Annotated in this window: 33 protein-coding genes and 1 pseudogene (1 of these 34 running past the window's edge); 18 read left to right on the top strand and 16 right to left on the bottom strand. The window is 38.6% G+C overall.

What is annotated here, in order from left to right:
* Together E6H07_11165 and E6H07_11160 are read left to right on the top strand one after the other, a co-directional pair.
* A partial coding sequence (locus tag E6H07_11165) for a gliding motility-associated C-terminal domain-containing protein (protein ID TMI66423.1) occupies window positions 1-4,492 on the top strand: 4,492 nt, incomplete at its 5' end.
* Window positions 4,493-4,502: 10 nt separating this feature from the next.
* Window positions 4,503-5,522, top strand: a complete 1,020-nt coding sequence (locus E6H07_11160) for a type IX secretion system membrane protein PorP/SprF (GenBank protein TMI66422.1) — start codon at window positions 4,503-4,505, stop codon at window positions 5,520-5,522.
* Between the two features lie 99 nt (window positions 5,523-5,621).
* On the opposite strand, the gene E6H07_11155 is transcribed toward E6H07_11160, so the two are convergent.
* From E6H07_11155 to E6H07_11140, 4 genes are all read right to left on the bottom strand, one after another.
* Window positions 5,622-6,932 carry a vanadium-dependent haloperoxidase gene (locus E6H07_11155; GenBank protein TMI66421.1) on the bottom strand — a complete coding sequence of 437 codons (1,311 nt, stop codon included), beginning with the start codon at window positions 6,930-6,932 and terminating at the stop codon, window positions 5,622-5,624.
* 58 nt (window positions 6,933-6,990) lie between these two features.
* The gene (locus E6H07_11150; GenBank protein ID TMI66420.1) at window positions 6,991-7,773 is read right to left on the bottom strand and encodes a class I SAM-dependent methyltransferase; all 783 of its coding nucleotides are present in this window, start codon (window positions 7,771-7,773) and stop codon (window positions 6,991-6,993) included.
* 99 nt (window positions 7,774-7,872) lie between these two features.
* Entirely contained in the window at window positions 7,873-8,736 is an 864-nt protein-coding gene (locus E6H07_11145) for a helix-turn-helix transcriptional regulator (GenBank protein ID TMI66419.1), read from the bottom strand.
* A 149-nt stretch (window positions 8,737-8,885) separates the two neighbouring features.
* Window positions 8,886-9,575 carry an SDR family NAD(P)-dependent oxidoreductase gene (locus E6H07_11140; GenBank protein ID TMI66418.1) on the bottom strand — a complete coding sequence of 230 codons (690 nt, stop codon included), beginning with the start codon at window positions 9,573-9,575 and terminating at the stop codon, window positions 8,886-8,888.
* A 227-nt stretch (window positions 9,576-9,802) separates the two neighbouring features.
* On the opposite strand from E6H07_11140, the gene E6H07_11135 reads away from it, so the two are divergent.
* Window positions 9,803-10,321: a hypothetical protein gene (locus tag E6H07_11135; protein ID TMI66417.1), complete on the top strand. Its 519-nt coding sequence runs from the start codon at window positions 9,803-9,805 to the stop codon at window positions 10,319-10,321.
* Between the two features lie 25 nt (window positions 10,322-10,346).
* Here E6H07_11135 and E6H07_11130 read toward each other — a convergent pair whose 3' ends face one another.
* The 7 genes from E6H07_11130 to E6H07_11100 all read right to left on the bottom strand — a co-directional run bounded on the left by E6H07_11130 (window position 10,347) and on the right by E6H07_11100 (window position 15,263).
* A complete protein-coding gene (locus E6H07_11130) occupies window positions 10,347-11,975 on the bottom strand; it encodes a PAS domain S-box protein (GenBank protein ID TMI66416.1) in 1,629 nt (542 codons plus the stop codon).
* Window positions 11,972-12,295, bottom strand: a complete 324-nt coding sequence (locus E6H07_11125) for a circadian clock protein KaiB (GenBank protein TMI66415.1) — start codon at window positions 12,293-12,295, stop codon at window positions 11,972-11,974. Before E6H07_11125 ends, E6H07_11130 begins: the two co-directional genes overlap by 4 nt.
* Window positions 12,295-12,591 carry a circadian clock protein KaiB gene (locus E6H07_11120; GenBank protein TMI66526.1) on the bottom strand — a complete coding sequence of 99 codons (297 nt, stop codon included), beginning with the start codon at window positions 12,589-12,591 and terminating at the stop codon, window positions 12,295-12,297. The genes E6H07_11125 and E6H07_11120 overlap by 1 nt, the downstream gene beginning before the upstream one ends.
* Before the next feature lie 7 nt (window positions 12,592-12,598).
* Window positions 12,599-14,023 carry a circadian clock protein KaiC gene (gene kaiC, locus E6H07_11115; protein TMI66414.1) on the bottom strand — a complete coding sequence of 475 codons (1,425 nt, stop codon included), beginning with the start codon at window positions 14,021-14,023 and terminating at the stop codon, window positions 12,599-12,601.
* A 64-nt stretch (window positions 14,024-14,087) separates the two neighbouring features.
* Complete coding sequence (locus tag E6H07_11110) at window positions 14,088-14,537, bottom strand: response regulator (GenBank protein ID TMI66413.1); 450 nt, start codon at window positions 14,535-14,537, stop codon at window positions 14,088-14,090.
* 252 nt (window positions 14,538-14,789) lie between these two features.
* Window positions 14,790-15,029 carry a hypothetical protein gene (locus E6H07_11105; GenBank protein TMI66412.1) on the bottom strand — a complete coding sequence of 80 codons (240 nt, stop codon included), beginning with the start codon at window positions 15,027-15,029 and terminating at the stop codon, window positions 14,790-14,792.
* Between the two features lie 36 nt (window positions 15,030-15,065).
* Window positions 15,066-15,263 carry a hypothetical protein gene (locus tag E6H07_11100; GenBank protein ID TMI66411.1) on the bottom strand — a complete coding sequence of 66 codons (198 nt, stop codon included), beginning with the start codon at window positions 15,261-15,263 and terminating at the stop codon, window positions 15,066-15,068.
* 339 nt (window positions 15,264-15,602) lie between these two features.
* Here E6H07_11100 and E6H07_11095 point away from each other — a divergent pair, with 339 nt between their 5' ends.
* The 15 genes and pseudogenes from E6H07_11095 to E6H07_11025 all read left to right on the top strand — a co-directional run bounded on the left by E6H07_11095 (window position 15,603) and on the right by E6H07_11025 (window position 37,307).
* Complete coding sequence (locus E6H07_11095) at window positions 15,603-16,070, top strand: Hsp20/alpha crystallin family protein (GenBank protein TMI66410.1); 468 nt, start codon at window positions 15,603-15,605, stop codon at window positions 16,068-16,070.
* A 373-nt stretch (window positions 16,071-16,443) separates the two neighbouring features.
* Window positions 16,444-16,761 (top strand): hypothetical protein, encoded by a 318-nt coding sequence (locus E6H07_11090; protein ID TMI66409.1) that lies wholly within the window; start codon window positions 16,444-16,446, stop codon window positions 16,759-16,761.
* A 470-nt stretch (window positions 16,762-17,231) separates the two neighbouring features.
* A complete protein-coding gene (locus tag E6H07_11085) occupies window positions 17,232-18,392 on the top strand; it encodes an esterase (GenBank protein ID TMI66408.1) in 1,161 nt (386 codons plus the stop codon).
* A gap of 13 nt (window positions 18,393-18,405) precedes the next feature.
* A complete protein-coding gene (locus E6H07_11080; protein ID TMI66407.1) occupies window positions 18,406-19,485 on the top strand; it encodes an esterase in 1,080 nt (359 codons plus the stop codon).
* 25 nt (window positions 19,486-19,510) lie between these two features.
* A pseudogene (locus E6H07_11075) lies at window positions 19,511-20,194 on the top strand (esterase).
* A gap of 614 nt (window positions 20,195-20,808) precedes the next feature.
* Window positions 20,809-22,734: an esterase gene (locus E6H07_11070; GenBank protein ID TMI66406.1), complete on the top strand. Its 1,926-nt coding sequence runs from the start codon at window positions 20,809-20,811 to the stop codon at window positions 22,732-22,734.
* Between the two features lie 109 nt (window positions 22,735-22,843).
* Entirely contained in the window at window positions 22,844-23,614 is a 771-nt protein-coding gene (locus E6H07_11065; protein ID TMI66405.1) for a ThuA domain-containing protein, read from the top strand.
* Window positions 23,615-23,634: 20 nt separating this feature from the next.
* Window positions 23,635-26,301 (top strand): cytochrome C, encoded by a 2,667-nt coding sequence (locus E6H07_11060; GenBank protein ID TMI66404.1) that lies wholly within the window; start codon window positions 23,635-23,637, stop codon window positions 26,299-26,301.
* A 151-nt stretch (window positions 26,302-26,452) separates the two neighbouring features.
* Window positions 26,453-28,699: a quinoprotein glucose dehydrogenase gene (locus E6H07_11055; GenBank protein ID TMI66403.1), complete on the top strand. Its 2,247-nt coding sequence runs from the start codon at window positions 26,453-26,455 to the stop codon at window positions 28,697-28,699.
* A gap of 75 nt (window positions 28,700-28,774) precedes the next feature.
* Window positions 28,775-29,989, top strand: a complete 1,215-nt coding sequence (locus E6H07_11050; GenBank protein TMI66402.1) for a cupin domain-containing protein — start codon at window positions 28,775-28,777, stop codon at window positions 29,987-29,989.
* Window positions 29,990-30,225: 236 nt separating this feature from the next.
* A complete protein-coding gene (locus tag E6H07_11045; GenBank protein ID TMI66401.1) occupies window positions 30,226-30,732 on the top strand; it encodes a hypothetical protein in 507 nt (168 codons plus the stop codon).
* A gap of 72 nt (window positions 30,733-30,804) precedes the next feature.
* Window positions 30,805-32,454 (top strand): hypothetical protein, encoded by a 1,650-nt coding sequence (locus E6H07_11040; protein ID TMI66400.1) that lies wholly within the window; start codon window positions 30,805-30,807, stop codon window positions 32,452-32,454.
* 112 nt (window positions 32,455-32,566) lie between these two features.
* Window positions 32,567-34,711 carry an alpha-N-arabinofuranosidase gene (locus E6H07_11035; GenBank protein TMI66399.1) on the top strand — a complete coding sequence of 715 codons (2,145 nt, stop codon included), beginning with the start codon at window positions 32,567-32,569 and terminating at the stop codon, window positions 34,709-34,711.
* Between the two features lie 73 nt (window positions 34,712-34,784).
* A complete protein-coding gene (locus tag E6H07_11030; GenBank protein TMI66398.1) occupies window positions 34,785-35,750 on the top strand; it encodes a peptidase in 966 nt (321 codons plus the stop codon).
* Window positions 35,751-35,888: 138 nt separating this feature from the next.
* Window positions 35,889-37,307: a sialate O-acetylesterase gene (locus tag E6H07_11025; GenBank protein TMI66397.1), complete on the top strand. Its 1,419-nt coding sequence runs from the start codon at window positions 35,889-35,891 to the stop codon at window positions 37,305-37,307.
* Between the two features lie 30 nt (window positions 37,308-37,337).
* On the opposite strand, the gene E6H07_11020 is transcribed toward E6H07_11025, so the two are convergent.
* The 5 genes from E6H07_11020 to E6H07_11000 all read right to left on the bottom strand — a co-directional run.
* The gene (locus tag E6H07_11020) at window positions 37,338-38,333 is read right to left on the bottom strand and encodes an SMP-30/gluconolactonase/LRE family protein (GenBank protein ID TMI66396.1); all 996 of its coding nucleotides are present in this window, start codon (window positions 38,331-38,333) and stop codon (window positions 37,338-37,340) included.
* A 68-nt stretch (window positions 38,334-38,401) separates the two neighbouring features.
* Window positions 38,402-40,339, bottom strand: coding sequence for a cupin domain-containing protein (locus E6H07_11015; GenBank protein ID TMI66395.1), 1,938 nt, complete (start codon window positions 40,337-40,339; stop codon window positions 38,402-38,404).
* A 62-nt stretch (window positions 40,340-40,401) separates the two neighbouring features.
* Window positions 40,402-41,328: an RraA family protein gene (locus E6H07_11010; protein TMI66394.1), complete on the bottom strand. Its 927-nt coding sequence runs from the start codon at window positions 41,326-41,328 to the stop codon at window positions 40,402-40,404.
* 58 nt (window positions 41,329-41,386) lie between these two features.
* A complete protein-coding gene (locus E6H07_11005) occupies window positions 41,387-41,998 on the bottom strand; it encodes a DUF386 domain-containing protein (GenBank protein TMI66393.1) in 612 nt (203 codons plus the stop codon).
* A 27-nt stretch (window positions 41,999-42,025) separates the two neighbouring features.
* Window positions 42,026-43,701 carry the 3' portion of a hypothetical protein gene (locus E6H07_11000; GenBank protein TMI66392.1) on the bottom strand. It continues 721 nt past the right edge of the window, so only the last 1,676 of its 2,397 coding nucleotides appear in the window; its start codon lies off the right edge, out of view; it ends in the stop codon at window positions 42,026-42,028.

The following is a 43,701-nucleotide window of genomic DNA, read 5'->3' as shown; positions in this document are numbered from 1 at the left end:
AGTTAGTGCAACAGTATGTGCCAGCGCATATCCGGCAACTATATTCGGTCATGTGTTTAATGCTCCGGGCACACTTATAGATACCGTAGCAAGTACAACCGGTGGTTGCGATACAGCAAGAACCATTACGATAACAACAGCGCCGCTGTTAACTACAACAGTTAGTGCAACAGTATGTGCTAACGACTTCCCGGCAACAATATATGGACATGAGTTTAATGGACCAGGTACATTAATAGATACAGTAGCAAGTACAACGGGTGGTTGTGATACAGCAAGAACGATCACAATAACAACAGCTCCACTGTTAACTACAACAGTTAGTGCAACAGTATGTGCTAACGACTTCCCGGCAACAATATTCGGTCATGTGTTTAATGGACCAGCTATATTAATAGATACCGTAGCAAGTACAACCGGAGGTTGCGATACAGCAAGAACGATCACAATAACAACAGCACCGCTGTTAACTACAGCAGTTAGTGCAACAGTATGCAGGTATCCGGCAACAATATTCGGTCATGTATTTAATGGCCCAGGTATATTAATAGATACCGTAGCAAGTACAACCGGAGGTTGCGATACAGCAAGAACGATCACAATAACAACAGCGCCGCTGTTAACTACAGCAGTTAGTGCAACAGTATGTGCTAACGACTTCCCGGCAACAATATTTGGTCATGTATTTAATGGACCAGGTATATTAATAGATACCGTAGCAAGTACAACGGGTGGTTGTGATACAGCAAGAACGATCAACGTAACAGCGGTTCCATTATTAACTTCAACACTCGACACAACAGTATGTAATAACCAGTTGCCATTTATATGGAATGGCAACCCGATTAATACCGCGGGTACTTATATAGATACATTAATTAATACATCCGGTGGTTGTGATACCGTGGCAACACTTAATCTTTCCATCACCAATGGTAACCGTACTGATACAACAGTTACCGCATGTAACAGTTATACATGGCCACGTACCGGTCAAACCTATACTACCAGCGGTACACATGATTATACTTTTGTAAATGGTATCTGTACCGATACGATAAGGTTATTCTTAACCATTACTAATGGTAACCGTACTGATACAACAGTTACTGCATGTAACAGCTATACCTGGCCACGTACCGGTCAAACCTATACTACCAGCGGTACTTATATCTATACATTCCCGAATGGTATCTGTACCGATACGGTAAGATTGCTACTCACCATTACTAATGGTAACCGTACTGATACAACAGTTACCGCATGTAACAGTTATACATGGCCACGTACCGGTCAAACCTATACTGCCAGCGGTACACATGATTATACTTTTGTAAATGGTATCTGTACCGATACGATCAGGTTATTCTTAACTATCACCAATGGCAACCGTACTGATACAACAGTTACCGCATGTAACAGTTATACATGGCCACGTACCGGTCAAACCTATACTGCCAGCGGTACGCATGATTATACTTTTGCTAATGGTATCTGTACTGATACGATAAGGTTATTCTTAACTATCACCAATGGCAACCGTACTGATACAACAGTTACCGCATGTAACAGTTATACCTGGCCTCGTACCGGTCAAACCTATACTGCCAGCGGTACGCATGATTATACTTTTGTAAATGGTATCTGTACCGATACAATCAGGTTGCTGCTGACTATCACCAATGGCAACCGTACTGATACAACAGTTACCGCATGTAACAGTTATACATGGCCACGTACCGGTCAAACCTATACTGCCAGCGGTACACATGATTATACTTTTGTAAATGGTATCTGTACCGATACGATCAGGTTATTCTTAACCATTACTAATGGTAACCGTACTGATACAACAGTTACTGCATGTAACAGCTATACCTGGCCACGTACCGGTCAAACCTATACTGCCAGCGGTACGCATGATTATACTTTTGCTAATGGTATCTGTACCGATACGATAAGGTTATTCTTAACCATTACTAATGGTAACCGTACTGATACAACAGTTACCGCATGTAACAGTTATACATGGCCACGTACCGGTCAAACCTATACTGCCAGCGGTACGCATGATTATACTTTTGCTAATGGTATCTGTACTGATACGATAAGGTTATTCTTAACTATCACCAATGGTAACCGCACCGATACAACAGTTACCGCATGTAACAGTTATACATGGCCACGTACCGGTCAAACCTATACTGCCAGTGGTACACATGATTATACTTTTGTAAATGGTATCTGTACCGATACTATCAGGTTGAACCTAATTGTCATGCCATTACTGACATCGATAACAAACACTGCGATTTGTGCAAATCAATTACCTTATATCTGGTATGGTAATCCAATTAGTTTACCAGGAACTTATATTGATACATTATCAAGCACAACCGGCGGTTGTGACACAGTAGCAACTCTAAATCTTGTAATTACCCCGTTAATTACATCAACAACAAACGCTACGGTCTGCGCTAATCAGCTACCATATATATGGAACGGTAATCCATATAATACAGCGGGAACTTATATTGATACATTATCAAGCACAACAGGTGGTTGCGATACCGTAGCTACACTGAACCTTGTAATTACACCGCTTATTACCACAATCACCAATGCGAATATCTGTGCCAACCAATTGCCATATATCTGGAACGGTAACCCATATAACACAGCAGGAACTTATATTGATACTTTACCAAGTACAACCGGAGGATGTGATACAGTAACAACGTTGAACTTAACAATTACACCATTGTTAACCACAATAACCAATGCTGCTGTTTGTGCTAATCAATTACCATACATGTGGAACGGCAACCCATATAATATAGCGGGAACTTATATTGATACATTATCAAGCACAACCGGCGGTTGCGATACAGTAGCAACACTGAACCTTGTAATTACACCACTTATTACCACAATCACCAATGCGAATATCTGTGCCAATCAGTTACCATATATATGGAACGGCAATCCGTATAATACAGCAGGCACTTATATAGATACTTTACTTGTCACAACCGGCGGTTGTGACACAATAGCAACTTTAAATCTTGTAATTACCCCGTTAATTACATCAACAACTAACGCAGCAGTCTGTGCTAACCAGTTACCATATATATGGAACGGCAATCTATATAGCACTGCAGGAACTTATATTGACACATTACCAAGTACAACGGGTGGTTGTGACACGATAGCAACACTCAATTTTGTAATTAATCCATTACTTACATCAACAACCAATGCTGCTGTATGCTCTAACCAGCTACCATTTATCTGGAACGGCAATCCGTATAATACGGCGGGAACATTTATTGATACGCTGCCAGGTACAACAGGTGGATGTGATACAGTAGCCACATTGAATCTTATCATAAATCCTGTTACCACATCGCTTACAAGAGATACGGTTTGTTCTAACCAGTTGCCGTATCTATGGAACAATAATGCTTATAATAGTGCCGGTACCTATTCCGTTACACTTACAAATTCAAGAGGATGCGACTCCATTGCAACACTTAACCTTGTTGTCAAACTGGTAACCACATCTCTTACCCGTGATACGATCTGTGCAAACTTCCTTCCGTATCTATGGAATGGTAACTCATATCCGGCAGCCGGAACTTATACGGTTACACTGCAGAACTCTGTTGGCTGCGATTCCCTGGCAACATTAGGACTCTTTGTAAAACCTACTCCGGTTCTACTTATCAACCAACCGCAGGCAGTTTGTGCACCTGCAACGATCGATCTGACAAGGCCATCAATAATCGCCGGCAGTGAACCGGGATTGATCCTTACTTTCTGGCTGGATTCATTGGCAACAATTCCGCTGCCGAATCCGCAGGCTATTGCTCAATCCGGTACATACTATATCAGGGCATTAGGAGTAAATTCTTGCTTCTCTACCAGACCTGTAGCAGTGAATGTGCTGGTACATTCGCTTATTCCCGGTATCCGTTATCCTACGTTAGAAGCGCCAATAGGCACCAATTTAGATATTGACGCAAGGGACTTTGGAGTAAGTTATCTGTGGTCACCGCCGGTAGGATTAAGTTCTATAACGACGCGACATACGATCTTTAATAGTGACCGCGAAACAGAATATACTGTGGCTATTACAGGCAGTAATGGTTGTACGACTGTTGATACAGTGCTTGTTAAAAGAACTCTGATCATACCACCACCGGCAAATATTCGTTCCGACATTTTTGTACCTAAAGCATGGACACCAAACAAAGACGGGCATAATGATTACCTGAAGCCTTTAACAGTAAACATTAAAGAACTTAAATTCTTCAGGGTATTTAACCGTTGGGGACAATTGGTATTTGAAACAAATATTATCGGTAACGGATGGGATGGAATTTTCAAAGGACAACCACAAGTGATGGATGTATATACATGGACACTGGAAGCTCTTGGTGAGGATGGAAAAAAATATCAAAAAGCAGGTAGTGCTGTTTTAATCAGGTAAAACATTTTTTATGAAAGCACTGAACAAAATTTTAATGATTGCAGGCATGTTGATGACGACGACTCAATTAACAGCTCAGGACCCGAGTTTCTCGCAGTTCTTTTCGTCGCCATTAAATGTAAACCCCGCGTTAACTGCACATATCAATGCAGACTGGAGAGCTATTGCCAATTTCCGTGATCAGTGGCTCGGACCTGCAAGTCCTTATGCAACCGGCACTGCTTCTTTTGATACCAAAATATTTAATAAAAGATATACCGGTGTGGAAGAAGGAAATGTAGCTGGCGCAGGGATCATGATGATGTATGATAAAGCTATGGGTGGTGTTGTAAAAAGCTCCTATGCATCTACGAATTTCTCTTATCGTATTAAACTTAGTAATGGTGATGTAAAACACAAACTGGGTGCAGGTTTCGGAGCTATATTCGGTCAGCGTAAAATTGATTTCAGCGGTGTTGATTTCGAAGAACAGTTTACCGGTTATGGATTTAATACAAACCTGCCACATGGAGAAACGAGTTTATCCAATATGAAAGCTTATGTCTCAGTCAGCACCGGTTTGCTCTACAGTATCGTTTCTGAAAAAACAAATATTGATATTGGTGGCGCTGCTTTTCATGTAAACCGTCCTAAACAAACTTTTTTGCAAGACGACCAGCAAATTCTACCGATCAGGTATGTGGCACATGCAAATTTTGAAACCTATATTACTGAGAATACAGTACTAAGTTTCAATACTATTTTTCAAAAACAATCAACTGCGCAGTACTATTCTGTCGGGGGAGCCCTGGGTTATTTTCTACCGAGCAACCCGGATATAATGCTCAATGGCGGTTTATGGTATTGGTCAAAAAATGCGGTGATACCTTATTTCGGTTTAACGTATAAAGATTTCCAGTTTGGAATAAGCTATGATGCTACCATCTCTAAATTGAATGATGCTGCTAACAAGCCGAATACTTACGAAGTATCATTTATACTCAGAGGAAGGAACAAACCATCTTATGTTATTCCATGCCCATGGAAATAAATTCAACAGGTTTTTGATTATAAAAATTTTCAAATAATAAAAAGAAACCGGCCATGAAATAGTTCATAGCCGTTTCTGAAACCAAACCTTATTACCTGCTTATTTATCCGTCCTTAAAATCGTTTTTACATTCTCCCCTACTTTATTTCCACATATTTTACCAGCATCGATCGATTGACGATAGTGAATGCCCCCATACAATCTTGACATGCCTGCTTCTAAACCTGCGGCTTCAATACTGTTATAGTTTCTTACAGGCATTCCAATGCTTTCATAAGTATGATCTGCAAATAAATAATTTTTCCCAAATACTGATTCCAATGCATATGCAGCAGATGAAGAAATAGTTGCATGCGCAGCGAGGTATTCAGGATGGGCCGGAGTCCCGATAAAAGAATTCCATCCTGCATTGCCCATATACTTTCTTATATACGTAATCGGTCGCAACTGGTGGAATGTATATTTCGATTTCCAGCAACTGATCGTTGATTCATTCATAGTAATGCCGAGGCGTAGATATGCATCAGCCCCTTTCATGAGTGATGTATTTTCATTCTGCAAGATCTGCTTCAGAATATTAAACCAATGTCCGAAAGCGGATATGTATTTCCCGTTTGGCAGATCATCCCAAAAGTTTGCAATTATTTTTTGTTCATCAGTAAGCGATTGCGAAACATCATATACTTCCTTAACCATATTATAAAAGGGTGTACCAGCATCTTTTGAAAATGCAAGCGGTGCAGCAGGTGTCGTATTGCTGATACTGCCAGGCAAAATAGTTCTGTTATTTCCCCAACCCGGTACTGCTGGAACTCCAAATGCCGGAGGTGTGGCTTCCCAATATCCTACGCCTAATGGTGTATAAGGAATAGATGCATTAGATGCGCCGTCCTGTTTACTCAATTCAATCACTGCAGCAGCTATATCTTTTCCATACTGAATTGATCTGTCAACATCAAAATTGCTACCTATTTCATTTGTGTACCTGGTTTTGTATGCCTGTTCAATTGAATCAATGATCTGCAGGTTAGCTTCCTTCGCCGAATAAAAAAACCGGAACATACTTGCAAATGCGGCATTGGCTGAAATAGGAAAGTAGACATGATTGGCAGATGGTGGTGCCGGTAAATGCACAGATCCATTTAGCAACGGGGCAATACTTATCTTTTTATTATCTCCATGTACCAATGATTCATAGATAGCAATACCTGTATAAGAAAAATGTCTTGAATAAGCAGGATGAGTAACCCCTGTTGTATTTCTTATAAGACGAAGTTGAACATTTGTCCAGTCAATAATTAACTCAGATGATTGTTCCTGAAATTGTGATTTAACTACAGGTACAACGGATTTGTTACAGGCAGCAAAAATTGATGCCAGGATAGTAAGAATAAAGAAAATCTTTTTCATGATCGTTTAAAATTTAAAGTTTAATGCCTGCCTTTAGCAGACGGTTTTTGTTAATGGTTTATTTTTCAACAATAAATAATAAGAAACTGTTTTGAAGATGATACAATTCCTCCGTGAGATGATAGGGCTGTAATGCGTTTGCAATTACTTGCTGTACCTGCTTTTCGCTGGCAAAATTCATTGCTGCTGCTGCAGGCCCCGTACCGAGAAAGCTCCTGATACCATCATTAAGGCTGTAATACAAAAATGGACAGCTCACTTTGGTTTTGTAAAGCATTTTTAATTCCAGTGAATCGCAAATGCTTTCAATTTTTCCATCTTCTGATAAAGCGAATGGACCCGGTGTGCCCGGCGGCGGTGGAGGTAATAAAGAACCAATTGCTTTTAAAATATTTGTGGCGTCACTCATCTCAGGTTTATCCCAGATACCGATCACCAAACGGCCTCCTTTTTTTAAGACACGTTTGGCTTCCGCCAGTGCACCGGTAAAATTTCCGGCGTACTGAAATGAATTAAATCCAGCAACCACATGAAAACTGTCTGATGCAAAAGGCAATGCCTCAAGATCTTCTTCCAAAAAACTGTTTTGCGGATTTCTTTCACGGGCTAGTTCGAGCAAACCCGGTGCTGCATCAACACCGATCAACTGTGCTCCTGTATTAATGACCATGTGACTGAATAAGCCGGAGCCGCAACCTGCATCCAGCAACAACTTGTTTTCATCCAACTGAAGTTGCTCAATTGTTTTTTTGTAAAGAGGAAGAAAGAATGGTTCAAAAAATTTTGACCAGTATTGCGGTGCAACGCTCCACAATCTTCCCTGTACTTCTTTTGTACTCATACAAATAAGATTTAAATGATTAAATGGTTAACAGCACAAAACTATTTGCATGCTTACAGAAAGACTTTGCTGAAACGTTCAGTTATTTGACTGTGAAGTTCAGACTGCTGTTTGTAATCTTGCATTTGCAGGACTAAAGCCAAAATACTGGCGGAATGCACGGCTGAAATGCGAGGAGTTTTCAAAACCTGCTTCAAATGAAACTTCGGAAACAGTTTTTTTAAGATTCGTAAGCAGGTGCATTGCCTGGTGAAGTCGTTTTTCCATCAGCCATTTACCGGGAGTAGTATCAAATATTTTTTGGAAATCTCTTTTGAATGCAGATAAACTGCGGTTGCAGAGTTTGGCAAACTCTTCCAGTTTTAAATTGAAACAGTAATTTTCTTCCATTACTCTTTGCAAGGATATTGTTTGTGGCTCGTGCAACAGTGAACAGAAATAAGATAATAGTTCTGCATTCTTCGGATTATCAGCAAGCGTCAGCACTAATTCTCTGAATTTTAATTCCAATAATGACTGATCGGGCTGTTGATTAGTATTAAAATAGGGGATCATGGAATGAAAGAAGGCTTCAACTGGAGGATTGTTATCAATAGAAATAACAGGTTCAAATTTTTTTCCGTGTTTATATATAGGCGTCTTTTTTGTTTTTAACACATCACAAATAAACTCGTCTGGCAGAAAAAATATAACCAGGCAAAATGAAGTATCAAAAAATTGCTCAACAATACAAGCACCTTTTCTTACCAGCACACAACTGTTTTTTCTTAGATCATAAGACCCATGAGAAGTATGCCAGATCTTTCGGCCCTCTATCACATAGATGATATAGTTATGATGGCTCCAGGTATCAGCGAACTTAGACTCGAGCGGACAGTTAAACATGGCAATCAACTTTTCACCAACACTTAACTGTTTGAAGTAACTAGGATCACTCATAATTTTGCTGTATAAGCTATACATAAGAAATATTTACAACAAAACTACTATCACATACAGGAGATTGTGCAAAACAGCACTAAAGCAGACAGGCTATTCACTAAAGTAGAAATGATTTCTACTCAGGTTGGCTAAAATTCTATAAAGAAATTTCAGGAATCGTATCAGAAAGACTATGCGTTATTATAAACCTTAATTACCGGTTCTCGCAAAACGGCTGCAGCTTCTGTGCAATGGAAATATATAATATCAGCGATCGCTTCCGGTTTCACCCATTTGGATGGGTCTGAATCGGGCATTGATTTTCGATTTTGAGGAGTATCAATTGTACTGGGAACAACTACGCTGGTTACTACATTATGTCCCTTTGCTTCATCATTCATCAGTTCTGCCAAACGGAAAATAAGTGATTTACCCAAACTGTAAGCTGCCATCCCTTTTCCGTTTGTTGCGCTTAATCCGGGTTTGGAGCCAATAATAAAAATTCTTCCGCTGTTTTGTTGCATCATTTGCACAAATACAGGTTGGGCTACATTGTATGTTGTTTCAAAATTCAGTTTATACTGCTTATTGATATCCGCTGTTTTTGTATCTGCAATTTTACCCATTGCAAATCCACCCACTGTTAAAACCGCAGCATCAACTGAACCATGCTTTGAAATTATATCTCCCACAAATTTTGCTGAATTGTCTTCATTCATCAGATCAACCACTACTTTTTCAAAATGCTCAGCCGAAAAATCCATTTGCACCGGATCATTAGGAACAACCGTACCAATAACTTTAAAACCTTCGTCAATAAATTTTTTAACCACTGCCTGCCCAAGATTACCTGATGCCCCGGTCACAATTGCGGTTTTCATTTCTGTTAATTTTCTTCAATTTACGTAAAACAAGCGTCTTTTATCAGTCGCAGAAGGACGTTCAAATTGCTCACTCCCGAAATCTCGCTTTATTATTCATTATATTTGTTTAAGACTAACTGCGAATACCCGGGGCGGACGAAAAGTATATTTCTTCAAAAGAGTAGGGAGATTCTGCCATCTTTAATTACGGAAATTCTTATTTAAGAGAACCATAAAACCTAATAATGAAACCTCTATTTTATATCTCCTTTTTTTTCACTACATCAATATGTAATGGACAAACTGAAAAAAAGGATCCATCAGCCATTTTTATGTCTGCCACTAATATGTTTTTTAAAGACAATAGTTTAAATCCGGGTATTGAATTTGTTTTAGGCACAACGGTAGTTAATCATCTTTATATGGGATTACAAATAGGCGTAACCCATTTAAGAGAAATGGAAGGTGTTTATTTTCCTCTTACTGGAAATTTCAAAGTCTCTCCTACCGATGCAAAAGAAAGGATCCGCCCATATATCGATCTGTCTGCCGGTTATGGAATAAGAAATAAACAGCTTGCTTCGACAACATATAGTAAGGGTGGTTTTTTGGCAGAAGCCGGGGCGGGAATAATGGATAGCAAATCACATATGAATTTATCCATTAAATATGTAAACGCAACTTTTGTAACTACCGTCGGCAGCAACGATTATATTAAAGATCGCTTAGAGGGAATTGTTCTTAACCTGGGTGTCTTCTTCTAGGTAAGCATTATATCTCGCCTTGTTTTTAAGTTGCAGGAAGAAAAATATTGAACCTCGCCCCTTTACCCACTTCACTTTCGGCAGTAATTTCTCCGTTGTGATTCTCAACAATTTTTTTAACGATGGCAAGCCCTATGCCCGTGCCCTTATATTGATCCTTGCGATGCAGGCGTTGGAATACTTCAAATATTTTTTCTTTGAACTCGGGTTCAAAACCAATGCCGTTATCAGTAATAGAGATATGACAATACTTAACTTCAGGTGAAAGTTTTTCATTGTTGAGCTTTATCCCTTTGACAATTTGACTTTCTATTTTGATATGTGGTGGTTGATCGGGAAGTGAAAATTTGAGTGAGTTACCAATCAGGTTGTGCATCATTTGCCGAAATTGGAATGGGATCACTTCTGCATTACATAATTTTGCAACTTCAATAGTGGCTTGTTTTTCTTTTAGTTCTTCCTTTAGATCATCTTTTACTACTTCAATAATTTTATTGAGGTCAGTTTTTTCAAAATGCCGTTCAGATGTTTTGGCTCGTGAATAAGCAAGGAGATCTTCTATTAAAGTTTGCATCCGCTTTGCTGCGTTTTGCATCTTTTGAAATTGTTCTTTTGCATTTTCGGATAGATTATCCACTTCTTTTTCGATGATACGTGTAGCAAAGATTTGAATTTTACGTAACGGTTCTTGCATGTCATGACTGGAAATGTAGGCAAACGATTGGAGCTCTATGTTCATTTTTTCCAGGTCGGTGTTTTTCTGCTCTATTTCTTTCTCTGTGTCCTTGCGTTGTGTAATATCAACCATGGCACCCAGGAAATATTTTTTATCATTGATAGTAATGGTTTCGATAGAATTGAGAACGGGAATTATTTTTCCTGATTTTGTGCGAAGGTTAATTTCTAAGTTTCTTACAAACCCATTTTTGGAGACTTGCTCTACAACTTTGTCCCTGCCACTTTTTGTCATAATGTCTAATTCCAGCGAGGTTTTACCGATGTATTCATCCCTTGTGTACCCGATCATATCAAGCAACGTTTGATTCACATCTACCAGCCTGCCTGTAGAAATTTCAGATAGACCAAGACCCAATGGGGCAGATGAAAAAAGTTTGTTGAATTTTTCCTCACTTAACCGCAAAGCTTCTTCCTGGTTTTTCTTTTCGGTAAGATCGGTCACGATCATTCCTACTGTTTGAAGTGTAGGAAATAATGAAGTGAGTGAAACATAGGCACAAATAATTTTATCTCCGGCAACCAGGTTAATTTCTCCCTTACTTTTTTCTTCCAATCCTTTTTTGAAAAGTTCGTTGAAAGTTTCTTTTGAATCGGGATGAATAAAATTAAAAACAGTGTTGCCAATAACATCCTCGTAAGAAATGCCCAGAAGTTCATGAAAATAATTATTGGTATAAACTATGAGACCATCTTCTGCTAATGTGACAGCGCCTTCATTAATATTTTCTACCAGCATACGGTAGCCGTAGTCACCACTTTGCAGTGTAAATATTTCCGGTTGGTTATTCCTGTTAAGGGCAAAAGCATCTACTTCTCCTGCTTTAATGGCTTCAATAAGCTGCTCCGCTTCCTCAAGACGATTGATAAGCTCTGCATTTTGCAATTGCAATTCCTCAATTGTCAATTCTTTTTTCATACTGCATTTCTGAAAGTGATCCCAAGGGCCTTAATTACTTTCTCACTGTCTTTTAGAGTTCCTATTAAAACTTTTTTCGGCAGTGGTAATTGCTTGATGAGTGAGGGACTGAATACAATACTTTGTTCCGAGGCAAGCTCAGGGTTTTTGTAGATATCTATTATCTCTAACTCAAATGCATCCTTTAAATATTCATCGCAAAGTTGTTTTATGTTTTGAATGGCTTCCACTGATTTTGGCGACATCCCCGATACGTATAATTGTAACACTAGTTTACCTTCAATAATTATATCCGGAGAGGGTCCTTTTTTCTTTGCCATCAGTTTTGAGTTTTTAATGTACGGATGTTTAAACCAACCAATACTTTTTCTTCATTAGACAAATCGCCAATTATTTTCCTGATGGGTACGGGTAATTTTCTCACCAAAGTGGGAATGGCAAATATCTGGTCACCTTCGGCAAGTTGCGGGTTTTTTAAAAGGTCAATTACCTCGATGGTATACTCACCTTCTAAATGTTCTTCGCAATAACGAGTAATATTTTTTAATGCCAGCGTTGATTTAGGTGTTTGCCCTGCTATATATAAACGCAGTTCCCATTTCTTTTGTTTTGCCATTGTATCCTTACTTTTTGCCATTGCTAATAAATTGAATCCCTTTATTGGTGATAGTAAAATTTTGCAGGCTCATCGCATGTCCCATACCCCGTGCTTTTATTATCTGCAAACTTCGCACCCGTTCATCGTTTTTTTGACCATTATCCAAATCTATCCAGGTATCGGCAAGGGAAGAAACTGCATCTACCGTTGCATCATTAAATTCACTTTTATAATGGGTAAGTGAAGTAAACACAGCATTGATCTCATTCATTTTCAACGTGTCCATCAGGCGTACTAACATAGCCCTGACTTCGCTGCTGTTGCCGACAGTAATTAAACTGCTGATAGGGTCAACAATTACGGTACGTGGCTTAAATTCCGCCATCAGTTTATTCATCACCAGCAAGTGCATTTCCAAACCCTGCAGTGACGGTCGTGATGCATGTATATGGAGGAGCTTTGATCTAATTGCAGGTTTAAAATTAATGCCTATTGACGCAATATTCCTGATCAATTGGTCAGGCGATTCTTCGAAAGAAAAATATAAAACAGGCTCTTTACGTTTGTAACTGCTCATGGCAAAATGAGAAGCAAGAATTGTTTTTGCCGTACCTGCCGTACCTGTAATTAATGTGCTGCTTGCTTTATAAATTCCCTTGCCTGAAAAAAATTTATCCAATGCCGGTAGCCCTGTAGAAATTATTGTTGTAGGTGATTTGTAGTCTAATTGCAGAGATGTAATGGGAATAACTGAAATTCCAGTTTCGTCAATAAGAAAAGGATACTCATTAGTACCGTGAGTGCTGCCACGGTATTTAACAATACGCAACCTGCGGGTAGCTATCTGGTCTATCACGCGGAAGTCAAGCAGGATCACACAATCAGAAACATATTCTTCCAATCCATGCCGCGTTAAAGATTTTTCGCCACGTTCACCTGTTATTATTGCTGTTACTCCTTTTTCCTTCAGCCAGGCAAACAGCCTGCGTATTTCAGAACGGAGAATTGCCATGTCTTCCATTCCTGAAAAAATGGATTCGATGGTATCGAGCACTACACGTTTTGCGCCGACGGAATCAATGGCATGATTTAACCGGATGAAAAGTGCTTCCAGGTCATACTCTCCTGTTTCTTCGATCTCCGAACGTTCGATGCGTACATGGTCAACACGCAACTTGTTTTCTGATTTTAATTTTTCCAGGTCAAACCCTAATGAATTTAAATTTAGTGAAAGGTCGCTGGCAGTTTCTTCAAAGCTCATAAATACACCAGGCTCGTTGTAATCAGTAATTCCTTTTACAAGAAACTGTGCGGCAAATAAAGTTTTGCCACAGCCGGCACTGCCGCAAATAAGAACAGGGCGACCTTTTGGAAAACCGCCTTTTGTAATTTCATCCAGGCCGTTTATGCCAGTAGGTGTTTTAGGAAAACTAGTATTTTTCTTTGCCATAAATAAATAGTGTCTTTAAAATATACCGTTAGTATTGATCTCGTTATAAAAGTAAATCCAATTGTTAAATGCTATTGATAATGAAATTTTCTTTTAAAGGTTGCTGATCATTGTTTCCTAAAATTAGTGTGAGTGATTTAAAAATTACTTTTTTTAGGTTTGAAAATTCAGCTGGCTTTCTTATATAATAATTTGCTCCATTTACATAAAGCAGATCCACAACTTCTTTATCAAACGAGGTAGAAAAAATAATTATTGGAAGTTCTTTTAATTTTTCATTCGATCTTATCTCAATTAAACATTCGAAACCATTTTTGCGTGGCATGTTGAAGTCCAGGTAAAGTGCATGAGGAAGTTCTAATTCTTTTTTAGTTAGCAGTTGCATGAGTTCAACTCCGTTATGAACGAGTGTTAGATTTGTTGCAATAGAAAGGTCGTTCAATGCATCTTTGAAAAAATCACAATCGTCCATGTCGTCATCGGCAAGAAGCAAGTTAATTTGGTCTGTTCTCATTCGGCTAAAGTTAATGAACAATAGTATATTTTTCTCCTTCAAAGTTGCACTATTAATATAATTTGACTGACTTCAAACAGCAATGTAAGAAGTCATTAAAAACAAAAACCTCAGGCATAAAGTGTGGGTATAAACTTTTTTTTGGATGAGATTCGAGCCCTGTTTTTAAGTATTGAATATCAAAATTAAGCTAAAAACAGCTAAACCTTGTTCATGAATTGAGCCAGTCACGTACGTTGCGTGCGGGCCACTTTATCTTACTCTTTGGGATGATGTATCATTTTTATGAGAAGGCATATACTTGTACCTGTCAAAGATGGACTGTACTTGTTGCTTTAGTTCTTCGGGGCAATTAGTATTAAACATAAAATGGAAAGGATCTGTTTCGTAACGGAAACATTGGCTCGGCTTGATCATCTTACCTTCCACCTTTACCAATTGCCGATCGAGATCATTTAAGTCCCTGACCAGTTTTATAATATTTTCATCCATAGAAACCAATTATACTATGATCACATTGAATCTTTGTCAACCAACCTTACCTGATCTTGGATTTTCTTTTTCCTTACTAACCTTATCAGGGTTGGGCGTTCCATCAGCCACTCCCTCATTCATTTTCGGATCCTGCTTTGCACCTTGGTTGAACGCACCACTGCCGGCATTTTTATCTTGTTTTTCGGTGACACCGCCTTTTTGGGTGATATCCTTTTTTGATTCTTTATTCATCATTAATTTTTTAATGTACTCTTAAAAATGGAAGACTACTCTCCATTATCTATTAAAAAAGATGCCAAGTTTTGCACATGGATGCTCAACATGAGCGACATTGTTTATCTCCGAAAATGTCTTCTTTTCAGTTTTGTCTGAAAATTTTTCAGTGAAAATGACAGATTTTTCCAATACCGTCTAGCGGCATAGGGCTTGTTCAAAATTTTTCTAAAACATGATTTATGAGAAAGATCATCCAATTGTTTAAACGTGAAAAAAAAGAATGGCCTGATACAGACAATCCATTTCTTATCTGGTAATCTATTTTTAAACCAATTAAATAAAAAGGAGGTTATTATGACAAACACAATTCAAAAAGCAAGTGGTAGAAACGCAAACGATTTGGGTAATGTTGTCGATACTATCTTCAACAATACCTTGAGTAGGTTTTTTGACGGTAACTTTTGGAATACTGGTGAGATAACCGGCAGAGAAGCCGTACCTGTTAATGTCCGCGAAACAGATGTACAATACGAGGTAGATGTTATTGCACCAGGTTGTAAAAAGGAAAACTTCAAAGTACAGGTACAAAACAACGAACTCAAAGTTTCTTTCACCCAGAACGAAAGTAAAAAGCACACTGATGAAAAGGCCGGTTGGGTCCGCAATGAATACATACAACGTTCATTCAGTCGTCAATTCACCCTCGATGAAACAGTTGATACCACTAAGATAGATGCTCAATATGTAGATGGTATTCTTCGGGTAATACTGCCTAAAAATGAACAAGCTAAACAACCTTTACTTACGATCAATGTGAAGTAAAGTTTGATTTCCTTTTTAAGCCGTTTTGCTTAGTGCAAAACGGCTTAAATTTTCTATTCTAAACAAAATATTTTTTACAGTTTAAACTATTTGATTTGAGAATTGTTTAATCCGGTTTTATACTTCTGAAAAATGACCCACCATCATTCGCACAACACTGTTTAATTCTCTTTTTTAGTCTGAGGCAATTTTTACTCAAGCCACACAAGTTTCCGGCCTTTGTATGTTTTGATCAAATCGGCACGTTTTTAATGAGCAATAAGTATTGAACATTTCAAACAATTAATAATGTTTATGAATTAATTGTTGAGTTGGTGTAGCAAAAGAAAATTAAAGCTTGCAATTCTATTTATTAACTATAAAATGTACAATTATGGCAGACGATCGTAACAAACAACAGCAAAGCGGCAACCAGGGTGGAAATCAAGGTGGCCGTAACCAAGGCGGACAGCAAGGAAACCAAGGTGGCGAACGCAATCAAGGCGGACAACAAGGTAACCAGGGTGGCGAACGCAATCAAGGTGGACAACAAGGCAACCAAGGTGGCGAACGCAATCAAGGTGGCGAACGCAATCAAGGTGGACCACAAGGTAACCAGGGTGAAGGTCAGGATCGTAGTGGAAGAAAAGGATCTGGTCAGGACCAAGGTGACCGTAATGAAGATCAAGATTCCGGCTCAGGTGGAATGTAAATTAAACGAAGGGCCTTTCCTTAAGGGAAAGGCTTTTTATAATAGTTACCTTTAATTTTTTCGAACGATTGAGTTTAGTGAATTAGCTTAAAAATTAAAAAGAATAAAAAAAATCATCCTCACTACACCCTCTTACTATGTCTCTATAAGTAAGAAAAATATTACACTAAATTCTTATCAGGCATTCCTGCTGCCTCTGACAATTTAAAAGCTTCGTTTTGTAAAATCCTACACCGGGTTTTTATGAACAATTTTCTGGCTATTTATAATTAGTTTTAATACTAATAAGTGTAAAGATGACATTTATTTTGATAGTGATTTCGTCGCACTGATTGAATGCTTGTTATTCGCACAACTTAAAAATTAAACCCGATTGCTTTTTGCTTCATTGTAACATCAATTGCTGTTCCGATCAACGGCAATTTGTACACTAACAATGAATAAACAATTATTAACACAGTATAAGCCATATGTATAAAAAAAAAGTATACATTTTTCTTTTAGGAATGATGTTTTGTGTTAGCAATATTTCCGTCAGCCAACCGCCCCGTGGTCCATTCATTATCTCCCCGCAAGTTCAGGCCGATAAAAAAATTACATTTCGTTACCTGGCACCTTTTGCTAAACAAGTTTTGCTTGGCGGTAGCCAGTTTGGATCTGCACAGGTTCCAATGACAAAAGATTCAATTGGAATCTGGAGTGTAACAGTTGGGCCGGTAAAGCCAGACATTTATCCTTATAGTTTCGTGGTAGATGGTGTAACGGTAATGGACCCAGCCAATGTAGCTTATTTTTCCAATGAACGTTTTAAAGCAAGTCTTGTAGACATTCCCGGCGATACTGCATTGGCACATGCTATGAAAGACGTACCACATGGTAGTGTTACTTATGAATATTATCCATCAGTGGAAGGGTCAACCGGTTCATTGGTAGTTTATACTCCACCCAGTTATGACAAAGCAACATCAAAAAAATATCCTGTTTTTTATTTAATCAGCGGAACAACAGATACAGAAGAAACATTTTTTAAAGTAGGTCGCACCAACCTTATTCTTGACAACCTCATCGCCGAAGGAAAAGCACAACCGATGATCATCGTGATGCCTTACGGAAATCCAATGGCAAGAATAGCGGAACAAACAGGAAAAGCAAAACCAGCAGATATTATTTCAAGAGATGGAGAGGATGCTGTAAAAAGAGCAAAGCTCTTTGAAACCGATTTGATCACAAAAGTGATCCCCTACATTGAAAATAATTATCGCACCATCAATAATAAAAACAACCGTGCCATTGGCGGATTCTCTAGAGGCGGTGGGCAAACATTAAGGACCGCCTTCGGCAATATGGATAAATTTTCCTGGATATGTTGTTATAGTGCGTACCTATCGACTCCCGAAATGGAAAGCAGCTTTAAAAATGTATATGAAAATCCAGAACGAACTAATAAAGAATTGAAGTTGCTGTGGGTAAGTGTGGGAAGCGAAGATTTTTTATATAAGCCAACACTGGAGTTTATAGATTTCCTGAAAGCTAAAAATGTTAATCACAAAACGCTTATTACCGGCGGCGGACATACTTGGATGAATGTAAAAAATTATGTGACACAGACCGTACAATTGCTCTTTCATTAAAATTGCCAGCACAATGAGAAAAACACTTTATATAGTAACTGTATTTAGTTTCATTTGTTTTAACGTCACTGCCCAACCACGACCTCCGGCTATTAGTTCGCCTGACGTTAATCCTGATCACAGTATTACATTCCGTTATTATTCCCGTACTGCACAAAGGGTAATTGTGAAGGGAGAATTTTTGACATCCCCGCTGGCCATGTCAAAAGACACATCCGGTATTTGGAGCATAACAGTGCCGCCTGTAAAACCAGATATTTACCCTTACAGTTTTATGGTTGATAGTGTTGAATTACCTGACCCAAACAACACCTATGTTTTTGCCAACGAAAGATTCAAACGCAGCATTGTAGATATTCCAGGTAACCAGCCTCTAATACATTCATTGCAAAATGTACCGCATGGAAAAATCAGCTATCGCTGGTACAAATCTGCGACATTAGGTAGCACACGTCAACTACTTGTTTATACACCACCGGGTTTTACTGCCAATAGCAAAACAAAATACCCGGTACTCTATCTTATTCATGGTGGTTCAGATACAGAAGAAACATGGACTAAAGTAGGTAGAGCGAATTTCATAGCCGATAATTTAATTGCACAGAACAAAGCAGTGCCCATGATTATTGTAATGCCTTATGGAAATGTAAGGCCCAAACCAATGCCTGATTTTACAAAAGATGTAATCAATGATATCATTCCTTTTATTGAATCAAATTATCCTGTATTAACTGATAGTAAAAACCGTGCAGTGGCGGGCTTTTCTGTAGGTGGCGGGCAAACGTTGAATATCGGTTTAACAAATACAGATAAGTTCGGGTATATCTGTTCTTATGCACCTTATACAGCAACGGAAGAATTTCAAAAAAATTTTACCAACTGGACGCCAGATGCAGAGAAGATAAATAAAGAATTAAAGTTGTTTACCATTAGTGTGGGGACAGAAGATTTTTTATATGAAAGCGTAAAGAAAAACCTTGACATGTTTAAAGAAAAAAAAGTGAATGTAAAAAGTTACATTGTTCCGGGTGGTCATACCTGGATGAATTGTAAAGCATACCTCACAACAACTTTACAGGAATTGTTCAAATAACTTCTAAACTATACAAAACAAAAAAATGAATACTAAATCCTTAACAATTGCTTTAGCTATAACACTGGTAAGTTTTACCAGTTTTTCTCAAACAGCACTGCCCGCTGTAATAGAAGATTTCAAACCTTCTCTCTTTAACCAGCCGTTTCAGAAATATCCACAGGTAAATTCGCAGGGCTATGCGAGATTCAGAATACATGCGCCAAATGCTGATAGTGTTCGGGTAAGTCTTGGCCTTGGCGGCCAGGGAGGAACAAAACTTACCAAAGCCGATAGTGGTTATTTTATTGGCACTACTGCAGGGCCAATGGATGAAGGATTTCACTACTATCGTGTTAATATAGATGGAGCTACTGTCAATGATCCGGGAACAGGGTTTTTCTACGGATCACAACGCTGGGAAAGCGGCATAGAGATTCCTGCTAAAGACCAGGATTTTTATGCATTGAAAGATGTTCCGCACGGAAACATGCAACAAATAATTTTTTCTTCAAAAAGCACGAACTTACAAAAGATGGCAGTTGTTTACACGCCTCCGGGTTATGAAAAAGGCAAAACCAAATATCCTGTATTGTACCTGCAACATGGTTGGGGTGAAAATGAAACTTCATGGGGTGTTCAAGGCAAGACTAACCTGATCATGGATAATATGATCGCGGAAGGCAGAATAAAACCTTTTATTGTTGTAATGACTTATGGTATGACTAATACCGGTGCTCCGATAGGACGTCGTCCTACCCCTCCACCAGGTACTCCGCTAAATGCAACCCCTCCAACCGGTGGTACTCGTCCAGATAGTGTAAATCGTCCTACTCCTCCTCCTGGTGGTGGTATGGGTGCAGCCGGAGTGGTAACTTTTGGTGTTACTGCAGGTGAACCTACAGGTGTCGGAGCTTTTCAGACTGTTTTGCTTGATGAATTAATACCTTATGTTGATGCACATTTCCGCACTATAGCTAACAGAAATAATCGTGCAATGGCAGGACTTTCAATGGGTGGATTTGAAACACATACTATCACATTAGCTAAACCTGATGTATTTGGTTACTGGGGATTATTAAGTGGTGGTAACTATAACCCAACTGAATTACAGGGAAAAACTAAGCCAAAACACATCTTTATTAGCTATGGTAGTAAGGAAACAAATGGTGCTAATGGTTTGCCTAAGGTTGAAGCTGATTTAAAAGCAGCTGGTTATAACGTTGCTACTTATGTTTCTCCGGGTACCGCACATGAGTTTCAAACATGGCGTCGTAGCCTTTATCAAATGGGACCACTTCTTTTTAAATAATAAAACACAGCATTGCAAATAAAATCGTCAATATGAAAAAATTGCTATTTGCTTTGGCAAATGTATTGCTGGTAAATATATCCGTTCATTCACAGGAACCTGTAAAACCCGGGCAACCGGGTTTTGATGTATTGCGTGATAGTATTGCTCATGGAAATATTGATACTATTATTTATAAATCCAAAACAGTTGATACCATTCGACGCACATTGATTTATACTCCGCCGGGGTATTCAAAAAAGAATAAGTATCCTGTGCTATACCTTTTGCACGGCATTGGAGGTGATGAGAAAGAATGGCTGAACGGAGGAAAACCACAGGTAATATTAGACAACTTATATGCGCAGGGTAAAATAGAACCAATGATTGTGGTGTTACCCAATGGCAGGGCAATGAAAAATGACCGTGCAGGTGGGAATATTATGGCTCTCGATAAAGTACAGGCATTTGCAACTTTTGAAAAAGATTTACTAAATGATTTAATTCCCTTTATTGAAAAGAAATATTCAGTATTTACAGATAGAGAACACCGGGCCATTGCAGGTTTATCAATGGGTGGCGGACAGTCATTAAATTTTGGGCTGGGCAATCTTGATAAGTTTGCATGGATAGGTGGATTCTCTTCTGCCCCCAATACAAAACCGCCGCAGGAGTTAGTTCCAAATGCAGAAGTGGCAAGAGAAAAAATTAAACTGCTTTTCATTTCCTGTGGCGCAAGTGATGGATTGATTTCCTTCAGCAAAAGAACACATGACTACCTGCAACAAAATAATGTTCCGCATATTTATTTTATAGAACCGGGTGTACATGATTTTAAAGTTTGGAAGAATGGGTTGTTTATGTTTTCCCAATTAATTTTCAAACCGGTTGATATATCCACTTTTTCAAAATACCCGGTGGCGGGTGCTCCTGCCCCTTCCAATATTCGCAATGCAGCCTATCCGCAAATCTTACCAGACAGCCGTGTAATTTTTAATATCAAAGCACCAGAAGCAAAAAGAGTTCAAATAGATTTAGGCAAGAAATATGATCTTATAAAAGATACAGCCGGTTTTTGGAAAGTAACTACTGACTCCATCAGTGAAGGTTTTCATTATTATACTTTATTAATAGATGGTGTGGCAGTAGCAGATCCTGCCAGCGAATCTTTTTATGGCATGGGCAGAATGGCAAGTGGAATTGAAATTCCTTTTAGTGGTGGTGCTTATTATGCCCTGCGCAATGTGCCGCATGGTGATATCCGGATTAAAAAATATTTCTCAAGGGTTACTAACTCATGGCGACAGTTTTACATCTACACCCCACCTGCATACGATTCTGCTGTTAATACTAGTTATCCTGTTTTATACATTTTACATGGTGGTGGTGAAGATGAAAGAGGATGGGCCACACAGGGAAAAACTGATTTGATCCTCGATAATCTCATTGCAGCACAAAAAGCAAAACCCATGCTTGTCGTAATGATGGATGGCAATTTGAGTGGTGGGGGTATAGCAGGTTTTGGTGAAAGATCATTACAGCTTTTTGAAAGAGAATTAAAAGAAGCCGTGATGCCAGCGGTTGAAAAAAATTACCGCATCGCAAAAGGAAGTGGCAATACTGCACTAGCTGGTTTATCAATGGGTGGATTACAAACATTGCATGCAGGTGTAAGAAATACAGACATGTTCGCTTACCTCGGAGTATTTAGTTCAGGCTGGTGGGCCAACCAGCCGGCACTTTCCAATCCTCAGTATGAGTTTATGAAAAACAATGCATCAACTATTAATAATAATTTAAAAAGCTTCTGGATTGCAATGGGTGGTAAAGAAGATATTGCTTATGCTAATTGTAAAATCATGCTTTCGAAATTTGATGAACTCAAAATTAAATATCAATACAGTGAATATCCGGGCGGACATACCTGGCCGGTTTGGAGAAACAATCTTTTCAATTTTGCACAGGTATTATTTAAATAGAGTAGTATAAAATTGTTCAAATAAACTCTTGGTTGGAAAAGGTTTTTATTCATTTATCGTCTTAGCAAGCTTTTATGATTTTTTTTATATGTTTTTAAAGTCGCAGAAAATGAAAACAAGCAGATTATCTCTTTTACTCTTTTTGTTGGGTGCATTGGTTATAAGTATGAGCAGCTATTCTCTCAAAAAGAAACAAAAGAAAATTTTAGTATTCAGTAAAACCGCCGGCTACCGCCATACCTCATCCATTGTGGCGGGAAAAAAATATATTATAGAGCTGGGACAAAAAAATAAATTTGATGTTGATACTACAGAAAGTTCAGACATCTTTACTGCAGAAAATTTAAAGCAATATACTGCTGTGATTTTTCTGTGCACGACAGGCAATGTATTGAATGATGAGCAACAAAAAGAATTTGAAAAGTTTATCCGGAATGGAGGTGGTTATTTTGGATTACATTCTGCAGCCGATACTGAATATGATTGGGCCTGGTTTGGCGAATTGAACGGTGCTTATTTTAAAAATCATCCAAGGCCACAGGAAGCAGTTTTCAATATCGTGGACGAAAATAATATTGCTACGGCCCACCTTCCAAAAGTATGGAAGCGTTCTGATGAACTATATAATTTCAAGTGGATCGGCACCGATTTGAAAATCCTGATTACTATTGACGAAAGCAGTTATTCCGGCGGCGGTAATGGTGACGATCATCCAATGGCCTGGTATCATGAGTTTGATGGAGGAAGAGGTTTTTATACTGCCCTGGGCCACGATAATAAATCATGGGAAGATCCATTGTTCCTTCAACATGTATTAGGCGGCATCAAATATGCGATGGGTGCTGATCCCGAATTAAAACGGATTGCATCAGTTAAGTAATTACCCATTTATTTTTTACAATGAGAAAAGCGTATTTCATTATCTGTTTACTCGTATCATGTGTGATCATATATAACTGTAGTGCACCCAAAGGCACCATTCGGAAGCAGGTTGGTAACCCTTATCCTACACGCATATTTGATTCCACTCCCTCTGTTGAATACCTGAATCCAGAACAAAGTTTAAAATCTTTTAATCTTCCTGCCGGCTATCACCTGGAACTGGTGGCAAGTGAACCAATGATAAAAGAACCTGTTGCCATTGCATGGGATGGCAATGCAAGAATGTATGTAGCAGAAATGCTTACGTATATGTTAGATGCTGATGCATCGAATGAACAGAAGCCTTTTAGCCGGATATCATTGCTGGAGGATATAGATAATGATGGTAAAATGGACAAGAGTTCGGTGTTTATCGATAGTTTGTTATTACCAAGAATGATCCTATGTGTGAATCATGAGCTACTTGTTAACGAAACAAATACCATTACTATCAATGCATATAAAGATTCCGACGGTGATGGAAAAGCTGACAAGAAAAGAACCGTATTTCAAAAAGATGATTACCGGATGGCAGATGCTAATATGGAGCATCAACGGAGTGGTCTTGATTGGAACCTGGATAATAATATTTATATCACCTACGACCCGGTGCGTTTCCGCTATAAGAATGGTATGATGCTGGCTGATTCTATTTATTCAGGACCCGGAGGCCAGTGGGGAGTAACACACGATAACTATGGTCGTTTATTTCTTAGTAATGCCGGTGCAGAAAGCCCATTGGTACGGGTGCAAATGAATCCATCCTATGGAGCACTTGATATGCCCGACCAGGCCAATAACGATTTCCAGGAGGTGTGGCCTATTATTTCAACACCCGACGTGCAGGGAGGTTTGATGCGTTTGCGGGCTGATAGTACATTGAATCACTTTACCGGAGCCTGCGGACAATCTATTTACCGGGGCAATACATTACCCGGTAACATGGTGGGTGATTATATTATTTGTGAACCGGTTGGAAGGATTATCCGTCGTGCAAAAGTGATTAATCTCAAAGGGAAGATAACTGTTCAGAACGCATATTACCGCCAGGAATTTATTGCCTCTACTGATATGAATTTCCGACCTGTGAATTCTTATACAGGGCCTGATGGAAATCTTTACATTGTTGATATGCATAGAGGCATTATTCAGCAGGGTAACTGGACAAGACCGGGATCATTTCTTCGAAAAAAAATTGATGCTATGGAAATGGCAAAAAACACAGGACATGGAAGAATTTACCGGCTGGTATATGATGGCTACAAGCAGGGAGAAAAACCTAAAATGCTGGATGAACCAGCAAGCAAACTGGTATCCTATCTGGATCATGCAAATGGATGGTGGAGAGACAATGCACAAAAGCAGATCATTTTACTAAACGATAAATCTGTAGTACCGGCATTAAAACAAATTGTTCATGGAGAACAAGCTACTTTACCGGCAAAGCCTTCTCCACTTGCCCGTCTGCATGCATTATGGACACTGGAAGGTTTGGAAGCAATAGATCGTGACATTCTATATACTGCGTTGAAAGATGAACATCCGCAAATCAGAAAAGCAGCTGTAATCATAAGCGAATCTTATCTTAAGAAAGATGATGGCGATATAATTACTAAAGTTTCCGGGTTAAAAAACGATCCATCGCATGATGTAAGATTGCAATTGTATTATACATTTTACAGCATCAGGCCGAAAAACGATACATCGTTTGCATATGAATTGTCGAAAGCAAATACTTCCAATGAAATGTTTGCAGCCGCTAAAAGATCCATGGACCGAAATACGGATATTAAAACATACGGAAGCAGATTGGCTAATATTCCTGTTGAAGAGAGAAAATCTATTTTAGGAGGTGTAACTGTTTTCAATGCACTTTGTATTACCTGTCATGGTCCTGGCGGTAAGGGAGTGGTAGTTGCAGGAACTACCAACCTCGCTGCTCCACCTCTTCCGGAATCAAAAAGAATGGACTTAGATAAATCACTTCTTGTAAAAATATTATTACATGGCTTAACCGGGCCTGTTGATGGAAAAGAGTATCCTGCCGTAATGCCATCGCTTGGCGCTAATTCAGATGAATGGGTTGCTTCGGTAGTAAATTATATCCGCTATGAATTTGGAAATGCGGGACGTCGGTTTCGCAGGCCAACGGATACCATATCGCCATTTGTTTCCGTTGCTGAAGTTGCCAAAATAAGAAAACAAAATGAATCAAGAATAAACTTGTGGACATTGCAGGAATTGGAAACGGGGACTCCGGCACCTTCAATTGTTAAGGCAAATATTGATACCGTTGCTAATAATACTACTCCTGCATCAAAGAGTGCCTCTACAGCTAAAAACAAAAAACCGGTTGTTAAATCAACACCTGCAGTTAAAAAAATAACATATGCACTGGTACAACCATTGTTACAAAAAAATACTTGCCTGACTTGTCATAATCCGGTTAACAAACTGATTGGACCTTCATATATGGAAATAGCAACAAAGAAATATTCTGTAGCACAAATTGTGCAGCTCATTCAAAAGCCTAACCCGGCCAACTGGTCCGGGTATGCTACAAAAATGCCGCCGATGTTACACGTACCAAAAAGTGAGCTAACTCAAATTGCCGAATGGATTAAGTCGCTGGAGAAAAAAAAGTAATTTTTTATGAACCAAAATATAAAACCTTGAAACGTTTTACCGTGTTGAAAAATATTATCATATTTTAATTTTCGTTTATCATCAATATTTATTTTAAAAAAAATCCTATACATAACGTATTACAAATTGTTCAATAAAACATTCTTGCTAAATGAAACAAAGAACCAAAATTACCGTAGCCATTCTTGTATTTTGTTGCTTTGCCTATGCAACCATTAATGATTTCTTGCCGGATAATGAACACAAAAGCTGGACACATTATGGAGGCAGCCCGGATCAGTCAAAGTATTTTAATGCGTCCCAGATTACCAAAGAAAATGTGAACCAGATGCAGGTAGCCTGGGTTTATCCTACTATGGATTCTGTTTTTAATTTTTTCAGTCCTATCCTTGTAGATACAATTATGTATGTGATGGCAAAAAATTATTCCCTTGTTGCTGTCAATGCACAAACAGGTAAAGAGATATGGATACATGCCAACCTGCAGGGACTGACCCGGAGAGGAATTAACTATTGGGAAAGTAAAGACAGAAAAGACAGACGCTTGGTTTTTACACTCAACAATACATTGCAGGCGATAGATGCACTGACAGGAAAATCAATTACGACCTTTGGTAAGAATGGGTATGTGGATATGAGAGAAGGGCTCGACCGTCCCGTTTCATCTATCCGGAGAATGCAATCTATGATGCCGGGAGTAATATTCGAAGATTTAATAATTATGGGATCTGCACCGGGTGAAGGATATTTTTCTCCTCCCGGACACATAAGAGCCTATAACATTGTTACAGGCAAAAGGGTTTGGACATTCCATACGATTCCTCATCCCGGAGAATTTGGTTACAATACCTGGCCAAAAGATGCATATAAATATGTAGGCGGCACAAATGTATGGAGTGAAATATCGGTAGATGTCAAAAGAGGCATTGCCTACTTACCTCTTGGCTCACCAACATTTGATTTTTATGGTGCAGACCGTCTTGGAAGCAATCTCTTTGGTAATTGTCTCGTAGCAATAAATGTCCGTACAGGTAAACGCATCTGGCATTTCCAGACTGTGCATCATGATTTGTGGGATTATGATCTTGCTTCTGCTCCGCAATTATTAACTGTAAACCGCAATGGTAAACAAATTGATGCTGTAGCTATAGCTACCAAACATGGTTTCGTATTTGTATTCGATCGTGTAACAGGAAAACCTATTTTCCCTATTGAAGAAAAACCTTTTCCAGCGAGCAAGATGCCCGGCGAAAAATCATGGCCTACACAACCTATTCCAACCGTTGTACCCAGCTTTACAAGACACGAAGTGACAAAAGACATGATCAATCCTTTTTATTCTGAAGATGAAAAGAAAAAATGGTACAAAAGGATCGACTCCGCTAAATCAGGATTATTTGTTCCGCCATCCGATAAATATGAAACGATCATGTTACCAGGTGCACTGGGTGGTGTGAACTTTGGCAATACGGCTTCTGATCCCGGCAAAGGAATGCTATATATATTGACACAGGAATATGTTTCGGTTTATAAACTCGAAAGAATAAAATCTCCGCGGGAATTAATGTCTGCAGATGATAAACAAAAAGTGCAAACATTATATAGTACCAGCTGCAAGTCCTGTCATGGAGATAATATGACAGGAAGAGGTATAGCGCCTTCGATCATTAATGCAGGACAGCGTATCACCTTTGATGATTTTAAAACTTTAATAAATGTGGGCCGCGGTCAAATGCCCGGTTTTCCTCATGTTGATGAACAAAGAATAACAGCTATATACCGTTACTTAGGAGGTACAATATCGAGATTTGGTGGCGGGCCAAGAAGAAATACAGAAACTAAAATGCCCGAAGGTCCGGTAGTAGCTTCAGGAGGTGCAACGGTAAAACCTGATGTGAAACCTGTTCCGCCAATGTCTGAATACCCTGTTGGGGTAGCTCGTCCTAAAAATCGTTATTCAACAGATTATGGTACTGCATGGCCTGATCTATTAGGTCCCACATGGGCATGGGTTATGGCGTATGATCTTAATACGGGCACTGTTAAATGGAAACAACCATTGGGTGAAGATGCTAAAACATCAAAGGCAGGTGATAAAAGTACCGGTGCTGTAAACGGTTCGCAAAGAAAAGGAATCGTGGTTACTTCTACAGGAGTTCTATTCTGTACCGGCAAGGGAGGAAAATTATATGCATACGATTCAGATAGTGGTAAACTCCTGTGGGAAACGACGCTTAGTTATGAGTCTAATGCCCAGCCGGTGATGTATGAATTAAACGGCAAGCAATACCTGGTAGTTAATGCTACCAACAATTTTACAAGGGATAGTTATGATCATTCCAAAGATCCCGGGGCATTGCCACGGGGATATGTTGTATATGCGCTTCCAGCGCAGTAAATGATAAAAATATATTGTACCAGGATATTTTATTAAATGTCTTAATTGTTTTATAGATAACCAAAACTGAAAATTATGAACCGCTTGCTTTTACTATTGACAGTAATTATTACAATATCTTCCTCAGCGCAATCTTTAAGTAAACGTGTAATGCATAACGATCCGTCAAAGTACAGAGAACTGTCTGCTGTGCATGCCGGGGCCGGGAAAATGGGATTCACCCAACTGATCGGCCGCACTGAATTATCCACCAACTTCCTTTACCTGCACACCGGATCTATCAATGCTAAATCGGGTATCGGACACCATTTTCATCATACCATTGAAGAAATGTTTGTTATACTTGATGGCGAAGCGGAGTTTACTATCAATGGACGTACTTCCAAAATAAAAGGACCGGCTTTGGTACCCTGCAAAATGGGCAACTCTCATGGAATTTATAATCCAGGTAAGACTTCTCTTCGCTGGATGAATTTTGCTGTGAGTACTACAAAAGGACGCGGAGATAATTTTGATTTAGGTGATGATCGTGTTGGCGCCAAGCTGGATCCCATTCCGCAATTTGCTTCCAGTCAACTGAAAAAAGAATTACTAAAACCCAATAATAATACTTACCCCGGCAATGGCATCCTGTATCGCCGCATACTAGGACCTGATGTTTTTTCAACGAGTTGGGATCATGTTGATCACTTAACAATACCAGCAGGTAGTATTGCAGGCCCAAGACAGCTTGAAGGATTTGAAGAAGTGTATTATGTAATTAAAGGTTCGGGTATCATTGGCATTAATACAGATACTGCAACAATAAAAACAGATGATGCTTTTTATGGATTGCTGGGCGAGAAACTGAATTTTACTAACACCGGAAAAGAAGAACTTGAATTGCTGGTGATTGGTATTGCGGTTTCTAAACAACAGAAAAATCCTGACAACCTGAAACAGCTTGCCAAACCTAAGGCAATACTATTGCAAATGGATTTTGTTGTACCCAAAGAAAACAGTGATGCTTTTGAAAAAATGTATCACTCTATTTATGTGCCTGCCATGATAGTACAAAAAGGTTATGTTGGTTCAAAGTTATTGCGCCTCTTTCCGGAAAACATCAGTAAAGAAATACAGGCCGAACCAACAAATTATAATTACTCGATACAAATTTCTTTTGCTACTGAAGAAGACAGAAGAAATTGGGTGGCGAGCCCACAGCACAAGATTGCATGGCCTGCGGCAGCCGCACTTGTAAAAGAATTCAAATGGCGTGGCTATGATGTTATGGGTGATGATAACCAGTGATAAAAACTTTAAGCAGGTTGTCGTGATCGGTAATTAATGTGGGCAACAGCGATTGATCTGAGATGCTTTAATAATAATGATAAAGATGCCAAAGCTTTTAAAATAAATTTTGATACAGTTCGGGGAGAATCTCTTAACAGTTATCTTCTTTGCAGTTCCTGCTGAGTGTAATCAGCATGCTGTTATAAAAATGGTTAACTCAAGCTCTTATTTTTTAATACTTAAAATTTTGTTATATGAAAAAGTTTTCTTTTAAAAAAATGCTATACGCATTATTGATCCCCTCTGTAGTTCTTTTCTCTTTTACCACCCTTGCTGAACGTGTTAATTTTTCCGGTGATTGGAAATTAGATGAATCAAAAAGTGAGCTCGGTGAATTCGGCGCCCGTGTGGCCCGGTCGGTCAAGGCAGAACAAAAAGATAATGCTATTACAATCTCAAAAACAACTCCTGGTTTTAACGGTGGCGACCCTGTTACTACTACTGTTACATTGACCTATGATGGCAAAGTAACCGAGTCTGAAGGCTTTGGCGGTTCAAAAAGAAAATCAACAGCTAGTTGGTCTGATGACGGTTCGACACTTACAGTCAATACCACGACTACTTTTGAAAGAGACGGACAAACCAGTGAATTTAAATCTACAGAAACCTGGACGTTGACAAAAGACGGCTTACTTTCTGTTGTCGCTCATTCCAATTCGCCCCGTGGCGAAAGCACTACAAAAGCTATTTATAAAAAATAGAAAGTGGGAAGAAAAATCCTGTTCAACATCGACTTGATTGCCGGTAAATGAATATAAACTTAAAAACCAGCTATGAGAAGTAAAATCCATTCAATTGCTTCGATGATATTCTTCATGAATGTTTATGTAAGCGATGCGCAGGATATTCCACCAACAACATCTCTGGTATATCCGGGTATTGATGGTAAACTGGTTTACGTTGCTGACAGTCTCGGCAACAGGATACCTGACTTTTCAAATGCAGGATACAAAGGCGGTGGAGTTTCTATACCTTATGTACCGGTAAAAGCAACGGTATGGCCGGTTGCCGGAGATAATTCAGATAAAATACAAAAAGCAATTGATAGTGTATCTGCTTTATCGTTTGATGCATATGGATTCAGAGGTGCAATATTGCTGAAAATGGGTTTTTACCAATTAGATAAACCACTTTATATAAAAGCTTCTGGTGTGGTGCTGCGTGGTGAAGGTATGAGTGATGTTGGTACAATATTATTTGGCAAAACGCCTAAACAACAACCGGCACAAGGTCCTGGTCGTGGCGGAAGACCAGCATTGATAAATATTGCAGGTGACTCGGCGGTTAAAGTTTCGGAAGAAACAAAACAAACAATCACCGATAAGTATGTGCCGGTTGGTGCAAAAAGTTTCAATGTTACGTCAGCAAAAGCTTTTAAGGTTGGAGATAAAGTGATGGTTCGCCGTATTGGCAATGAGGATTGGATAAAGGAGTTGGGAGAAGACAGTACAACTGTTGGCCGTAACAGGTGGCGTCCATTTGATATTAATTACGACAGAATCATTACAGATATTAAAGGGAATACGGTAACTATTGATGCACCCATCTTCTGTGCCATTGAAACACAATGGGGCGGCGGATTTGTATTTAAATATAATGACCCGCGGATTGAGAATGTTGGTGTAGAAAATCTTCGGGGTATATCAGAATATGATCCCACAGTACGCACAACAGAGTATGGTAATATGGACCGCGATAAACTGGATGCTAAATACCGGTATAAGGGGGAGGAATATTATTCCGATGAAAATCATTATTCAAACTTTATCAATATTACCAATACAAAAAATGCATGGGTAAGGAATATGTCTGCTATGCATTTTATGAGCAGCGTGGTACAGGTGAATGCAGGTTCTAAATGGGTAACAGTTCAGGATTGTGAATCAAGAGAACCTGTTTCTCAGAGATGGGGTGGAAGGCGTTTTATTTTCCACATGAATGGACAGTTTTGCCTGGTACAGCGTTGTGTATCGCAAAAAGGAAGACACTCGTTTGTACAGCAGCAGTCAGAAGCAAGCGGCAATGTTTATCTCAATTGCACTGCTATAAATCCTTATTCGAGCAGTGAGCCGCATAATCATTGGGTAAATGGTAGTTTGTATGATAATGTAAAAGCACCGCTTACGGCCAGGTATTGGGATTACATTATTGGCTGGGCTGGAGCAAATATTGTTTTCTGGAATTGCGAAGGAGATTTTTTAGTTCAACAACCTCCTACTGCTCAAAACTATTCTTTTGGTCATATAGGTATTAATGCAGTAATATTTAATTCGGGTTTGCAGGATCTTACCAAACCGAATGGTCATGTAGAATCGATGGACAAGCATGTAACACCCCGTAGTTTATACCTGACACAGCTTAAAGAAAGACTTGGAGTGCAAGCAGTAAAAAATATAACCAATGTAAAAGAAGAAGTTGAATAAATTATTGTTGACAATTCAAAAAAACAATATATCAATTTTACATAACCAGTTTTAGCAAGAACAGATATAATTATTAATGGATACAATCAACAACTATAAATACACTGGACAAATGAAAAAGAGCAAGCTAAAAAACCGGCTTCTAAAAATAAGTTTCCTGGGGTTTGGTTTATGGAGCTTTATAGTTCCTTCTGCAAATGCCCAAACTACCTCATTAACTTTGGACTTAACAAAACCTGGTGCGAAAGTAAGTCCCATGCTTTACGGGTTAATGACAGAGGAAATTAATCATTCCTATGACGGTGGTCTGTATGCGGAATTGATACGCAATAGAATATTTAAAGACAATCCACTCAAACCTGAAGGATGGAGCCTTATACAGGAAGATACCAACAGTTCAAAAGCAACAATGAAAATCATTGCAGCAACACAGGACAATGTTCCTTTTGATGAACGGCGTCATGCGATCAACCGTGCACTGCAAAGTTGCTTACGGCTTACCGTAGAAAAAGCAGGGAGCAGAGTGGGCATTGCAAATGAAGGTTATTGGGGAATACCTGTAAAACCTAATACTACTTATAAAGCATCATTCTATATAAAAGGTACAGGAAGTATTCAACCATTTCGGCGTCCGGGTTCACAACAACCTGCACAGCCAACTGCCCCTGTCATTGATGATAATACAGCCGGCCCGATTACAGTAACGATTGAAAGTAATGATGGTAAAATAGTTTATGCATCCGGCACAATTGATTTGGCAAAAAGCACATTCTGGAAAAAATATGAACTGATATTAACTACCGCTGCTAATGTAAAACCAACAACCGATGCACGGTTTGTTATTTCAACTACCCGCACAGGTTTATATTATTTTAATCTTGTTTCATTATTTCCTCCAACATATAAGAACTCACCCAATGGTTTCAGACCAGACATTATGCAAATGATGGTTGATATGAAACCTAAATTCTTACGCTTCCCAGGTGGTAACTACCTGGAAGGGCCATTGATCACAGATGCTTTTCCATGGAAAGAAACTTTAGGCCCAATCGAAAACAGAGCGGGTCATAAAGGGTCGTGGGGTTATCGTGCATCTGATGGTTTGGGATACTTCGAGTTTTTAAAATGGTGTGAAGATATTGGAGGGGAAGCAGTGTTAGGAGTATATGCTGGTTATTCATTAAATGGTGATCATGTTGATGCAGGCCCGCTTTTAAAACCTTATGTAGATGATGCATTAGATGAAATTGAGTATGCAATAGGAGATGTAAAAACTTACTGGGGAGCTAAACGTGCAGCGGATGGTCACCCAAAACCATTTAAGCTAACCTATATAGAGATCGGCAATGAAGATTGGTTTGACAGATCAGGCAGCTATGATGGAAGGTTCACACAATTCAGAGAAGCTATAGAAAAAAAATATCCTCAGTTGATTTGCATTTCAACGATCGCTGATGCACAATATCCCGATCTGAAAGTAAAGTCAGGGAAAAAACCTGCTGTACTTGATGAACATTATTACCGCAACTCATGGGCCATGTGGGAAAATGCTTCGCAATATGATAAGTATGATCGCAAAGGCGCTAAAATATTTGTTGGAGAATGGGCCACCCGTGAAGGCGCACCAACTACTAATTTGAATGCTGCTTTGGGTGATGCCGCCTGGATGACTGGTATGGAACGTAATTCAGATCTTATTATCATGTCTTGCTATGCTCCGTTGTTTGTGAATGTAAATACCGCTACTGCCACTGCTCCCAAAGCATGGCAGTGGGATTCTGACCTGATTGGTTACAATGCATTGAGCAGTTACGGATCGCCTGCTTATTACGTACAAAAATTATTTGGGAATTATTTAGGCAACATGATAGTAAACACGACCGCAAAAAATATTCCCACACAACCCAGACCACTTACCCGGAGAGATAGTACTGATGGTATAACAATAGCGCCGCAAGTTCCTACTGTTTTTTATTCTGCTACAAAGGATGAAAAAACAGGAGTTATTTATCTTAAAGTTGTAAATACAATTGGCAAACAGCAATCACTCGAAGTAAGCTTAAAAGGCGTTGGTAAAATATTACCTGATGCGACATTAATTGTTATCAAAGGTGATAAACCGGAGGATACTAATACAATTACTGATCCTGAAAAGATCATACCGACAACTTCAAAAATAAAAGTCGTGGCTTCAACTTTTACAAGGACACTTGATCCTTACTCGGTAAGCATATATCAATTACAAACCAGCAAGTAGTAAAAAGATCAAATCTCAATATTCATTGTATCTATCATAAAATATAATTTTTTTAAAAACAACTTCATTATTTATGAAATTTTTCCTGACACCCCTATTTTGGATATTCAGTTATCTGTCTATCGGGCGAAGCGCTACCCAGAATAATCAGGAAGCTTTTTTGAATAAGGACAGCATTAAGTCTACGCTGGATGGGAATACCCAGGTTTTTTATTATTATAAATCCACAGATAAAAAGTCGAAACCTTTGATTGTACAGCTCCATTCCTGGAGCTACCCCGCTGATTCTCTGAAAACACTTGATCTTGATGTTATCGCAAAAACTAAAAACTATAATTATGTATTTCCGAATTTCCGTGGTGTAAACAACCATCCAAAAGCTTGTTGCAGTGAATTTGTAATTGCCGATATAGACGAATGTATTGATTGGGCATTAAAAAATATGAATGTTGACAAAAAGCAAATTTACATAATTGGATATAGCGGAGGGGGATATGCAACCTTGTCTATGTATATGAAATCCCGTCATACTATTAAAGCTTTTTCTGCGTGGGCTTCTATATCTGACCTGGCGGCATGGTATAAACAATCTGTTGAAAGGAAAAATAAATATCCAAGGGAGATCATTAGCTGTATAGGAGCTGGGAACAACTTTGATTCGCTAAAAGCGATAGAACGTTCTCCACTTGTTTGGACAACTCCGGTTAAAAAAAGAAAAAAAAGTACGTTACAGATATTCGCCGGTATTCATGATGGACACAACATTGGTGTTGTTCCTATTTCACAATCTATCAGTTTCTACAACAAAATTATCGCTGATTATAAGGAAAAAGATGTTTCAAAATATGTAAGTAAAGAAGATGAAAAAAGAATGGTTGACACACAGACATTCCGGGTATCAGATACAACTAAAAAAATTGGCGGTAAGCTGATCTATTATCAGAAATCGTCAAAAAATGTTATGCTTACTATTTTTGAAGGCGGACATGATATGTTGAGCAAGCAGGCATTAGAATACATAGAACAGAAACACGAATAATGCTATCATTGTCATTAATGGATTTGTGTATCTATTCTGCGAACAGACCACCATCATAAGAATGATTAATTTTCGAACAGGAGAAAAGAAAATTTTTAGTGTCGTAAACTGTAAATTTAAAATTCATAAACTTTCAATATGAAAAAACTGTTTCTTCTTTGTTATTGCTTTATTTATGTTTCATTTTTTTCAAAATTGTTTGCCATTATCCGGCTGCCGCCTGTCATGAGCAGCAACATGGTGTTACAGCAAAATTCACAAGCTACTCTATGGGGGTGGTCAGACCCCAGCGAACGTTTTACCATTACCTGTTCCTGGAAAACAACTGTTGATTCTGTACAGGCCCCTAATAGCGGAAAATGGAAAGCAAAGATCAGCACCCCTTCTGCAGGTGGACCATATACTATTACTATCAAAAGCAGGATCAACACCATCGTTTTGGAAAATATTTTGATCGGTGAAGTATGGATATGCTCCGGGCAGTCAAATATGGAAATGAGCAACACACAACATATAAAAGAAGAAGGCACAAAAAGCAATAATGATAAGATACGGTTCTTCACTGTTGCCAAAAAAACTGCTGAATATCCACAAGATCATGCCGAAGGGCAATGGGTCTCTTGTAATGAAGAGACACTACGTCGCTTTAGTGCTGCCGGTTATTTCTTCGGAAAAAAACTGCATCAGGAACTTAATAATGTTCCCATCGGTCTTATACAGTCGGCATGGAGTGGTACACCGGTTGAATTATGGGAACCTGTTGAAGTACTTAACAGCGACCCGGCCATGAAAGAAGCTGCTACAAAAATAAGAAATGTTACATACAGGCCGAATACTCCGGGACTTATTTACAATGCAATGATTTATCCCATTTCAAATTATACTATTGCAGGTGTTATCTGGTACCAGGGCGAAGGGAATACTGCACGGGCCAGCACCTATGAAAAAATGTTTACCGGCATGATCGGTGCATGGCGCAAACAATTTGAACAGGATTTTCCTTTCTATTATGTGCAGATAGCACCGTACACATATGAATACACATTTGAAGGAGCGTTGCTGATGGAACAACAAACCCGTTCGCTATCATATCCAAAGACAGGTATGGTGGTCATCACCGATCTTGTTGACAATGTAAAAGACCAGCATCCAAAAAATAAATTAGATGTAGGCTTACGACTGGCAAATATTGCTTTAGCTGAAACGTATAAACAAAACATTCCGGCACCTGTTTATTTAAACCCGAAGTTTAAAAGAATGGATGCAAGCAAAGCAAAGATCAACCTGTATTTTGATAATGCTCCTAACGGCTTCATGGTAAAAGGTGACGGAACACCCACTGAATTTCTCATCGCAGGAACTGATCAAAACTTTTTGCCTGCTGAAGTTAAAATAGAAAAGGATAGAATCGTTGTTTCCAATAAACGGATCAGCAATCCTGTTGCCGTCCGGTTTTCATTCAGCAACACAGGCATGTCAAATGTATTTAATAAAGAAGGATTGCCTCTTATACCTTTCAGGACAGATAACTGGGAGGTGGTGCCTGCGAAACAATAAATTACATTTTCGCTGCTTGCAACAAGTTGTTTATCGCATCTTCACTCTCAACAAATATTTGGTGGCAGTAAGATAAATTGTTTTGCCATCAGGAGATAAAGCACAATTGGCAACGCTTGTTCCATTAATTTTTATCTTGCCAATCAGTTCCCCAGTTTTAGTAAAGATCCAGATACCACCTGGTCCTGTTGCAAATACATTTCCTTTCTTATCTATTTTAAAACCATCACAACCACCCATACCTTTCTCAGTTCCCGGGTTATAGAAAGTTCTGCCATTCGCTAATGACCCATCATTTGAAATATCATAGGCATACCAACCTCTTTGTCTTCCTTCTGTATTTGATACTAATAGTGTTTTACCACCAGGTAAAATACCAATACCATTTGGCGACTCTAAAGAATCGATTAGCAGTGTAATCTTTCCATCTTTATCCATCTTATAAACACCCTGGTAAGGAATTTCTTTTTTTGGATCTCTTGCTCCTCTTTCAAGGCCATAGGATGGATCAGTAAAATAAAGATCGCCGCTGGCAGTAAGAAAAAGATCATTAGGACTATTTAATCTTTTACCATCATACTTTCCCACTGCTGTAATAAATTTTGATTGCGGCGCATTGAGTGGCGCATCCATTATTGCAATTCTTCTGTCGCCATGCTGGCACACCAATAATTTTCCATCCTTAGAAAGAGCAAGTGCATCCGGGCCCATAAACCCGCCACGCTTTGCAGTATCTGTATAACCACCGGGTTTCACATAAACTTCTTTACCATTTGCTTCTGTCCATTTATAAATAGTATTGCCGGGAACATCGGACAGCAAAAGCATTTTCTCTTTCTCAATCCATAATGGTCCCTCAGTAAACTGAAAGCCTTCCGCAACTATTTCGATCTTCGCATCTTTGTTTATAAGCTTGGAAAGTTTGGTTGAAATAAATTCAATAGTTCCTGTTCCGGGTTTGTTTTCCTGTGTGTGCCCGGAAAAAAATACAGAAACTAATAAAATGAGAGTCGTAATTTTTTTCATATTGCCTGTTTATATTATTTAATGAAAGAATAAATCTGCCTATTAAATTATCTATTTTCAAGTTTGATTTATAAATAATTTATATACCCTTCCATATTTGTACGCAGTTTATACACCTTGCTGTAACTTACGATATACAATGTTTTCATATCAGCATCTCCAAAGCAAAGACTCACCGGGAAAGAAGGCAAATTGATCATTCCAACAAATACTCCTTTATTATTAAAAATCTGAACCCCGTAATACGTACATACATACAGGTTGCCCATTTTATCAATTGCCATGCCATCTGCACTGGAAGAACGGCCTTTTCTGTCCATTACATTTCCAGTAAGGAATAGCTTTGCAAATTGACGGCCGTTGGCAATAGTTCCATCTTCTTTCACATCATAAGCCCAGATAAAATTATCTTTTTCACTTTTTACCGGATACCATGATTCATCATCGTAGCAGTTGTTGATGTAAAGTGTTTTGCCATCAGGTGATAACACAATTCCATTAGGCATAGCAAATTCGTTCGGCTCTGTCAACCTTATTACTTTACCTTGTGGTGACGAATAATAGACTGCACGACCAGGTTGAAATTTTGTTGGTTCGATTGTAAACTGGGGATCCGTAAAATATACGCCACCTTTTACATCGGTTATTACATCATTAGGTCCATCAATAGATTTGCCTTCATACTTATCAGCAATTACTTTTACTACTTCTCCTTTTGTTGTCATTTCTACGACCCTGTGCCCCATCATATCGCAAACAAGAAGGTTCCCATTTTTATAAGGGTACAATCCATTTGTTTGCATTTTACCCTGTGTTATATTACTGTAACTGCCATTAGGATCCAGTTCAACCGTAGAACTTTTTTGAGGACTTGCATTGAATTTCTGATCAAAATACATGTTTGAAAAATAAACTTTTCCATTCATCCATTTGGGGCCTTCAGTGAAAGTAAGTTCAGGTTTTGTTTTTTTCCCATCTACCAAAAGTTCTATTTTGGCATCAATAGGAATGATAGCATGATAAGCATCTAATGCTGTTTTTTGCTTTTCTAAATAATCAGGGCGGGCAGGCCAAAAAATATCCAATGCATCACAGCCCAATTCACCAATTTTTGCACCATGCACCATGTTGACGGGAATACGTACCACATCATTTGTTTTCATTGTTTGTTCTCCATCAAGAATTATCTCATCACATTCACCACGCAATACAAACATCATTTGTTCTTCAGGATGTATATGATGTGGAAATATAGATCCCGGTTCCATCGAAATAAAACTCAGCTGTGTATTTTTTCCGGATACTAACCGGGAATGAGCACCGGGGAGAATGGGTGTAAGCTGAATGTCGTATAGGTTATATACTCTATTAGCAGAAATGTTAGGTGTTTGAAAAGATTCAATATCTTTTATTTCTGTCGGCAGATTTTTTACAGCAGCTTTTTGCAGATAATCTAAACGCAATGGACTATATACTTCAATTAGTTTTGCTCCGGTCGCTCCTGCCGTAAGAGAGTTTTTAGTTCCTTTTTCAAGATATACAAAATCAGTTCTTGGAGTGCCGCTGTGGGTGCCATCTGGTTCTTCTCTTTTTTGGCCAATCATATTCACCATTGTGCCGTTGATAAGCTGATCAATTGAACCTTCCATCACAAATACAAACCTATCTGCGGTTAAAAGCTCTTCAGGAATTTTTGCATTGGGTTCAAGTTGCAACATGCTTACCATATTACCACTCCCCCAGAAAATTTTTGCAGTTATGCCAGGATAAAGTGTGGCACTTACAAGAGTATCTGATCCTTTTACTTTTCCTAATTTAAGATTAGACTCAAAAGAGACTGCTGGTATACCAGATAATTCCCGTTCAGTTAAATTGTGTTGCTTAATGAGTTCCTTATTTTTCTGTTGCCATTCAGGCAAAGAAGAAGAAGTACATTGGCTTAAGCTCATTACCAACAACAGCATAAAACTGCTGAAAGCAATATTCTTCGTTAGTGTTGATTTCATATTTCCCGTTGTGTTTATTATAAATTATGATAGTATTACTGTTGCGTCAAATTATGCAGATGTTACCATGTTCTTTTGCTCATCATTTTGTCCAGTTCTGCACGGGTCATTTTACCTAACTCAGGATGTTTTTCCAGCCATTTTAAAAAATCAGATTTTATCACATCTGACCATTGACTGTCTATTTCGCCGGTACTATATTTACCAGCTTTCACCATTTCATAACCAAACTGATCTTTTCGAATAACAAATTCTGAAGTGCTTACTACTTGTTCTGCTAAATGTGCAGGCACAAAGAGTACTCCCTCTTTTTGAGCTATTACCAAATCGCCAGGAAGCACCATTACATTGCCAATACGTATAGCAGTATTGAGTCCCATCAAAACCATTTCTTCGGTAAAAGATGGATGGAAATCCCGAACAAATGCATTAAACCCTTTGATGTTTTTTATTTCCTGTAAATCCCTGGCTGCGCCATTAAAAATTACTCCGTTACCTGATTTACTATAAATTGAATTGGCTAACGTTGCCCCCATAATAGATCCGCCGCTAATTTTTCCAAATGCATCGGCAATATATATATCACCTTTAGTTAGCACATCTATTGGCCAGGAATTCGTATTGCCTTTTCTTCCTTGCATGGCTCCTCTTTCTTTAATGTTTTTTTCTACGTCGGGGCGGCTTGGCATGTACATGGCGGTTACCGCTCTGCCTGTCATAGGCGTATCATTAACGCTCTTCCAATTTCCTTCAAACTGATTTGTATATCCTTCATTTTTCAAAACTGTCCATGCATCATCAATCATTATGTACTTAGCTCTTACTAAAAGGCTGTCTGGAATTTTAGGTCTCCCGTCAACAAACCGTTCACCCTTCCATTCAGAAGTAAGAAATAACATTTCGTCTTTGGAAATCGTTTGTGCAAATACACTATGATGCATTGTAATAACAAATAGCATTGTCGATATAATAACTCCGTGTAGTTTCATAGATCGATGATTTAATAAATTTGAAACTGTTTATCGTTTAGTAAAGAACTGACAGGCTTTATTCTTGTTTTGCCACTTTAATTTTTATAACAACTTTTTTTACCAGCTTATTACCACCGGGTGTAATATTAGGCCGGTGTGCTTCTCCGGGAAAGAATAGCAAAAAACTATTTTCCTTTACAGTAAAAATTTTTCCGTCGCCTGTATAATACGCAATGTCTGCTTTCTCGTTATAAGGCTTGCCCACTTTTACAGAATCAACAGGTGTTCTTCCCATCATTTCTTCTCCTCTGATCACATATTGCAAATCGATATAGTTAAGGTGTGATTCAAAAGTTGTTTTATCATAATCTTTCGTGGGTGCTTCTTGCACAATAGCAAATACATTGTCGCTATCAATTACATGCCGGCCAACGGTTAGTGTTTGCAGGTCCGTGTCTTTTAAGAAAGCAAATGCTTTATCCCAATATGTTTTGTTCAAATGATATTGCTGAGCAAACTTTACTTTATTGATTTCTGGATGCGGAGTTGCAGCGAGTCCTCCGAGATATTGTTTTTTCTTAAACCAGGTATTGGCTTTTTTTTCACTCCAGCTATTTTTTTCCTGAGCGATGACTGATACCGTTGTGCTAACGAAAAAAAGAATTACACAAAAAATATTTTTTTTCATAATAATTATAATTTAAAATAGTGTCGGCTAATCAATTGTTTTCCGGATTAATTGTAAATAATAAACCGCTCCGGCCGTATTGGCGGGCAATGCCTGAAATTTTATTCTCACTTTATTTTTTCCTTTAATCATTTCATCTGGTATAGCATATTCAATACTTTGAAATTTCGACTGGTTCCATTTTCCGGTATTATCTTCTGTTATTATTTTTTTATCATCGATATAAATTTCAAATTTTCTATTTCCCCATTCGGCTCCCCAATATTTTACACGCAGCGTTAGATCTGTTTCATTGTTAGTGGAAAGTTCATAGCTGAAAAAGCCATTATCACGGGCATCACGCCAAAATTCATCATGCTGGTTTCCTGTATTTGAATTTTGTTTTTGCATCAAGTGGTCTGCTTCCGGCTGTTGCTCTCCTGGCGCAACAAAGTCAACGGTTCGTTTTTGTAATTCCAGTTTTTGTTTTTCTGTAATAGCAATTGAATCAAGATAGGTTTGATAACCCGCATTGCTTAAAGCCATCCAGTACATCATATACCTTGCATCATGAATTTTATAAAACGGCTCAAAAATTATATTAATGGGATTAATCAATTTTATACCCGTAGCTGAAAAGGTCAGGGGTTTGCCTGCCATTGGTTTTAGTCTGCTTGTAAGTGACGCAATGTTATCTTCAATAATTATAGGGGCTTTATCCAAAGGAAGTTTTTTACCACTAGCTATATGTGCCCATCTTTCATCGTCTGCCACTAAACCTTTTAAGTCTTCTTTTCCGGTCTTTGCAGCGAGCAGAATGGGACCATGCATAATAGCAATGTAATTGGAAACATTAGGCATTTGCTCAATGCTGTTGTGCATCGGTAATATGACCGTAATCACATCGCCTTTTTTCCATAGCCGCTTAACAGCTATATACGATGAAGGATGATTGGTAAATGAAATTGCTTTCCCATTAACCGCCACTTTTAATGCACCTTCCTTTACCCATAAAGGATAACGGATCATCAAAGAAAAAAGGGAAGACCCTTCAGTAATCGTTATGCTTGTTTTTTCTTCATAAGGAAAAGCTGTTTGCTGTTTAATTTTTATTTTGTTTTCTCTCCAGTTTAATTCCGAAGGAATAAAGAGATTTACATATAATGCATTTTTTATGTGGGTGTAAATAAACTGGCTGTACTTGCCATGATTTTCCATGCCACTGCCTACGCAGCACCACATGCCTTCGTTGGGAGAAGAATATACTCTGTAATGACGGGGACGTGCCGGTGTAAAATAAACATAGCCACCATGCTCCGGATGCTGGGTAGACAGGATATGATTGTACAATGTTCTTTCATAATAATCTGCATATTTTGCCAACGGATTGACCCTGAATAAATCTTCGGTTAGTTTAAGCATGTTGTATGAGTTACAGGATTCAGGTCCTTCCACATCATTAACAAAATCTGATGCTGCAGTTACCGCGGGAAAAAATTCTCTTCTACTATTGCCACCAAATGCAAGACTTCGTTTTGTGGTAACTGTTTCCCAGAAAAAATCACCTGCTGTTTTGTAAATAATATCGTTTGCCAATTCACCAATGCGTTCAAAACCCACTGCTTTTGGCACCTGTGTATTAGCATGTTTATTATCAAGGTTATCTTTTTTTTCAGCCATTGCATCCAACAGCATTTTATGCGAAAATCTTTTTGCAGCAGTTA

The organism is Bacteroidota bacterium (assembly GCA_005882315.1).
Taxonomy (GTDB): domain Bacteria; phylum Bacteroidota; class Bacteroidia; order Chitinophagales; family Chitinophagaceae; genus VBAR01.
This window is presented reverse-complemented; position numbering and strand designations above follow the sequence as displayed.

Coding starts and splice junctions, on each gene's coding strand:
- E6H07_11160 (TMI66422.1), top strand. CDS start 4,503: ATGAAAGCACTGAACAAAATTTTAATGATTGCAGGCATGTTGATGACG.
- E6H07_11155 (TMI66421.1), bottom strand. CDS start 6,932: ATGAAAAAGATTTTCTTTATTCTTACTATCCTGGCATCAATTTTTGCT.
- E6H07_11150 (TMI66420.1), bottom strand. CDS start 7,773: ATGAGTACAAAAGAAGTACAGGGAAGATTGTGGAGCGTTGCACCGCAA.
- E6H07_11145 (TMI66419.1), bottom strand. CDS start 8,736: ATGTATAGCTTATACAGCAAAATTATGAGTGATCCTAGTTACTTCAAA.
- E6H07_11140 (TMI66418.1), bottom strand. CDS start 9,575: ATGAAAACCGCAATTGTGACCGGGGCATCAGGTAATCTTGGGCAGGCA.
- E6H07_11135 (TMI66417.1), top strand. CDS start 9,803: ATGAAACCTCTATTTTATATCTCCTTTTTTTTCACTACATCAATATGT.
- E6H07_11130 (TMI66416.1), bottom strand. CDS start 11,975: ATGAAAAAAGAATTGACAATTGAGGAATTGCAATTGCAAAATGCAGAG.
- E6H07_11125 (TMI66415.1), bottom strand. CDS start 12,295: ATGGCAAAGAAAAAAGGACCCTCTCCGGATATAATTATTGAAGGTAAA.
- E6H07_11120 (TMI66526.1), bottom strand. CDS start 12,591: ATGGCAAAACAAAAGAAATGGGAACTGCGTTTATATATAGCAGGGCAA.
- kaiC (TMI66414.1), bottom strand. CDS start 14,023: ATGGCAAAGAAAAATACTAGTTTTCCTAAAACACCTACTGGCATAAAC.
- E6H07_11110 (TMI66413.1), bottom strand. CDS start 14,537: ATGAGAACAGACCAAATTAACTTGCTTCTTGCCGATGACGACATGGAC.
- E6H07_11105 (TMI66412.1), bottom strand. CDS start 15,029: ATGGATGAAAATATTATAAAACTGGTCAGGGACTTAAATGATCTCGAT.
- E6H07_11100 (TMI66411.1), bottom strand. CDS start 15,263: ATGAATAAAGAATCAAAAAAGGATATCACCCAAAAAGGCGGTGTCACC.
- E6H07_11095 (TMI66410.1), top strand. CDS start 15,603: ATGACAAACACAATTCAAAAAGCAAGTGGTAGAAACGCAAACGATTTG.
- E6H07_11090 (TMI66409.1), top strand. CDS start 16,444: ATGGCAGACGATCGTAACAAACAACAGCAAAGCGGCAACCAGGGTGGA.
- E6H07_11085 (TMI66408.1), top strand. CDS start 17,232: ATGTATAAAAAAAAAGTATACATTTTTCTTTTAGGAATGATGTTTTGT.
- E6H07_11080 (TMI66407.1), top strand. CDS start 18,406: ATGAGAAAAACACTTTATATAGTAACTGTATTTAGTTTCATTTGTTTT.
- E6H07_11070 (TMI66406.1), top strand. CDS start 20,809: ATGAAAAAATTGCTATTTGCTTTGGCAAATGTATTGCTGGTAAATATA.
- E6H07_11065 (TMI66405.1), top strand. CDS start 22,844: ATGAAAACAAGCAGATTATCTCTTTTACTCTTTTTGTTGGGTGCATTG.
- E6H07_11060 (TMI66404.1), top strand. CDS start 23,635: ATGAGAAAAGCGTATTTCATTATCTGTTTACTCGTATCATGTGTGATC.
- E6H07_11055 (TMI66403.1), top strand. CDS start 26,453: ATGAAACAAAGAACCAAAATTACCGTAGCCATTCTTGTATTTTGTTGC.
- E6H07_11050 (TMI66402.1), top strand. CDS start 28,775: ATGAACCGCTTGCTTTTACTATTGACAGTAATTATTACAATATCTTCC.
- E6H07_11045 (TMI66401.1), top strand. CDS start 30,226: ATGAAAAAGTTTTCTTTTAAAAAAATGCTATACGCATTATTGATCCCC.
- E6H07_11040 (TMI66400.1), top strand. CDS start 30,805: ATGAGAAGTAAAATCCATTCAATTGCTTCGATGATATTCTTCATGAAT.
- E6H07_11035 (TMI66399.1), top strand. CDS start 32,567: ATGAAAAAGAGCAAGCTAAAAAACCGGCTTCTAAAAATAAGTTTCCTG.
- E6H07_11030 (TMI66398.1), top strand. CDS start 34,785: ATGAAATTTTTCCTGACACCCCTATTTTGGATATTCAGTTATCTGTCT.
- E6H07_11025 (TMI66397.1), top strand. CDS start 35,889: ATGAAAAAACTGTTTCTTCTTTGTTATTGCTTTATTTATGTTTCATTT.
- E6H07_11020 (TMI66396.1), bottom strand. CDS start 38,333: ATGAAAAAAATTACGACTCTCATTTTATTAGTTTCTGTATTTTTTTCC.
- E6H07_11015 (TMI66395.1), bottom strand. CDS start 40,339: ATGAAATCAACACTAACGAAGAATATTGCTTTCAGCAGTTTTATGCTG.
- E6H07_11010 (TMI66394.1), bottom strand. CDS start 41,328: ATGAAACTACACGGAGTTATTATATCGACAATGCTATTTGTTATTACA.
- E6H07_11005 (TMI66393.1), bottom strand. CDS start 41,998: ATGAAAAAAAATATTTTTTGTGTAATTCTTTTTTTCGTTAGCACAACG.